Below are 57,671 nucleotides of genomic sequence, written 5' to 3' on the forward strand. Positions count from 1 at the left end.
TTGATACAATGACCATGGTGATTGGGAAGACGTCTCCGGTGATACTGTTAGAGCAGTAACACGACTTATGGAGGCGTCTTTTCCTTTCCTAGATTAACTTACATGGTCATTATATCGGTCAATGTCTGGACAATCTTAACCGTCAACTGACGGTCATATTAGATTAGCGGAAACACTTTATGATGATTATAAGGAATACTCAACTGAAATGAACATCTCAACTGAAAGCAATGGCATTAAAGTTACGATAAATGATGCCATTTTTGATGGAAAAACGGTGAGCTTAACCTTTTCGATAGAAAGCGATCAAGAGCTAAGTGATCATCCCATTTCACATCCCTTTTTAGATGTAAAGGGTTCAATTGGAGGTGGAGGCAGCATTCAAACTTCAAAAGTGAATGGAAATAAATATGTCGGCTTGCTCACATCTACGAACCATTTTCACACTGAAAAAGATACCGTAAATATTAAGTGGAATATCGAAAGTATAGCCATTAAAAATAGTCCAGAGAAAATAAAAGGTAATTGGAGCTTTGCTCTTTCTTTAGATGCAACAAATAGAAATACACAAGTCATTAACCAAAAAGCAGAGCATGAAGGTGTGGCGGTGAATATTGAAAAAATATCGGTCACGCCGATGTCCTTTATCGTTTTCTTTGATCAGTCGGTTTCGGAGATGGTAAGAAAAAAATGGAATATGGTAGATGTCGAGATAGAGATTAATGATGATCTAGGAAATCATTACTCAGGTAAAGGAAATGGTGGAACAGGTGATCGGGAAGGCTATAACATGAGCTGGAGTAAAACGTTCGAAAAACTAGACCCAAATGCAACGCAACTCATCATCACACCTCAAATCAATCTATATGAACATACATCAGATAATCATGGTTCAGTGGAAATTACGAGAGATGGACAAAAGAAATTCCAATAACCAAAAAAGCTGGTATTGGCAAAAAAGAATATGTTTTGGAAGACATCGTTGTTGAATTAAAGAAGCATTAATGTAAAGGACGCTGTCACCAGAACAACAGTGCGAATTGATGACCCTATAATAAAGAAAAGAACGATGCCAGCGTGAGCTGAAGCATCGTTCTTTTTTTTGCTAGTTGAGCTCCCACTCCTGCAGCAGCATGATGGCAGCGCCGGCCGTTACGGCGTCTTCCGTCAGCTGCCCTTGCGTAAATTTGGGCTCATACTGCGGGGAATAGTAGATGTTGCTGCGAGCAACCTGTATAACGGTATCATAGATCGACTTATGCACTTTGACGAGCGGACCGCCCAATATAACAGCCTCGGGATGCAAAATATTGATTAAATTAGCAATCCCAATACCTAGATAGGTTGCCGTTTGCAGAAACTGTTCCGTAACGAATGCATCCTTCTGGATATAGGCTTTCTGCAGCGCATCAAATTGTATATCCTCTGGCGGGATTCCCTTTAGCGAGCTTTCTCTGCCCAGCTTCAGCTGCGAGCGAATTTTTTTCTCTAAGGCAGGAATCGATACGAGCGCTTCAAGCGCCCCATAATTCCCTTCGTCGCCGAGTCTTGGGCCATCCGTCTGGATAATCATTTGACCGAAGGAGCCTTCCATGTCCACCGCGCCTCTTACGATTTGTCCGCCTGACATCATCGAGGTCCGCAAGCCTACACCAGCATGGACATAAAGCATATGCTTCACTTCTTCATTCCGAAGCGCCCAATGCTCGCCAATAATCGCTGTATTGGCTCCATTATCGAGCAGGGCAGGCAGCCCTAAGCGCTGCTCCAGCAGCTCGCAGATCGGAACATTGCTCCATCCCTCAGCGGGAAAATAGCGCGGCTTCAGCATAATGCCGTCCTCGCGGCTTAACGGACCAACAGCGCCGATGCCAATGCCGATTATTTTTTCGCGCTCAATCTGGCACTCGCTCATCATGCGTTCAGCAAGCTGTGTGATTTTGGCGAGCAGCCTCTCAGGCGTCATACGCTCATCCATTTTCCATCTCTCGAATGCCAGCGGTTTTAAATTCATGTCATATAAACCGATAGAGGAGGAGAAACGAGAAACTTCCAAACCGAATACGGCGCGGTGTTCGGGATTGACGCGATAGAGAATCGGCTTTCTGCCGCCGGTTGAACGACCTAGCTCAGACGCTAGTATTAGCCCGTCCGACAGCAGCTCCTCCAGCAGCCTTGACAGGCTGGTGCTAGTTACTGTAAGCCGCTCCATTAGGGCGGCCTTGGATACTAGACCATTTCGAATAATAAAATCAAAAACTTGTTTTTTTATAGTGGGATGCTTCACATTCATCATATATTCTCCATTTGTCCAAGTAGTTAGATCGGATATAAATCAAACTCTATTATATGCTGTTTGCTGTAGGCGTGACTAGAGATAAGCTATAAATAATTGCAATGATCTTACAAATTCAGCTTAGTATCCATTTATATTAATCTACAGTGCGCTACGTTGCACAAAATACAATAGAAAGCTGACATGAGAGCCTAATATTTGAGCTACATTGCAGAAATGCAGCAAGAGCAGGCTCGGAAGCAGAAAATCGGCTCGTTTGGTCGATTCTATTGCAGAAACTACATTGTAGGTATAGTGGGGATGCTCGGAAGAGAGTTCTGTTGTATAAAGTGCAACGTAGCTAGGAGGAATGTGGATGTTCTGTTTTGCGGAACGCATCGCAACCAAAGAGTATGGTGAATAATGATGCCGCTGGTGTTCTACATGCCATGTTAAAGGGAGCAAGTTTGTGGGGACTGGATGATAAGCGATCTAAATTCGTTTCTTTACCGTGACGTGGTAAAAGAATGAATACAACTGTCTGACGAAAACTCTCATCAAAAGGGGACGTTGATGACACGTAGCAATACGTGTAAATCTGTCAGAATTCGACAATCTATTCGGTTGTCATCGTGAAAAAGAAGTTTTATAATGTGGTTATAAGCAAATTATCGATAATCCCAAATGTAGAGGAGGAAGATGACGGAACTTTTTTTTCAAGGCAAATGGTAACGCTTTCTTTTTTTGAACTATATTATCGATAATCGATAATGGGAAACGGAGACGTGATTGCATGTACGAAAACCTGTCTATTTCACCCGTTCATTCGATAAGCGAGCAAGTTTTTACGGCATTGAAGAAGGAAATTCTTGCTGGTGATCTGCAGCCAGGGGCACGTTTGCTCGTGCTTGAGATCGCCAAGAAGTTTAATATCAGTCAAGCACCGGTTCGCGAAGCGCTGGAACGACTGAAGTCTGCAGGCTTTATTACGGGCATCCCAAACAAGGGGTCGGTTGTCTCCGATATAACTGCGAAGGAAATTAAAGATATTTTCGAGCTGAGGGAAATTATTGAAGGCTTTGCGGTTCGGCAATCGATGCAGCGGTTAACCGAAAATGATTTTGACTACTTGGAAGACATTATTAAGCGTATGCACCTCGCGCACGAGCAAAATGATATTTTGAACATATTGGAGCTGGATATGGAGTTCCATGGTTTTTTTTATAAACGGTGCGATAATCATATGATCCTTGAGCTGTGGAATCGCATGAGAATCAAAGTGATGAGGTTTATGGCTATCTCCAATCGGCATTATTCTACGGATGGACTTGCGGATTGGCATCTACGTTTGGTGGATGTGCTGCGCACTGGCGATACAGAGTTAGCGGAACAGACCTTTATCGAGCATATGCACTCTTATAAAATGATTCATCTCAATTAGTGTCATGCATCTCGTAAGTTAACCTTACAAAAGGGGCAATGGAGTATGCTGAGCGAGGGATTATTATTTAAAGAAGATGTCGTTCTAACCTGGATGAGGGACCGTTTCCTCCGGAATTTAGTCTCAAACACCGCTGCTGTGAAAACAGACTTGAAGGATAGCTTATCACGGTTGCAGTTGAACCCTTACTACACCTTTCCTGCGCTGGCTTTGCTGGAGCCTGCCGTTTACTTTGACGATGAGCATGAGAAAATTGTTTATTTGGAGCGAATGCGGGATTATATGCAGAAAAAAATATCGGATAGCAGCATCGTATTTGTAGATGAGGAGGGCAGGGTAGGCCTGCTCTTCTCGTGGGTGTCCAAAGAAACGATTGAGATGATTCAGACCATGTTGACGGAGCATTTCCAGCAGCCGTTCAATATCGGGGTAGGAAAGCCTTGCGGCCATTTGTATGATATCGTTCATTCCTATCGCCAGGCTTCACGCGCGCTGCAATATAAGTTTTATCGCGGGACGGGCAAAATTATTTATTACAGCGAGCTTGGGCGATATGAATCGCTTCAGCACTATCCTTCCGATAAGGAGAAGGAGCTATTTGATGCCTATAAAGCTGCGGAATCGACAGCCGAGATTGAGTCGTGCGTACAGCTTTTTTATAGCGAGATCCTGAGTAATGGTCCACTGGATGCTCAGAGCGTCTACGATTTGACGGTTAGGCTGCTCGTAGGAACGGAGAAGCGTGTGCTGGCTGAGGCAGAAAATGTTAGCGCATATGAGCAATTTGACGTGATGTCGATCGTGAAGCTTGAGACGCTGGAGGAAATTAAGCACTATGTCATTCACTTTCTCATCGGCTTGAAGGATGTGCTTACCCACAACCAGAAGGAGAGCCATCGCAGCATTATTAAAAAGACGATCCATCACATGGAGAAGGAGTGTCAATTTGCATCCTTGCAAAGCGTCGCACAGAAGGTTTATATGACGCCTACTTATTTGAGTTTGTTATTCAAGACGAATACGGGAAAAACGTTTATCGAGCATTTGACGGATATTCGTATCGATAAAGCGAAGGATATGCTAAAGAGCACCCATTTCAAAAACTATGAGGTAGCAGAGAGGGTCGGTTACCAAGATCCGCGATATTTTAGCCAAATCTTTAAGAAAAAGGTTGGGTTGTCGCCTAGCGAATATCGGGAATTCGTAGGGAAGTAGCTAATTTGAGAGAAAGAAGGACTCTATTGGCAGCGTTTCTGCCAACGGAGTCCATTTTTTTATAGCCTGACATCGCTCTGAGGGCCGTTTCGCTCATTTTTCCGCGCATCAGCAAGCTCTGACTCCCAGGTAAGATGGCGATATTCCACCGCAGCGTCATCATTTTCGAACCAGCTCAAGAAATCCGACCAAAGCGCAACATCCCATGCCGCATCAATCTGCGCCGTTGTATAGACGCTGTCGCGCAGCCGCACGAATCCGAACACGTCGCGCACTTGGGATTTTTCGGCTTGCACGACCGTAAGCTCGGCTAGGTGAGGCGGAATGAAGATGACGCCGGCAGGCGTTCCAAGCACGACGTCGCCCGGCATACAGATCGCTTTGCCAATTCGTGTCGGCACGTTCATGCCTACCATCGTAACATCCGCAATCGCAGTAGGGTCGCTGCCGCGATAGAATACGTTGATATTATCAATTTCAACGACCTGCTGGTTGTCGCGAATGCCGCCCCAAATGACCGCACCGCCGTGCTTCGTACGGGTTGAGATCGCAGTCGATAGATTCCCGCCGACGTATGTGCCGAGATGCACCTTATCGAACATGTCGACAACTGCGACATCGTCTTCAACCAAAGCATCAATGACCCATTGATTAAAGAAGCCTTTGCGCTCCTCTTGCTCATGCCCATAATTCAACAAGGTTTCATGCAAATCCGGGCGCTTCGGTACCATCACGGCAGTTACTGCGCGTCCGACCATGGTTTTATTAGGATGAATGATTTTGAAATCGCCTTCGAATTGAAAAGCATAACCTCTGTTCCAGAGAGGGCCCCAAGCTTCCTCCAACGTAATTTTGCGCATGCGGCGTAAAATATCCTCGGATACTTTAGGGCGTCCATTAGGGAAGCGTTCGCCCTCCCAAAGCGGCGTAAGCTGAATGATATCTTCCGGGTTGTCAAATTTCATCTGAGCACCTCTTTCGCGATAGTGTTGAAGGCTGGTGTGGCTTGCTTCGTAAGTCTATTGTTAGGGACATTCCCATATTTGTCGATGCGACTTTCTTAAGGCATTTTGCGGCAATCTATGAATTTTTCACACTATATAAAATCAAACGAATTCATAATTTCTTCCCCTTCATTCATGTAACCGCTTTCGTTTAAAGTAAGGGAACATTATCCACGAAGGGGGAGGAGATGATTGGAGTGAAGGCGGAGAGTTCGACAACGATTGCGTTAAATAGCAAGCCTGCAAGGTTGAAGCGAAAGCAAAAGGGTACAACAAACTTAGCCGGTTATATTTTTATATCCCCATGGCTGATCGGCTTTTTGCTGCTGACGCTCTGGCCAATCGCACAGTCGTTTTATTTGTCTTTTACCGACTATTCCTTGCTGGAGGACCCCGTATGGACGGGAACGGACAATTACGTCAAAATTTTCACGAGCGATGCCACCTTTACGAAATCGCTCGGCGTAACGTTTATGTTTGTCCTATTCTCGGTCCCGCTCAAGCTGTTTTTCTCGCTGATGGTCGCTTTGGCGCTTAACAAAAACATCCGTGGCATGAACATATATCGGACGGCTATTTATTTTCCATCCTTGATCGGAGGAAGCATAGCGGTAGCGGCGCTTTGGCGCAATATGTTCGGCATTGACGGTTATATCAACCAAGTGCTGGCTTGGTTTGGAGTCGAGGGAGTGGGCTGGATTTCCAATCCGGATACGTCGCTCGGCACGCTGATCTTACTCAATACATGGCAATTCGGCTCGACGATGGTTATTTTTTTGGCGGGGCTGAAGCAGGTTCCACAGGAGCTCTATGAATCGGCATCCGTAGACGGAGCAGGCAAGGTGAGGAAATTTATCAGCATTACGCTTCCGATGCTCTCGCCGGTTATGTTCTTTAATCTCGTGCTTGGCATTATCGGTTCCTTCCAAACGTTTACGTCTGCGTTCATCATTACGAAGGGCGGTCCGATTAATTCCACTTACATGTATGCGATGTTCCTTTATGAGAAGGCGTTCAAGCATTATCAGATGGGCTATGCGTCGGCGCTTGCTTGGATACTGCTGACGATTGTCGCGCTGCTCACGATCATTAATTTTGCAGCTTCGAAATACTGGGTATTTTACGAGTCGGATGGGGGGAAAACGAAATGAATTCGATGCGTTCCAAGCTGTCGAGCCATTTGTACCTAACCCTATTCTCCTTTCTGATGCTGTACCCCGTCATCTGGTGGGCAGGAGCTTCGCTTAAGAAGACGGAGGAGCTCAGCTTGCCGACGATCTGGCCTTCTAAGCCGATGTGGAGCAACTATTGGGATGGCTGGCATTTCTCATCCGAATATACGTTTGCTCACTTCTTCGGCAACACGCTGCTTATGGAGCTTGGCAATGTCCTTGGCGGCGTTGCTACGGCTGCGATTGTCGCTTACGGCTTCGGAAGACTAAACTTCAAGCTGCGCGGCTTCTGGTTTTCGATTTTGCTTCTTACGATGATGCTGCCTGGACAAGTAACGGTTGTCCCGCAGTACATCTTGTTCAATAAGCTCGGGTATGTCGACAGCTATGTGCCGCTTGTGCTCCCGCATTTTTTTGGGGGAGGGGCATTCTTCATCTTCCTGCTCGTCCAATTCATTCGCGGCATTCCAAAGGATCTTGATGAGGCTGCAACGATAGATGGGGCAAGCGTTTACGGCATCTTCTGGCGGGTGATATTGCCTTTGCTGAAGCCGTCGCTTGTAACGGTAGCGATCTTCACGTTTATTTGGAGCTGGGATGATTTCTTCGCGCAGGTGCTTTATTTAAGCTCCGTCGATAAGTTTACCGTCGGCTTGGCACTGCGGATGTTCATCGATCAATTCGACATTCAGTGGGGACAATTGCTTGCGATGTCCTTGCTGTCGATCTTACCTTCGGTCATTATCTTCTTCTTTGCACAGAAGCACTTTGTCGAAGGAATAGCGACTACAGGCCTAAAGGGGTAACGGCATTACATTTTACAAAGGTAAAGGGGATGCTCGAGGATGAAAAAAGGTTGGTCCATGGGAAAGGGCTTCGGATTGTTGATGCTGGCTCTGCTGTTAGTGTTGACTGCATGCAGTGGAGGAGGAGGCGGCAATGGGGGCGAGGAAACGAATGGCGGGGCGAATAGCTCGGCAAAGCCAGAAGACGAAGGCGGCAAAGAGACGGGCGGCAAAACGACGCTCAGCATGATGTGGTGGGGACCGGATGCCAGGCATGAGGCGACGAAGAAGGCACTCGATATTTACTCGCAGCAAAATGCGAACGTAACGTTCAAGCCGGAATTTATGGCATGGGATGCATTCTGGCAGAAGCTGCCGACTCTTGCCGCTTCAAAGTCCATAACCGACGTGCTGCAAATGGATGCTGCTTACCTCCAAGAGTATGTATCACGCGGCCAGCTGGAGGATCTCTCTGACATTGATCTAACCGGTATCGTTGATCCAACGGTCATAACGAATTTGCAAATCGACGGCAAGCTGTACGGCATTCCGCTCAGTCAAAATGCACAAGGCATTGCGTTCAATAAAGTGGAGCTTGAGCAATACGGCATCCCGCTTCCGCATAAGGATTGGACATACGATGAGTTTTTCCAGTGGGCAAGAGATGCGCGGGCGAAGCTGCCCGAAGGGAAATATCCAATTGGCGATACAACGACATGGGACAGCTTCAACTATTATCAGACCTCGATGGGCAAACCGCCGGTCATGTCGGATGGCGGCAAAACGTTCACGCTCGACAAGGATTTGTTTATGACCTTCTATCAAACGTATGAGGAGTTCCGGAAGGCGAAGATCGTGCCGCCTGCCGAGAAAGCTGCCGCGTTCCTTGAGAATGACCCGCAAGCCGACCCGATGGCATCCGGCGTAGTAATGACAAGAGGCGCTACAACAGGCTCTGTCAGCGCGCTTGAGCAGCTTATGCCTGGAAAGGTTGCAGTCGTGAACATGCCGGTTGGACCCTCTGGCGGCGGCTGGGCACAGTCTACCATCTTCTTGAGCGTCAGCGCGAATTCCAAAAACAAAGACGAAGCGAAAAAATTCGTGAAATGGTTCATTACCGATAAAGAAGCTGGTGCCGCTCTTAGCTTAACGCGAGGCATCCCGATTAATCCAGATGTGTATAAAGAGCTTGAGCCTAATCTTGAACCAAAGGATAAGCTGGGCAAAGAATTATATGATCTGTCGCTGGACAAAGCATTGCCGTTCTACCCGCCGGCAGCTGGGTTCTCGGAATGGGTCGATACGTACAAGAAGGAGATAGAGGCTGTTACGTTCGGCCAGCAATCCATTGAGGAAGCGTTCAACAAGATTGACAAGATGGGCAAGGAGCTTGCAGCGAAGGTAGCAGAATAAAAAACCAATGTTGAAAGTGAGGTTTTGCAGTTGCAATTAGCAGAAGTATTCCCGTCCCAGCCGTCTAGGCTATGGCATTTGGCAAAGCAGCTCAGCGTCGATCATGCTGTTGGAGGACTCCCATGGGAAGAGAAGCTTGAGAAGCCATGGGATTTGATGCCGCTTATCCGTATGAAGCAGAGGTTTGCCGACTCCGGGCTTGCGCTGTCCGTGATCGAATCGATGCCGCCGAGCAACGAAATCAAGCTTGGCACTGCGGGACGCGATGCCGAAATCGAAGTGTTTCAGCAGTTTATTACGAATATGGGTGCGGCTGGCATTCCCGTTCTTTGCTACAATTTCATGGCTCAGTTCAACTGGTTCCGAACGTCCACAACTACGCGCACGCGGGGCGGGGCACTCGTCTCGAGCTACGATCATAGCTTGATGCTGGATGCGCCGCTAACGGAAGCCGGGATTGTGAGCGAGGAGCAGCTTTGGGAAAATCTCCAGTACTTTATGGAGCGTATCGTACCGGTAGCGGAGCAGGCAAAGGTAAAGCTAGCGCTTCATCCCGATGATCCCCCGATTACGCCGATAAGAGGCGTATCACGCATCCTGACAAGTGCAGCAGCCTTGCAGCGCGCCATTGATTTAGTTCCCAGCGAATACAACGGGATTACTTTATGCCAAGGCACCTTGGCTACTGCCGGAGAACATATTCCGAGCGTCATTCGTCAATTTTCCAAGCAGAACAAAATGTTTTTCGTTCATTTCCGCGATGTCAAAGGAACGCCGGAGAAGTTTGAGGAAACCTTCCATGATGACGGGCAAACGAATATGCTGGAGGCGATGCACACGTACTACGAGGTCGGCTTTAACGGACCGGCAAGGCCCGATCATGTGCCGACGATGGAAGGCGAGGACAACGCTAATCCAGGCTATGAGCTGCTTGGCCGTTTATACGGAATCGGCTACATTCGCGGCTTGATGGAAGCAGCAGCTGCTGCTCAAGCGGCCAAAGGGACTGTGTCGAGCGGCAGCATTTAGAAGACGAGAGTGCAATAAGTAGAGAAACACCTTCAACTGCCGCTATTAAAGTGGTGTTGAAGGTGTTTTTTTGAAATTGAAAAAGGTAGTCAGATTCACAACGCAAAGAAGCGGAATGCCCTATAAGCATCCCGCTTCTATTAAGCTTGTTTAGCAACAATCAGCTCCAAAGCCGATCGTTGGAGTGGTAGTGATTCCAGTTGTCTGTGGAATCCCACAGGCCTGGAATTTTCGGATGGAGGTGCTGCGCCAAAACCTCGTCATTCAGATCGTCGATACCAAGACCCGGCGCATCGGTCATATGGATAAAGCCATTCTGGACAAGCTTCTTAGGGAGCTTGCTGCTAATGATGATGTCATCCCACCAAGGCACCTCGCAAGAGTGGTACTCAAGCGCCATAAAGTTCTCGGTAGCTGCGGCAACATGCGCGGCTGCCAGGCAAGCGATCGGACTCTCTGCCATATGGATCGCCATTGCAACGCCGTACTCCTGTGCCATGTCGCCGATTTTTTTCGTCTCCAAAATACCTCCAGTCGTCAGGACGTCTGGATGGATAACCGATACGCCGCCAGCTTGAAGAAGTGGTCGGAAGTTTTCCTTCAAATAAATATCCTCGCCCGTACAGATCGGAGTGGCAACCGCACGCGAGAGCTTAGCGTATTGCTCCGTATACTGCCATGGAAGCATATCCTCCATCCAAGCCAGATTGAATTTATCGACGCGCCGTCCAAGCTTAATGCAATCCTCAAGGCCGATATGTCCGAAATGATCGACAGCTAGCGGAACCTCATAGCCGATTACAGCGCGCACATCCGCAACGTACTGCTCGAGCATATCGAGACCTTTTTCCGTTACATGAATCGCGGTGAAAGGGTGGGGGATGTTGTGGATGTCATAGTGCTGATTCCGAATATTACGAATTTCATCCTCTGTGAGCGTATCATGATTGTTGCTGTAGCGGTTTTTGGAGATGCTGCGCATTTCCTCCAAGAAGCCGATCGGAGCGCTTAACGTGCCGGGCTCGTTAATAATTTGACCGATGCCAAGATCCATCTTGAGGAAGGAGAAGCCTTCCTCCATACGCTTCTTAAGCGCTAAGCCCATAGCTGTGCCTGTATCTTTGCCGACTACCTCGGTGTCGCAGTACATGCGGATTTTTTCGCGGAACTTGCCGCCGAGCATTTGATAGACCGGTACGCCGTAAGCCTTGCCCGCCAAATCCCATAAAGCGATTTCGAGTCCGCTAACGCCGCCGCCTTGCCTCGCATGCCCGCCAAACTGCTTGATACGGCGAAACAGCTTATCGATATTGCATGGATTCTCGCCGAGCAAACGACCCTTCAACATTTGTGCATACACTTTATCTGCTCCGTCGCGCACCTCGCCAAATCCGACTAAGCCTTGATTGGTGAACACTTTAATCAAGCTGCTATGAAATGGACCGCCAACTATATCAGTAAACCTGATATCGGTAATGCGAAGCGTAGACGGACTTGAGTGGGTACTGACATGAGCTAGCGTTTCCTCATAGGATTGGTTATTGGACATGAAAATTCACTCCTTGTTTGTTAGTGTACAAATCATTCATCAATACAGACTCAAAGCAGCATGCTGCCGCCATCAAGCCTAATCGAAGAGCCGGTCATAAACTCGCTTTCATCCGATGCTATAAAACAAACGAGCTGCGCTACATCAAGCGGACGGCCGACGCGGCCAAGCGGAAACTTGTCACGAATCGAGCGGCTCGTTTTTTTATGCTTCTCAATGTCCTCGGCCGTCATAATCGGCTTGGACTCGCGAGCGCTTTGCTTGCCGACGTCAACTGCGCCAGGCTCGATCGTATTGACGCTAATTCCATACTTTGCAAGCTCAATCGCGCTTTCTCTGCCGAGCATGCGAATACCACCTTTTGTCATGGAATAAACGACGTCGAAATCAGTAGGGCGCTTGCTGTGAACAGAGGACATATTTATAATTCTGCCGGACTGCTTCACTTTCATATAAGGGAGTACAGCCTGCATGTTTTGCCAATAGCCCTTCAGATTGATGCTCATCATGCGATCGAACGAAGACTCGTCATGCTCGAAAAAGTCAAAGTTCAACTGAAGAGCGGCATTATTGACTAGAATGTCAATTCCGCCATAACACTCCGCAACCGTTTCGACCATTCGCTCAATATCTTGCTTATGCGCTACATTAGCTTGCACGATCATTGCACTGCCGCCAAAGTCATCAATTTGCTGCTTCGTGTCAAGTGCGCCGGCGTCGCTTTGATTGTAATGAACGGCAACCTGTACGCCGCGGCGCGCTAACTCAATGGCCACACCTTTGCCAATTCCCGTTCCGGCACCGGTAACTAAAGCTATTTTTCCTGCAATGCTCATCCAGCACCTCCATACCGGCGGTTAAGGCCGCTTCATTTTAAAATTCATGTAATGCAGCAGAAAGCCGCCATCGAGTCTAATATCTGATCCGTTGATATAGCGAGCCTCGTCCGAGGATAGGAACGAGACAAGCTCTGCCAAATCATCATGACTGCCTAATAAAGCATGAGGAACTTTATATTCGTAATCGTTATACAGCGTAGAAATGGTGCTTTGAAATATTTCGTCATCACCGTCCAGCGGGCCTAATTCGATCGTATTCACGCTGACGCCGAAACGGCCAAGCACAAGGGCAGCTTCCTTTGCGAGCATTTTAACCGCGCCTTTCGAAATGCTGTAGGTGAAGGCGGAGCCAGTAGGCTTCTCGGCATGAATAGAGGAGACGAAAATGACTTTTCCCGATTGCTTTCCCATCATTTGCTTGCCAACTGCTTGCGTACAAATAAAGGCGGACTTGGCATTTACAGCGACGCTATGTACAAATTGCTCTTCATCGCCAAATTCAATCGTACTTTGATAAACCTGATTATTGTTGTGTATGAGAACGTCCACTGTGCCCAGCTGCTGTTCAGCGAATTGCAGCATCTCCGTGACCTCTGCGCTGTTGCAAAGGTCAATATTGACGACGATCGCTTGCAAGCCGGCCTCTTGAATCTGCTTTAATTCCTCAGTAAGCGCTGACCCTCCCGAATAGCTGTTCAAAATAAACGGAGCACCACTTTGCGTCAATCGTTTAATGATCGCTTTACCGCTGCCGCTGTCTGAATCCGTTATAAAAACCAGCTTTTTTTGCAATCGAAACGATCCCCTCCATCCATAAAGACATAGGCTTCATAAAAAGCTCTTGTAGCTTTATATTAGTAAGTTGACCATCGCATGGCGATGCCGTAAAGTTATGATTTTGTTTGTTTTTTTGCAAACGTCGTTCAATCTCTCGAATCGTGTTAAAATAGGGATATAATGCCAATTTATTAATTTGGAGATCACGCCGATCCCAATAATATGGAATAGGAGAGAATGATGCACAAGCCCATTAAGAGAAGCCCATTTCGCATTTATGCGGGTACCAAATATTATCGGCTCAAACGATACTGGAGCTGGTTCACAGGCAGCAAGAAGTACACGAAGCGAATCACGAATAACGATTTATTGCCGCATGTTATTGCTGAGCATCGTACACCGCTCACCAGACAGCTGAAGGAAGTGGATCAATGGCTGCAGCATAACAAAGTGAAAAACCTGCAAATAGCGGCAAAGCGATTAAACCATATTCTGATCAAACCCGGAGAAACCTTCTCTTATTGGCGCTTAATAGGCAATCCTACGAAAAGCAAAGGGTACGTAGACGGCATGATTTTGTTCTATGGACGTGTTGTCACGGGAGTAGGGGGCGGCTTGTGCCAGTTGTCTAATTTAATCTATTGGATGACCTTGCATTCACCGCTTACGGTTACTGAGAGGTACCGGCATAGCTATGATGTTTTTCCTGATTCGGGACGCACGCAGCCTTTTGGCAGCGGGGCAACCTGTGCGTACAATTATTTGGACTTGCAGATCGAGAATCAGACTCAGCAATGCTACCAATTAGTCGTTTATTTGACGGATACGCACCTTGTAGGGGAATGGCGATCAGTTGCGTCAGCCGTTAATACCTATCAAGTCTACGAAAAGGAACACTGGATTACACAAGAGTTTTGGGGAGCGTACATAAGACATAATACGATTTACCGGAAAGTGTTCGATGCGGACCAGGAGCTGCTTTCAGACGAGTTTATTACTGAAAATCATGCCATTATGATGTATGAGCCGCTATTGACTGCTGGAAATTCCATTGCGAACGAAAGCAAGTAATTTAACGAATTTAAGGAGGTTATCAATGTCGAGAGCAAGAAAAACGATTCTATTCTCTTTAATTGGTCTATTAATTGTTCTCATTTATGTGCCTGTCTTGATCAGCTACGCGAACTATCGCTCGATAAAGATAAACAATGATAACGCTGATCAATTTATACATCATTTAGGGGCCGTCATACAGCAAAAAGATTCGTTTGAAATGACGGAAGTAGCGACTTTCGATTGGGATCACATGTATATATTTCAACCTTATCTCTCACGCGACGAGATGGAAAAGGCAACGGGGACGAAATGGACAACGGAAACTTCTTATTTCGCTTATTTGGAAAATGAATTTTTTATGGGGGATTTTCCTTTGCTTGATGAATCCATTCATAAGCTCGTGTTTGTAAAATCCGACAAGGTCGTGCTAGATGTAACGCTTGACCGATTCATAGCCGATTTTACATCGAGCGATCGGAGGATTGAAAGATCGGATTCCAAGTTTATTATTTCGAGGACGAAGGATCATTTTAATCGGTTAAGCAATGCAAGCATGAATGACTGAATAGCGATTTCAAAGCCATATAAAAGCCATTAAAAAATAGTGAGACAGTCTAGAAAATACGCTTTTGTGATCTAGACTGTCATAGCTCTTATTCTCTAGGGAATAAGAGCTTTTTTGTGTCTATATAAAAGCTCCAAAAACGTGACGATAGCCAAGTGGAATTAGTTTAATTTTTTCTCATAATTAGCAAATGCACGGAAAGCAGGTTAAAAACTCGTCTTTTGGAGGAGGCATCGACATATAATCTTCACAGACCGTCCACTTTTTGTTTGTACCTGCGAATTGTTGCCATCTCATTTATATCGCAATAGGCATATTTCAATAACTTAAGGGAGTGGTACTATTATGCGTAAAAAGTTAAATCAGCAATTGTTCGTTTACCTGCTTATTTTATCGTTAATCATAACACTAGGCATGTATGTGAAACCTTTAGATAACGACTCTAAGGAAGGTTCGGTCGTTCATTCGCAGGAGATCATTGAACCAGTAGTTAGCAACATCCTGCTTACTGACGCAAGCGAGTCCCCAAGCCCAGATCCAATCGCAGCTTCCATCGCTTCACCCATACCCTCACCGATACCCAATCCTTCCGATACCGGAGCACCGATTAATAAGGTCGTAGAGCCTCCAGTTACCTCACCAAATACGCAAACACAATCAATTGAAACACCTTCAGTTGCAAAAGAGCAATCGCATACATATGAGGTTACCGCATATTTTCTAAACGTACGGACCAAACCAAGCGCAAAATCGAGCATCATAAAGGTCATCGAGCAAGGCACAACCGTGCAAGTAACAGCAGCAGCCGATAATGGCTGGCTTGAGCTTCAAGATGGAGGATATATTCATGGCGGTTATGCCAAAGAAGTGAAAGAGAAAGGGAAAGTATCAATTTTATCTCTTCCGGCCGCAAGCCATCGTCAACCGACAAACGCATTTAACGATAGCAGCATGGAGAGCGCGCTGCAATCCGAAAGTATAGATGAAGAAGCTGTGGAAGTAGAAGAGGAAGAGGAGGAGCTTGGCAAGCCCACCTCGATCGTTAAATCGGACTCCGGCCTGACGGAGGAGCATATATCTAAAATATTTGAAGGCACCGCGCTATCCGGGCATGATTTGGAACAAGCTATCCTTGAAATTGAAGAGGAATATGGCATAAACGCTTATTTCACGATTGCCGTCATGAAGCTGGAGAGCGGCAATGGCAAAAGCAGATTAGCCAAGAGCAAAAATAATTTATTTGGCTTAAATGCGATAGATGGCGATAAGTACAACAAAGCGTTCAGCTTTAAAACAAAAGGAGACAGCGTTCGAAAATTCGGACAGCTCCTTTCCAAAAACTACGTCGGCAAAGGACTGACCACGATCGAGAAGGTCGCGCGCAAATATTGCCCCGCCAACTCGAAATGGTCTGGCTTAGTAAAAAATATAATGAAAAGCGATTTTCGAAAGCTGTAACTTGGCATTTTATGATCAAATATGGTATTTTCATCTTCTAGGCAACTTACGTAGAGGATACATAGGAGGTCACCAGCATGAGTGAAACCGTTCAAAAAATGCCGTTCGGCTATGAGCCGCCAAAGGATGAGCGCAAGGGTACACTCGTCTATTATGATTCCTTCGAGCATACGACAGAAAGGGAGCTTGATCTTGCGGCTTACCTTGCAAAGGAACGATTATTTATTAAGCTTGTTCTCTATCCCTTGCATGAGCAAAGCGTAAAGCGAATGTCAAAGGAAGAGGTAAGTCCCTTTTATAAACGTGAGGATAAGCTGCATGAATGGAAGAGGGAGCGGGGTGAAGCAAATGTTGTCGTCGAGAGGCTCGAGGTTAAACGGAAAAAGTATACGCCAATCGATTCTGCATTGAGACATTTGGCGGAAACCTATCCGAAGCCGCTGTTTCTGCTCATGACCGGAGAGACAGCCAACTTATTCGCATCCTTTTCCTCCTTTGAGGAATGGATCGTCAAAATTAGATTGCTGTTAATGGAGGAGCCGGAAAGGCTTCATCCGCGTCTTCTGCAATATAAGCATCGCTGGGAGTCCATTATCAACAAATGATTGGTTTATTATGAAGCAGTAACAACAAAGAGCTGCCCATGCGATCACCTCGCCGGGCAGCTCTTTGTTGTTACGCCTGCCGGTTAGCCAGTAGAAGGGCTGTTAGGCACATGGCCTTTCTGATTGCGATTCGCCTCAGTTGATTCAGCCAAGTTATTTTCCGCTTCTTGGGAGCTTGCTTCAAACGCCTGATTTTTGCTTGGAATCGACTTATTTTTATTGCGAGCCATCGTATGACCTCCAAACGCTTGATTGCCCAATACTATGAGGCAAGATTAGGTTAACCAAGTTCGCCCAAAATCATGTTGTTCTGCAAATGACAAAAAAAGACCGTACTTCGAAGTCGAAGCAAGGTCTTCCAATTGCATGAACACATTATTTTACGCTGACCACATGCTCCTCGCATGCAGTGGAGCAAAAGCCGTTTTTTGTTTCTTCACATTCTTTGCACACGATGTGCTGAAGATGGCAGGAATCGTCCGCACAGTTGATGTACGTATCCGCCGGCTGCTCGCAGTGGTGGCATTTTCCAACGACGACTGCTTCATCCGTCTGGTTGATTACAACCGATGTTCTTTCATCAAAGACGTAGCATTTGCCATCGAACAGTCTGCCTTGTACTTCCTCATCCTTACCGTACGTGACAATGCCGCCTTCTAGCTGATAAACGTCACTAAAGCCTTCGCTCATCATTACGCCAGTGAGCTTCTCGCAGCGAATGCCGCCCGTACAGTAAGTAAGAATCGGCTTGTCTTTGAAATCAGCCATATTCTCGCGAAGCCATTTCGGAAATTCCTTGAACGTCTCCAGATCAGGTCTGATCGCATTGCGGAAATGTCCAAGATCATATTCGTAATCGCTTCTGCCATCAAGCACGATAACATCTTCTCTTTGCAAATACTCATGAAACTCTTTAGGAGATAGACGAGTGCCGCTAAATGTATTCGGATCTAAAGGCTTATCATAACGAAGCGTAACAAGCTCTTTCTTGTAACGGACAAATATTTTTTTGAAAGCATGCTGATCGGCTTCATCTACTTTGAATACAATGTCCGAAAATAGCGGGTTAGCGCGCAAATCCTCCATGTATTTCTCCGTTTGCTCGATCGTTCCTGACAGCGTACCATTAATGCCTTCATCCGCAATTAAAATACGGCCCTTCACGTTTAATTGCTTGCAATAGGCAAGATGCTCGGCAGCAAATTGCTCCGCATCCGGTATGGTTACAAATTTATAATACAATAAAATTCGAAATTGATTATTGTCGCTCATCGCAGTCTTTCCTTTCCCGTAAACAAATAAAAACCATACTATATTATAGTTGACTCTTCGCATTAATTCAACAGATAACATTTTCAAAAGCAAAAAAAGGATTCGAATGATGCTTTCCAACTTAACTAAGGCGTCTTTATTGATGGCTATGCGCATAATCATGGAGCCGTGGAAATTTTTTTCACCCAATGGCATGCGATTTTGTACAGCAGATTTCTTGAATGCGCCATCTGGATAGCCGGATTAATCGTGAATGCCAAGAAACAAACCGGCTCCACGTGGCGGAAAGCCATTCCAGCAGGGTATGAGCTTGGATTGCTTGGTGTCGTCATTTTTCTTACAGGCGGACTATGCGATATGGTTTGGCACATCATTTTCGGCATCGAAGTAGACATTGAAGCTTTGCTAAGTCCATCCCATCTTGCGTTAATGTTGGGTGGAATCATGATCTTAACAAGTCCATTTCGAGCAGCATGGAGGGAGCATAACCACAGCGCTAAGATAGGCATTCAAATCGCGCATGCAGGACAAAACATTTAAATACACCCTTTGGTGCACTACGGCAGAGCATACTGATTAATAGAAAGAAGAGCCTCTCTGCAAGCGGAGAGGCTCTTTCCTGTTTATTGGAGCAGAGAGAGAAATCGATTGGCAACTAGCGATAATGAAGCGTCTCGTCTGATGGCGCAGCCAACGGAACGTTTTGGAATCGGTTCAATCGTAGGCAATTGCAGCAGCTTCCCGTCATCCAGCTCCTGCTTGACGAACGATTGTGTGACGAAGGCTGCACCGTAGCCTCGCCCAGCCAGCTCGATGAGCATGTCCATGCTGCTGAGCTCCATATCGGCATCAGCATCAACGCCTTGGGAGGAGAACCACTGCTCGACAAATGCTCTTGTGCTGCTTCCTGCAGAGAGCAGAAGCAGCGGAATTTGGGAAAGCGCAAAAGCCGTTAAAGGCTCAACCGCCAAATGGCGATAGGCCTGTCCGACAACGAAGCAGCTTTGAATATCCGTAAGGTGATGTACATCAAGCTCAGGATCAGAAGTAGGCAAATGGACAAGCCCTATATCAATTTGACCAGACTTCAGACGTGCCCGAATATCCGATGTTTTTCCTTGGGAGAGACGGATTCTCACGGCGGGATGCTCAGCATGAAACGTATCCAGAAGCGGGAGAAGCAAATGCTTGATAATAGGTCCGCTTGCGCCGATTCGAAGCTCGCCAGCAGAGAGATTTTTGAGTGATTGCAGCCTGTTTTCGCCCGCTTGCAGCGCGGAGAATGATTTTTCGACATAATCGAGTACTTCCATGCCTTCGGGTGTAAGCTTCACGCCTTTGGAAAGCCGGTCAAACAGCTTCACCTCAAGCTGTGCTTCCAATTGCTTAATGGCATAGCTGACCGAAGGCTGTGTAATATGCAGCTCCTGCGCCGCTTTCGTTAAATTGCCTAATTTCGCTGTGTGCAAAAATATACGATACCACTCCATACTCATTTGCATGATATCAAACCTCTCTATGGCAAAGTTCTTATATTTTGATTTCATTTATTTCACTCTCAAAATTATAATGGACATAATACGAATGCGTCAAAGCAGAGTCCAGGGAGGAACACGAAATGGCAGGTAGCACGTACGGAAGCAGCTTTAAAATAACAACCTTTGGCGAGTCGCATGGCGAGGCGGTAGGCGTCATCGTAGATGGCGTAACGCCAGGCGTCGAGCTGGATGAACAATATATTCAGACACAAATGGATCGAAGGAAGCCTGGTCAATCCTCGGTGACTTCGCCGCGTAAAGAATATGATGTGATCAGCATTCTATCAGGCATGTTCGAAGGCAAAACGACGGGAACGCCGCTATTCATTATGCTTCACAACAAAGATATGAGGCCAGATGCTTATAGCGATATTCAGTATTCCTTTCGTCCAGGGCATGCCGATTATACGTATTTGAAAAAATACGGCATTCGCGATCACCGCGGAAGCGGGAGAGCGTCGGGAAGAGAGACGGCAGGACGTGTTGCAGGCGGAGCGGTTGCTCGCAAGCTGCTCGAAAATAAAGGCATAAGCGTCGTCGCCTACACGAAGGAAATTGGCGGCATCAAATGCGAAACCTATCATGAGGACGAAATCGAGAAAAATGCCGTGCGGGCATGCGATCCGGAAGCAGCTCTTCGCATGATTGAGAAGATCGAGCATTTAGCTTCGGTGGGGGATAGCTGCGGCGGTATCGTTGAATGCAGAATAAGAGGGGTTCATCCCGGCATTGGCGAGCCTGTATTTGATAAGCTGGACGCGGAGCTTGCGAAGGCTATGCTGTCGATTGGCGCTGTTAAAGGCATTGAATTCGGCGCGGGATTCGCGGCAGCCGATATGCTTGGCAGCGAGCATAATGACGAAATGAGCAAAGACGGCTTTTTAACGAACAACGCGGGCGGCATCGTTGGCGGTATCAGCACGGGAGAAGAGATCGTGTTTCGGATAGCGGTTAAGCCAACCTCATCCATTTCTTTGCCGCAGCATACGATTGATATTCATGGGCAGGAAAAAATGATTGAAACGATCGGCCGTCATGATCCTTGTATTTGTCCGCGCATCATTCCGGTCGTCGAAGCGATGGCTTGTATCGTAGTCGAAGATCTCATTAAGCGTCAGGCTGCCATGCATGAATAACCTTGAAAGGGCTAGCTGCGGCTAGCCTTTTATTACTTTTTGCGGTCTGCACGCTCATTCATCTTCTTATGATATGCTTATAGATGACGAATGCCGAGGGGAGTATGTTAATGCAACCAACTGTGTTTATTGATCGCAAGGTGCCAAATGAGGTCGAAGCGTACATAGCCGAGCACTGTATCATCGAGAAATGGGAACAATCGACCGCAATACCACGAGAGCTGCTTCACGAGAAACTCGCAAATGCAAACGGCTTGCTGACAGCAGGAATGACAATTGATGCCGACTTGCTCGAGCACGCTCCTAAGCTGAAGGCAGTTAGCAGCATCAGCGTGGGGTATAACCATTTTGACCTTGCAGCCATGAAGGAACGAGGCATTATCGGAACGAATACGCCTTATGTATTGAACGATACAGTTGCGGATCTCGCGCTCGCCCTCATGCTTGGAACGGCTAGACGTGTCGCTGAGCTCGACCGGTACGTGAAGGATGGCCAGTGGAAACGAGGTGACGGCGCAAAGCTGTTTGGGGTAGATGTGCATCATGCTAAGCTCGGCATCATCGGCATGGGCCGGATCGGCGAGGCTGTAGCAAGGCGTGCAAAGTTTGGCTTTGACATGGATGTAGTCTATTTTAACCGGAGCCGCAAGCCAGAAGCCGAAGAGAAGCTTGGCGTACGTTATTCGGAATGGAATGAGCTGCTCGCTTCTTCTGATTTTGTTGTGATGCTTGCGCCTTTAACGGCAGAGACGACCAAGCTTATTGGACATAATGAATTTAAAAAAATGAAGCCGTCCTCGATATTTATAAATATTTCGCGTGGCCAAACGGTTGATGAGCAGGCTTTGGTCGAGGCGCTTCAATCGGGAACGATTGCTGCTGCTGGCCTTGATGTATATGAGAAAGAGCCGATTGATGCTGATCATCCGTTCCTTCAAATGGCTAATGTACTGACATTGCCGCACATTGGCTCAGCTACAGCTCAAACGAGGTTTGATATGGCGATGCTAGCTGCGCAAAATCTAGTTAGCGCATTAACTGGGCAAACGCCAACATGCATGGTGGACGAATTAAAATAAAACGAATGGAATCATTCTTTTCTTAATCGATCAGTTCTAATAGCTAATCCATAGTACAATCGTTCATATACCTCTAGCTTTTACTTTGAAATAGGAGTTGTGCGAAAAATGACAATGGAAAGGCCTTGCTGCGAATGAAACCGCTTCTCATTGGATCAACAGGAAATACCGGTCAATATATTCTCCGATTTTTGGCGGACAACGATATACGTCCTAAGCTGTTTGTACGCTCTCCTGAACAGGCGGAGGCTGGAAGCTGCCTTGGCGACGTTCGAAAGGAACAGGATGTACGGGAGGCAATGACAGGCGTTGACAGCGTTATTTGTTCGTTAAACACGGAAGGCAATGGCACGCTCATTAGTGGAATGGAGCATGTCATCGCTGCTATGGAGAAGCTTAAGCTAAGCAGGCTCATCACGATTGGAACGGCTGGCATCCTGCAAAGCGAGCTGCAGCCCAAGCTGCTCAGATACCAATCGGTTGAAAACAAAAGAGTAAGCCACGATGCCGCAAAGGAGCATGAGCAGGTTTATCTGGCATTAGCAAAAACGGATTTGCGCTGGACGATCATTTGTCCCACGAGACTTGTTCATGCAGAGCAAACAGGTGTTTACCGCGTTCAAAAGGATGTTCTGCCTAGCGGAGGATCGCAAATATCCTTTGCAGATACGGCTGAGCTTGCGGTTTCCGCCTATTTGAATGGCAGTTTTGTCCGCGAACGTGTAGGTATTTGCTATTAATCGCACGCATGCTGCAGCCAAAAAACCTGAAATCCTTGTGGAGGACTTCAGGTTTTTATTTTGATATGAATTATGTTTGATTCAATTTCAGCACTTCAACCCGGTTGGAGAAAAAAGTCGCACCGCCGCCCATGTCCGCTAACCGCTGAGGCGTTAGTGCATTAACCGCTTGATGACCCTTGCGATCATCATCCCACCATAAGCCTTGCGTAACGAGCACGCCTGGCAGCACATCGCTGCCGACTCGGAGCGTCATTTCAACCTCGCCGCGATCGTTGCGAATTTTTACGCGTTCCCCGTTCGAGAGACCAAGCGCTTCTGCATTCTCATGATGCATGTGAAGGATCGGCTCCTTCTCCAGCTTCTGCAGACGTTCCTGGTTGGCAAACGTCGAGTTGATGAAGCTGTGGTTCGGACCTGACGTCAGCCAAAACGGATAAGTTTCCGGCTCGCGCAATGGCGTATAATCCGGAACAGGAGGCAGGCCGTTCTTAAGCATCGCTTCAGAATAAAGCTCAATTTTCCCGGAAGCCGTTGGAATCAATGACGTAAGCGGAGGGAGCTCATGGTTCCCCGCTTTCATCCACGTATTTTTTTTCAGCTCATCGAATGTGATGCCTTTAAGGAACGGATTGTTTTCGCTATCCAGCGCTTCGCTAATCATTTGCTCCTCAGTAATGTCAAATACCTCTGCCTCGAAGCCTAGCTTAAGCGCCAATTCCTTAAAGAGCGTAAAGTTGGATTTGCACTCGCCGACAGGCTCCATAATAGGCTGGTGCAGCTGTAAATAAAGATGCCAATAGGATGTGTATAAATCCATATTTTCAAAATGCGAGGTAGCCGGCAGGACGATGTCCGAATATTTGCAGGTGTCTGTTAAAAATAAATCATGCGTGACCGTAAAGAGATCACTGCGCATAAGACCCTCTCTTACACGGTTCTGATCCGGTGCAACGACAGCCGGATTGCTGTTATAGACGAACAGCATCTGAACCGGCGGCGTCAGCTCGAGTAGCGCATCGCCAAGCTGATTCATGCTGACGGTGCGGACATCCGGATCTGGCAATAAGTCGGGCCGCTCGATTTTCTCGCCGTTAAGACGCGAATACCAGCTGTTTCCCTTCATGGCTCCGCCTCCGCGAACGCCCCATTGACCGGTTAGCGCCGGCAAGCACGAAATCGTTCTAACGATCATGCCTCCGTTATCGTGATGCTGCAGTCCATTGCCAATCCGAATGAAGGAGGGAGAAGTGGTTCCATAAAGGCGGCCAAGCTCCTCAATCTCCGCTGCAGGTACACCCGTGATTGCCTCTACACGCTCAGGCGTATATTCGGCTGCTTGCTTTGCAAGCTCTTCATAGCCGAGTGTATGCTTCTCGAGAAATGCTGCGTCCGCAAATCCATCACGAATGATGACATGCATCATGCCAAGCGCAAGAGCGGCATCGGTTCCCGGTCGCACATGGATGAACTGATCAGCCCATGCCGAGGTGCGGTTGCGATGAACATCGATATGAATAATTTTCGCGCCGTTTTTCCGAGCTTCCGTTGCCAGCATCGTCTGATGCATATTAGTCGACACCAAGTTGCAGCCCCAAATGATAAAAAGCTTCGTATGCACCGTATCCTCTGGATCAATGCCGATGGAGCCGCCCATGGTATACGAATATCCAGCAGAGCCGGCAGCGTTGCAAATCGCCCGATCGAGCTGGCTCGCTCCGAGGCGGTGGAAAAATCGACGATCCATGCCTTCAGCATTAAGAACACCCATATTGCCATAAAAGCTGTATGGCAAAATCGCTTCCGCACCATGCTCTGCGATGATGCTCTTCATTCGTTCTGTAATCTCTTCGTAAGCTTCCTCCCATGTGATTCGCTCGAATGAAAGCGTGCCCTTCGGACCTGTACGGCGCATCGGATAGAGAAGGCGCTCTTGATGGTAGACCCGATCATTCAATTGTCTAACCTTGTTGCATATCGCTCCGCGAGTGACGGGATGCTCCGTATCGCCTGTAATTTTAGTTATTTTCCCTTCCTCGAAGGTAACGCTAAGCCCGCAAGTGTCGGGGCAATCGAAGGGGCATACGGAACGAACCGTTCCATCCATTGTAGCTGCGATCATATGCGTATCACTCCATCCTATATCCAAAATCATGTCTATTTATCATACCATAGCTGCTTCTGTTTTTTGATCCCTCTTGCATGAGAGGCCTAGTTACTTTTGACAAGCCCATTTTTTCAGATAAATAACCTATTGACAGTACCTGACTTGTCATGTAATATTCACTATGGTAAACACGTATCCGCACAACTAAATATTTCGTATAACCTCACGGATTTAGAGCTTGAATAGGGTGAGGGTTTCTACGGGAAGCCTTAACTTCCTAACTACGAATATGTGATCATTTGAGAATGATCCTGTATTCGTCGTTAGGATTTTTTTTGTGCGTTCATATGTTGGTTTGCTAGGAACTGAAAGGGGAATTGGACAAATGAAATACATTTTATCGGTTTTTCTAGGTGCTGCCAGTTACGGCATCTTATCTACGATCGTCGTACTCGCATATGGGAATGGCTATGAGCTGGGCGAGGTTGTTGGCAGCCAGCTATTGACAGGTTTTATCCTTGCATGGGCGCTTGCCTTGTTTATGAATTGGCGCAAAAAGCGGAGCACAGGAGCAAGTAATGGTGTGGGCGCTAATATGGTTAAGACCATGCCAAAATTAACTTGGAAGCAAAGATTAATTCTTATGGCTGCAGGTATGCCGACTGCAATAACCGGCTTGCTTTATTATCAATCGCTTCGATACATTCCGGCGTCACTGGCTATTATTTTATTATTTCAATTCACATGGATTGGCGTATTGATTCAAGCGATTGGACAGCGGAAGCGTCCAAATGGCATTATGTTCTTCACGATTGCGATCCTATTCGGCGGAACGATGCTTGCTGCCGGCATCATTGAGCAAGGGACCGGCAAGTTTAATGTAATGGGCGTCATTCTTGGCCTTTTATCGGCCGTAAGCTATTCGCTATTCATACTATTTAGCGGCAAAGCCGTTCCAGCCGTACATCCCGTTTACCGCAGCGCGTGGATGATTACAGGCGGAATGGTGCTCGTATTTATTTTATTCCCGCCGACTTTTTTGTTTAATGGACTGATCATGGGCGACTTGATGCTTTACGGATTTTTGCTAGGCATGTTCGGCGCATTTATTCCGCCGGTTCTATTCGCGGTAGGAGTGCCGCATATCGGAGAGGGAATGGCTGGCATACTTGGCGCTTCGGAGCTTCCGGTAGCGGTATTGCTATCCTCCTTTGTCCTTAATGAGCATGTGAGCGCGCTGCAATGGATTGGCGTAATCGTCGTTCTCATTGGCGTTGCTCTTCCCGAGCTGTTGAAGCGAAGAAGACGTTTAAGTTTGCAATAACCCGCAGCGACAGAAGGGGCCGCCCCAAAAGTAATATACTCGCTGGGAAATTAGCTCGCTTTGAATGGTATGTTGGAAGTGAAAAATAGCGGTACAGGGGGCTATTCCTGTACCGCTATTTTTCTAGTCAGGTCTATGGTTGCTTGGCTTCATGAGATTGTGTGTGGGAAAGCGAGCGAAAGTCTCCCCAGCTCCAGGTTTACCTATGGCAAGCCACGAAGCAGAAATCGGCGGAATCCCCGGTTCTTCTGTAGTCTCGGGTTCAATCATTCATGGGGCTGACAGCCCCTTTTTATTTTGCTAAAGGGAACTGAATAACGGAGCCAATAATCATGAATAATAAATAATCATTTGCTACCGAATGGGATAATAGCCAGGCAGGAGGAACATTCATGCAATATGACTGTATAATTGTCGGCGCAGGCTTTGCAGGCTTGCAAGCTGCCATACAATTAGGAAGATATCGTCATAACGTAGCTGTAATTGATGCCGCTGAAGGTCGATCGACCTTATGCAGAAGCTACCACAACCTAATCGGCTTTCCAAATGGCGTTAGCGGAACGGAGCTTCTGGCATCTGGAAAAAAACAAGCCGAACAGTTGGGCATTCGTTTCATTAAAGCTGTTGTCGCTCGAGCAGCAGGTGAGGAAGAGGGCTTGCTGCTTCATACGTCTGATGAGCAGAGCTTTCGCTGCAAAAGGCTTCTGCTTGCTACGGGAGTAAAGGATCGTCTGCCGAATTTTCCAAACCTTATCCCTTGCCTCGGAATAAGCGCCTACATATGTCCGGATTGCGATGGCTATGAAGTAGCCGATAAACAAACGCTCGTGCTCGGAGCAGGAAATGCTGGCGCGAATATGGCGCTGACCCTTATGCACTGGACCAAGGATCTTATCTACGTCAATCATGAGCGAACACCTATTGATTATGATCTGCGCAATCTGCTTGCAGATAAAGGAATTCGATACATAGAGCAATCGATCCGTACCGTACTAGCTGAACAAGCTCAGTTCAAAGGTGTCATCCTTGAAGATGGCTCAACCCATGCATGCGGGCGTTGCTTTGTCGCCTTCGGGGGAAATGAAGTGCGCTCCGGCATTGCAAAGCAGCTAGGAGCAGAGCTGATCGACAATAAGCATATCGTCGTTGATCCGCGAAGTAAACGTACAAGCGCTAAGCATGTATGGGCGGCAGGTGACGTCACCGCTCACTCCGAGATGGTTACCATCGCGATGGGTGACGGCAGTCAAGCCGCCATTTGGATTCACAAAAGCTTAATCGCTACATCGAAGTAATCACCTTGTCGATAATTCCGTATTCCAACGCCTCCTCAGATGACATATAATAGTCACGATCCATATCTTTTTCGATTTTTTCTAAAGGCTGGCCGGTTTTCTCGGCAGAAATTTGGTTTAATTTTGCCCGAATGTTCAGTATCCGGTTGGCACTGATTGCAATGTCGCTGGCCTGGCCTTGAACGCCGCCGTGAGGCTGGTGAATCATAATTTCGCTGTTAGGCAAAGCGGATCGATGTCCTTTCTCGCCAGCAAGCAAGAGAATGGCCGCGAAGGAAGCGGCTAAGCCGGTGCATATCGTATGCACGGGCGGCTTCACGAATTGCATCGTATCGAGGATCGCGAAGCCAGCTGATGTGGAGCCGCCAGGGCTGTTAATGTACATCGATATTTCTTTCTCAGGGTCTTCTGCGGCTAGAAATAACAATTGAGCGATAATGCTATTCGCCACATTGTCGTCGATAGCCGAACCCAAAAACACAATTCGATCTCTAAGCAGTCTGGAATAAATATCATACGATCTTTCGCCGCGGCTCGATTGTTCAACTACATAAGGAACGAAATTACTCATCATTTTGACCTCCCGCATGGAATGTGATGCTTTCCATCTGTAAACGAATAACTGCAGGCAAAGGATACGGTGCAAAATATTTTTGGCCGCTGCGTATCCTTTAGGCTGTCTCGTTCGTTTACTTAAGTAAGGATAACTCCATGTACGCTTTGCGTAGCGTAAGACGGGATAAAGCTGAGGAGGCGGGAAAATGATTTTAGCGAATACCCATAAAAATATAGAGCTGCATAATGCCGATGAGACCGCTCGTAAGCTGCAAGCTAGCATTCATCGGTATTGTTTGTCCCTTACAGGATCAAAGTGGGACGCCGACGATTTAGCACAGGATACATGGCTGAAAGGAATGCGGGCCGCAATTGATTCCTCGCATAATAACCCTGAGGCGTTACTGCTGCGAATTGCCAAAAATACATGGATCGATCAAATACGCAGACAGAATCAATACGAGCGTATCATCAAGCAGGATATTCATCTCGAAGCGATGTCAGATGCCAGCTCCTTGGAGCTTGAAGAGGCTCTGTTTGCGCTCATACGTCATTTAACTCCTCTGCAACGAATTGTGTTTCTGCTTCGGGATGCTTTGGATTATTCCATAGTGGAAACGGCGGAGCTGCTGAACACAACAACCGGAGCGATCAAAGCAGCGCTTCACCGAGCGCGGGAAGCTTTGCATGCCGTAAGACGAGAGCTTGAGACAGAAGATTCAACGTTCGAATTAGATGAGGATCGGGGTATTCTAATGAGAGAGATGGCAGCTGCCTATCAATCTGGCGACATAGCGCTCCTTATCGAGCTTGCTCAATGTGATGCAGGGGAAGCCGCAAACATTACGGGTATCATCCAAAATCGTCGTCTGCAAGCGGTTAGTCACAAACAGCGGCAAACTCGTATTACGTCCAAGAATCACTATTCGATTCAAATGGCTGCTTAGACGCGATCATAATTGAAATAAGCTATAATAATGGGAAAGACCTATAGGATAGAGGCAGCCACTGATGACGAAAAAGCTGATTTTTTTTGATATAGATGGTACATTGGTTGATCATGAGAAAAAGATTCCGGCATCAACGGAGCAGGCAATTGCGGAATTGAAGGAAGCCGGGCATGAAGTCGTCATAGCGACGGGCAGAGCTCCTTTCATGCTGAAGCCAGTCAGCGAAGCGCTGAATATCAAATCCTACGTAAGCTTTAACGGCTCCTACGTAGTTTATAACGATGAAGTTGTTTATAGCCATTCCATTGATCCCGCTCGAATAGCAGAGCTCTCCCAAATCTCGATAGCAAACAAGCATCCATTGGTTTATATGACGCCTGAGGGGATGCGCAGCAGTACGGATCAAACCGCTTATATGGATGATGCCGAGGAAGCTTTGAAGCTGAAACTGCCGCCCTTGGAGCCCGATTATCACATCGGAAGAGACATTTATCAGTGCTTGCTTTATTGCAAGGAAGAAGACGAAGATTATTACAAACAAAATTTTGCAGAGCTCGGATTTATTCGTTGGCATTTATTCGGCAGTGATTTGCTTCCGCCTGGCGGCTCAAAAGCGAGAGGCATTCAAGCGATAATTGAACGGGCAGGGTTTAACGATGAGGATGTATATGCATTTGGCGATGGCATCAACGATCTCGAAATGCTCAAATACGTTCATCACAGCGTCGCAATGGGCAACTCGCCTGATGTAGTGAAGCAAGCTGCTCGCTACGTTACGAAGGATGTTACGGAGGATGGTATTTTATTTGGTTTGAGGATGCTTGGGTTGTTAAAGGGCTAAGCTTGAGCTCAATTGGTAAAGTTCTTTTATAAATGTTCTTACACTTTCGCGAGTTACAATAGGCAGTATATACTGATGAAGTCGGGCCGACAAATGATAAGGAAAGGAGCTGATCGATTTGATTAACTACCTGGAGGTGATCTCCGTTTAATCGGAGATCACCCTGACGAAGGAGACCGCAAGGTCTCCTTTTTATTCATTCAAAAATTGCATGCGAATGAACTGGAAATATTGTTAAACATTTCTTGTCAATTGAAAATGCTTACAATATACTTATAGTGTATAAGCAGGGAAAGCAGCTTCTATGGAGGTAATGGCATCCATAGCTTTTTTTGTTTTTTAACGAATCACATGTATGACCAAAAATCGAAGGGAGGCAGGAAAAATGTTGATGAACAAAGGAACGAACAACCTGATCAAGATGAGCCTGTACGAGGAGGACGTTTATTGTGAACTACAAAAATGGGAGAGATGTGCTTCCCCCTAGTTTATTGAAGGAACTGCAAAAATACATCCAAGGGGATTTGATTTACGTTCCAAAGGCAGCGGAGCAGCGAGCGCATTGGGGAGAGGTTAGCGGAACACGGAAGCTGCTGGCTGATCGCAATAAGGAGATATACCTTTATTATACGAATGGCTGGTCCGTTGCCGATCTGGAGCGAAAATATCATTTGTCGGGCGAGAGTATTCGCAAAATAATTGTAAAAACTCGTTAAGAATAGAAAAGCATAGAAGCAGACTGATGAAAAGTCTGCTTCTATGCTTTTTTATTGCCAAATTATGAATGAAAAAAACTGCAAACAGCGTTATAATAAAGGTGTATTTTGTCGAATGTCGAATGTTAATAATGTAGTTTTGTGACATAACCTGTCGAAAAGAATATACAAGTACATAGCCGTGGGGGATTAGGAAATGAAAACATTATTAATTGCAGAAGATGAACCTGTGTTGCGCATGCTGATCATGGATACGCTCGAGGATGAAGGCTACTCGCTTGTAGAAGCGGCGGATGGCGAAGAAGCATTAGAGAAAATAAAAGCAACCGATTTCGACTTGATTATTCTCGATTATATGATGCCAAAAATGACCGGAATCGAAGTGATTGAGAAAACGCGATTGCTTGAAAACCGCCAACATTCAACGATTCTAATGTTGTCGGCCAAGAGCCAGCAAACCGAGCAGGAGAAGGTACTCTTCGCTGGAGCCAACGGATTCATGTCAAAGCCGTTTAGTCCTATTGAGCTTATCGACAAGGTAGAGGAGATGCTTCGTGGGTAAGCTGCGGGTTTATTATAAGAAAAGCATTACGCGGCAGTTTATGTTGATGATGATTTTAACATTATCACTGATTTTGGTAGGCGCTATCATTGTCCTCCTCAGCACGGTTTCAATATTGCAAGACTATGAAGCAGAAACAACAAAGATGCGGGAGAAGCAGGAGCTTGTATCGCAAATTGCCGATCATTCCAATGAAATTATTTTGCGCGCGCGCGGCTATTACGTTTATTTGTCGGATTTCGAATTCAAGAAGATTTTTAGCGAAAAGAAATTGCTGAAAAAGTCTTTAGATGAAATTAAAACTTTTCCGCTCAGCAACTCCGAAGAAGAGGTCATGAAAAATATTGAAACGTTCTTTTACAACTATTTCGAAAATGTATTGCCGAGAGCTATATACTACTCAAAGGCTGAGGATTATGAAGCGCTTCGAGAGTTTGTAACTGCAGGAGAAAACAATCCAGTCAATACGGTCATCAGCTACGCTCACGATTTCAAAAAACAAGCCCGGCTTGTAGCTGAGGAGAAAAACGACAAACTCATTCACACCCTCTCTAACCAAGCTGTATTTTTTATAGGCTACATTATTCTGGTACTCATCGTGTCAATATTCATCACGAGAAAAGTGGCTAAAGATATTGGAGTTCCACTTAACAAGCTGACTGGCCATGCACGCAGATTTGCCAATGGGGAACAAGTCGAGCTCGATCATATCTCTAGAGAGGATGAGATTGGCGAGCTTGCAAGATCGTTCCAGATCATGATGACGCAAATTCAGAGCAAAGAGGAAGTGCTGCTCGCACAGAATGAAGAGCTGATCGCGCAGCAGGACGAGCTTCAGGCTCAGCAAGATGAGCTGCAGCGTGCTGTTGGCCTGATGGAACAAAACGAAAAGTATTTGGAGAAGCGCAATCAGTTTGTGCAATCCCTCTCCAATACGCTAGATCAGCAAGAACTGCTTAAGAGCATCATTTCAAACATTGTAACGATCACGGAGTCAGATAAAGGGTTAATCGTTCTAATGAATAGAGAGCATCATTACGCTGCTGTCGGGATATCCGATGCTGCGGCATTGCAATTTATTAATAACATTGACAATGGCGTTGTCCTCCGCGCAGCGCAAACGAAGAAGTCTTACAGCATGGTACGTGATTGTTCGCTCGAAGAGCAAGGGTATCACGATGAGCCAATGCGGGCCACGGATCTGATTTTGCCAATACTAAATGCCGGCGACGAAATGGTAGCCTGTCTAATTATAACCAAAGTGAACCGAGCGATATCTAAGCAGGAAGAGGATGAAATCGTAGGCATGATGACGCAAGTATCGCTGTCCTTCGATAAATTGCAATTGTACGAGCAATCCGAAAGGCAGCGATTGATGACAAGCGATATGCTGAACACGATTCAAGAAGGCATACAGTACTTGAATCTTGATGGAACAACGCTGCAAATCAATCGTAAAATGTCGGAGATCTTCGGATTTTTTAATCGAAATGAAGAATCGATTCATCTGCCGTTTGAGCAATTTAAATCTTTTATTAAATCCTCGATTGTGGAATCGGAGCCGCTCCTGCAATTTATGGACGAACTTCTAACGCATGGTCATATGAACGGTCAGCACAGTATGAATTATGAAATCAATCAGCCTGAAAGAAAATTTATTCAAATCTATTGCGAGCCATTGTACAGGAACGGAGAAAAATTCGGTTTATTGCTTGTTCATCGCGATATTACGAAGGAATATGAAGTCGATCGAATGAAGTCCGAATTCGTCAGCACGGTAAGTCATGAGCTGCGGACTCCGCTTGCCAGCGTTCTAGGCTTTGCTGAGCTGCTGCTTCATCGAGAGCTTACGCCAGAACGTCAGCGGAAATATGTGACGACCATTCACCAGGAAGCTAGAAGATTAACTACGTTAATTAATGACTTTCTTGATCTTCAAAGGATGGAGTCGGGCAAGCAATCCTATGAAATGAAACCCTTTTTATTAATGCCGTTAATTAACGAAGTGATTGAAATGCAGCGAATGACTTCAAGCTTGCATCAAATCACGTGGCAAAATGAGGCGAATAACGCCTTTGTTATAGCAGACTGTGATAAATTGCAGCAGCTATTTATCAATTTGCTAAGCAATGCGGTCAAATACTCCCCTAACGGAGAACATATCAAAGTATTTAGCTGCATTAAAGAAGGCAATGTTGTCATTCGTATAGAAGATGAAGGGCTTGGCATTCCAAAGGACGCCTTGCCTCATCTATTTAGCAAGTTTTATAGAGTCGATAATTCGGACCGCAGAGAAATTGGCGGAACTGGCTTAGGCCTCGCGATTGTCCATGAGATCGTTACAAAGCATAAGGGCACCGTTGAGGTTCAGTCTGAATTTGGACAAGGCAGCACCTTTATCGTCACTCTTCCAATGGCAGAACAGCAAGAGCAGCTGTCAAGCGAGGAGCAGAGGGAGATGACAGACTCAGAGTCTTCCATTCATATCATGCTTATTGAAAACGACCACAACTTATCCTCCCTCCTAAGGGATGAAATGTTGTCGAATGGTTATCAGGTTCATCTGTATACGGAAGGCAGCAAGGCCATCGAAGATATCGAGCAGCTAAATCCGGATATTGTTGTCATTGATCTCATGCTTGAGCCCGGTATAACGGGCTGGGATATTATCGACAAAATCAAAAAGACAGATGCGCTTCTGAACAAGCCTATTATTATATCCAGTGCCTTTGAGGAGAAAGAGAAAGCTGCGCAATGGGGAATTAAGGAATTTTTAGTGAAGCCTTACTTGCCTGGCAAACTAATTGCAGCCATTACGCATCATGCTGCGTTAATTGAGGGAGCCTTTTTTGATGAAAACCGAGAAATATAAACAACAGATTCAGAAACGCATTTTACAAACGATAAACGAGTGGTCTGAACAAGCAACTGTGGAGGAGCAAGCGATCCATCGTTTTTTCCACAACTTGAAGGGAACCAGCGGTACAATTGGCTTAGTGGAGGTTGAAAGATTTTCCGAGGATAAAGAGCTGTTGTTTTCCGAGAAAAGCAGCAAAGCGATCCCGCGCGAGAAATGGTCAGAGCATTTGCTGCCATTAACCGACATGTTTCCAAATCTTTCACAGCAGTCGGTAGGGTTGGAAAACATAGCGTTAGTTGAAGAGGAAATGTCTGATGGTCTGAGCGCCCATAGGGATCGTGTACTCGTAATCGATGATGATGTGGATTTTGTAACCTACGTAAAAGAGGTTCTGGAAAAACAAAACTATCCGGTGAGCATCGCACTGAATGCAGAGCGGGGATTAAAGCTGTTTTACGAATGGAAACCAAGCCTTATCCTGCTTGATATAATATTGCCCGACAAAAGCGGCATGTATGTGCTCAATCAGATTGTCGACAAAGCAAGACAGGAGCATATCCCGATTATTATGATCAGCGGCAATTTCTCCATTGAAAATCAAATTCACGCTTATCGGACCGGTGCAATGGACTTTCTTGCAAAGCCCTTAGACATTGACCTGCTTACAGCCATCATTGATAATCGCTTCGCCATGAAGAAGGATTGGGAGCGCTCCATTATTATCGACGAGCTTACAGGCGCATACAATCGAAAACATTTTAACCAAATGATGAGGCATCATATCGAAAGCTTTAAGCGAGAAGGTAATATTTTCACGCTGGTCATGCTCGATTTGGATTATTTCAAGCAAGTGAATGATACATATGGGCATCTCAAAGGCGATGAAGTGCTGCAAGCTTTTGTCGCTGCCGCACAAGCTTCAATTCGACCGCACGATATTCTCTGTCGATACGGGGGAGAGGAGTTTGCTTTGATTCTTCCTGACACGGATGCCGTACAGGGTGCCCTTATCTCGGAGCATGTGCGAATGAAATTTAATGACGTTAAGTTTCAAACGGATAATGATTGCTTTCAGGTTACCTTCACTGTAGGTGTAGCTTCTATTACGAATCAAAATAGTCACACGGAGCTGCTGGTTGAAGAGGCTGATCAAGCTCTTTACAACGGCAAACGCGGCGGGAGAAATCAAAGCGTAATCTATTCGCAAGAGATCATCGACGCCAAGCTGGATACATTCCTTAATGTCATTATCGTTGACGATGATGCTCTTATTCGAGAAATCATTGTCAACCGATTCTCGAGCTGGAAGCCGGCGAATCATGCGAAGGTGCAGGCCTTTGAATACGCTGATGGCCTGTCCTTTCTAACCTCTGATTGGTTTAAAGAAGGTGAAAAGTATATCATTTTGCTCGATGGCTCAATGCCCGATTTAGACGGTTTAGACGTGCTCTATCGGCTTCGTAAAAACTATCCCGAGCAGCTGTTAATTATCATGCTGACAGCACGCAATAATAAGGCCGATATCGTTCAAGCTCTGCAAATCGGCGCTGATGATTACGTCGTCAAGCCGTTCCATATGCAGGAACTGGTACTGCGAATCGAACGTTTGGCCAATCGAGTACTTAGCTAATAGACGATATCAAAAACCGCACTCCCATCGGAGTGCGGTTTTTTATGTGTTCATTCTACTATTCAATTGTATTCTTATTAACGAGTCGTAGCGACTGGCAAATCTACGACGGTTTGCGGATACTTGTAATCATTCCGATAGCAATTGGTTTCCGAATCATATGTCGATTGCGAAAGCTTGTGCGAGATCGCAAATATGGATAGATTCGGATTGACATGCAAGGAAGATTCAAAGAAGGAGCATCCCTCGAAATTGAACTCTAATGTAGTAATGATAATGACACAATTCGTAAACGTACAGCCGATAAAGCTAAACCCATCAAACACAATCGTTTCTTCCTTAAAATGTTCATTCGCTATTGTATTCATCGATCAGCGCTCCTATTCTGTGGTGGGACAACCTAATAAAAATACTAACAGATACTAGTCGTGATGTTTGTCGGTTGTTGCAGCTGAAATTAAATAATTAACGACATAAATAGCGTTCTTCCGAGTGTTCGCAATAGGTCATAGAGCAAATGTATTCAATCTGATAGATGACCGTTATAATATTAGAGGGGATACTTTTGAACAAGGTGACCAATAATCAATTCAAAATAGTTGGAGGCGCTAATATGAAAATATCAGTCTTTCAGGCAACGATCGAACATGTAGAGGAAACAGCAGATCTATTTGATAAATATAGACAATTCTATAAGCAGCAGTCTGATCTTGCAGGGGCAAGAGCCTTTTTAACGGCACGAATTGAAAATAAGGAGTCCGTGCTGTTTGTAGCCAAGGATCAAACAGAAAACCGAGTGATCGGCTTCACGCAGCTTTATCCTTCATTTTCATCTATTTCAATGAGAACTTCCTACATATTAAATGATTTGTATGTGCTTGAGGCGTACCGAGGGCACGGCGCTGCGCAGCTGCTCCTTGATGGCGCGAAGGATCATGCGAGAGCTGCCAACGCAAAAGGATTAGAACTCTCAACTGCAATCGATAACGAAACGGCACAACGGCTGTATGAACGAAATGGCTATAAGAAGGATGACGAGTATTTCCATTATTATTTAACGATATAAATGACATGGGGAAGAGGTGTGATTATGGAATCCAAAAGAATGGCAGCTGAAAGAGCTGTAGATTTTATTAAGGATGGTATGATCGTTGGACTTGGTACTGGCTCAACTGCCTATTTCGCTATTCAAAAAATTGCTCAAAGAGTAAAGGAAGGACTATCGGTCAAGGCGATAGCAACGTCCAATCAGTCTGAAGACTTAGCCAATGAGCTGGGGATAAGCCTGCTGACTTTTGCAGAAATCGAATTCATCGATATTACCATTGACGGTGCAGACGAGGTAGATACGGAATGGAATCTCATCAAAGGGGGCGGTGGCGCGTTGCTGCGCGAGAAAATCGTTGCCTCTGCCAGCAAGCAGTTGATCATTATCGTGGATGAAAGCAAGCTCTCTGAGCAGCTTGGCGCATTCCCATTGCCTGTAGAGATCGTTCCGTTCGGATATGAAATGACGATAAAAAAATTGCGCAAGCTCGGAGCTGATCCAGTTCTGCGAATAGCTGATAAACAATCGTATTTAACGGATAACGGCAACTATATTGTAGATTGTCATTTTGGCAAGATCGCCCAAGCGGAGGAGCTTCACCAAACACTTAATCTCATCCCAGGAGTCGTAGACAATGGATTATTTGCAGGCATGGCTTCCCGCGTCATTGTTGGCTATCAGGATGGAACGGTTAAAGAGCTCCTGAAAAAGTAATGTTTAATTCTCTTTAAACCTCAACAGACTACGCTTGTAGTCTGTTGAGGTTTTTTTGTTTTTCTGTATAGGGGGTACCGTCAGCAAAACGCGGATTTACAACGCTAAGGAATTTTGGCCATAAAAAAAGCCGTTTCTCACCACTCTCAGAAAAATGCCGTGGTTATTAATTTGCTTCCCATTTGGGGAAATGAGCCTAAAGGAATGTTGACGGGTTCGCTTACGGTAGCCGCTCTATTCCAAGGATCCTTTGTATTAACAGCCGTTATTCCTTCGATGAAAAGACCAGAGAAAGCGATGACAGCAAGCGTGTTGGGAATGATCATTACAGGAGGGCTGTATATCGTTATCGTTGTTGCGGCGGTGAGTGTCTTTGGAGCGGAAGAGATCAAGCAGCTGCTATGGCCAACATTGGAGCTTGCTAAAGCGACGTCGTTGCCGGCAAATATATTGGAGCGACTTGATGCCGCGTTTCTAGCCGTATGGGTAACTGCCGTATTTACGACCCTTTTCTCCAGCTATTTCCTTACGATTTATTCGATAAGCAAGCTGTTTCGTATACGAGAGCACAAACTATTTTCCTATTTTTTATTGCCAATCGTGTTCGTCATGGCGATGCTGCCGCAAAACATTGTGCAAATGTATGAAATTATTGAGACGGTCGGTCGATTCGGTTTATACATTACGATAGGCTATCATGGTCTGTTGCTGCTCATATCTATCCTTCGCAAGAAGAGAGGCAATCATAATGGTGACAAAGAAATGGATCAAAACCGTTAAAGGGCTATGCTTCTTTTTCATACTTATGCCACTGTTGACTGGCTGTTGGGACCGACTTGAAATCGAAGAGCGCGCAGTCGTATTAGGCGTGTCCATTGACATCGCTGATCCAGATAAAGAAGAAGAAGAAGAAGAAGAAGGAGAGGATGACGTTTCACATGTGGATGGCTCCATCCCTGCACCGAATAAGGGATTGATTGTGCAGCCGTGCAAATCGCGCTTCCTGGCAGAATACCGCTCGGACCAGGCGAAAGCGGAAGCGCGAATGGTTCATCCAGTCAAACGGTATGGGTCATTGATGTAGTCGGTCACAGTATCGACGATGCCATTATGAATTTGCAGCAGCAGGTTTCCAGCAGACTCTTTTTTGGTCATTTACGCGTCATCGTTGTCTCTGAGGCATTGGCCAGAAAAGGAATGAGAAATGTGGATGATTATTTTCGCCGCAATCCAGAAGTTCGTAGAATGGCTTGGCTTATGATTTCAAAAGGACAAGCCATCAAGTTCATGAAAGCCGCTCCTAAGCTGGAGAGAGTTCCTACTCTCTATTTGATGTCTACCCTTGATGAAGGGATTAGAATGGGCAAATTTCCCAAAGATTATATCGGCATATTCTGGAGCAACGTATCAAAGAAAGGGCAGGAGGGATTTTTGCCCTATGTTGTCATGAAGAAGGAACAAAATGTTGAAATTAATGGCCTTGCCTATTTCGTCGGCGATAAGATGGTTGGCGCAACGAAGCCGCTTGAAATAGCCGGATATTTAGGAATTAAAGGCGTAAATCCTGCGGGCTATCGGGTGTTCATCCAACTTGATGGAAGTACGATAATGACCAATACAACACATCGCAAATCAAAAATTCAGGTTCAAATTAAAGACAATGTTCCTCATTTTACAATAGGCATTGCCGTTGAGCTAAATATGGAGGAAAAGCTTAGCGAGAATATACAGTTTAATGATCCTCAAGTGCTAAGGACAATTGAACAGAAGCAGGAAGCGGCGTCTGCAAAATTTTATACGGATATTATAATAAAACGCAAAGTAAAGGGTCCGATATATTCGGATTCGGAGAATATGTAAGAGCAACAAAATCGGATTATTGGAACAATCATATAAAAACGACCGAAGGATGGCGCGAAATGTACAAGAAAAGCAAATTTGATGTTCATGTATCGATGAAGCTGCGCCGGATTGGAATGAAGGCCAAATAATGTCTTGCTCGGGTGAGTTGGAGGGGGCTGTTCGAATATGATTGGCGATGGGTATACAATCAGTTATCTCAATTACGCTGTTTTCCTATGGATCACGACCGGATTGCTCATCCTGCTAATCGATGTCAAACCATTTAAAATAGAGGGACTAAGCAAGGAACACAAAGTATCTCTCTTTATCGGCTGGTTTAATATTATAATCGGGATTCTCTTGATTATATGGGAAATGGTGCTGAAATAAATAGTAATACCTGTCATAATGAAACGAAAAAAGGAGGAATGCTCGATGAACGATACGATCCAAACACTGCTAAACCACCGCTCTATTCGTTCCTATACGGACACGCCGCTTACGAATGAGCAAATTCAACTAATCGTGCAAAGCGCGCAAGCTGCAGCTACGTCAAGCTACGTGCAAGCCTATTCGATTATCGGCATTAAGGATGAAGCGAAGAAGGAGAAGCTCGCTGAGCTTTCAGGAAACCAAACTTATGTTGCCAAAAACGGGCATTTTTTTGTGTTTTGCTTGGATCTGCATCGCTTGGAATTGTCTGCTGAGCTGGAAGGGGCTGCAGCCGCTCAAATCGAGCAAACGCTGAATTCCACCGAAATGTTCATGATAGGGGTTATCGATACGGCGCTTGCTGCGCAAAATGCAGTAATTGCCGCAGAATCTATGGGTCTAGGCATCTGCTACATAGGAGGTCTGCGAAATAAACTGGATGACGTTGCCGAGCTGCTTCAGACGCCAAACCGGGTTATCCCGTTATTCGGACTTAGCGTTGGTCATCCCGCGAATCTATCCGACCTTAAACCAAGGCTGCCGCTTGCCAGCGTATATCATGAGGATGGATATAATCAGGTTAAAGAACAGCTGGTCGAACAATTGCAAAGCTACGATCAAGAAATCTCAAGCTACTATACGGAAAGGACGAATGGAGCGCGGAGCGATCGATGGACGGAAGCGATGACGAAGCTGCTTCAAAATCCGAAACGGCTGTATATGAAAAGATTTTTAAACGACAAAAAAATACCCTTAGAGTAAGCCATGCAGCTTATTCTAAGGATATGAGGCTCTTCTAGTTGTGCAGCTTCATGTTACGCGCTAACTTGTGCTGCTTCAGCGACAGGCTCTAACCGTGCTTTGCCGCCTTTAGCCATCCATTTATTTTTCCATTTCGACTGCATGACCGTCAATAAGACGAGTGAGCATATCGTCAAGAAGCTTAAAATGAGGAAGCCTGATGTGTACGAGCCAGTGGACTTATAAAGCTTTCCAAGAATAAGAGGGAGAGCATAGCCGCCTAAGCCGCCAGCAGCCCCGATAATGCCAGTCATGAGGCCAAGCTCGCTGCCAAAGCGCTGTGGCACAAGCTGGAACACCGAGCCGTTTCCTGCGCCAAGACACATCATGCCGATGAAGAGCAGCGTAATAACGACTGGCAGTGCGGGCAAGGAAGATACAGCTGCAAGCATTAAGGCAGCGACCGCGTAAAGGATGGTAAGCATTCTTGTGCCGCCAATACGATCGGAGAGATAGCCGCCGACTGGTCTAAAGAAGCTGCCTGCGATGACACAGAAGGTAGTGAAATCGGCAGCTCTGACCGGCGATAATCCATACTGCGTATTGAAAAAGATGGTCAAATAGTTGGCGAGACCAACAAATCCGCCAAAGGTTACGCAGTAGAAAGCGCAGAATACCCATGCGTCGCCTTGTTTCAATACTTGTGCATAATGCGAAAGCTTCTTAGGCGCAGGACGATTCGGACTATTTTTGGCAAAGATCGTGAAAATAATAAATACGAGAACGATTGGAATAATGGCAAGGCCAAAAACCAATTCCCAGCTTCCATAATGCTGTGCAAGACGGTTAGCAAACAAAGTTGTAATAACAGTACCGCTGTTGCCTGCGCCGGCTATCCCCATTGCAAGACCTTGATGCTCCTTGGAATACCACTGGCTGGCTAGCGGCAAGGCTGCAGCGAAGGAAGCTCCGGCAACGCCAAGCAAAAGCGCCACAATATAAAGCTGATCCAAGGAATGTACGAATTTCCAGCCCATAATTAATGGAACAAGCGTAAAGAGCATTCCGAATTGTGCGGTACGTTTTGGCCCGATGTAATCTGTCATGAAACCTAACACTAACCTTAATATCGATCCCCCTAATATAGGTAATGCGACAAGATTTGCTTTTTGTACAGGATCCATCGGATAATCAGCCGCAATAATAACACTCAGAGGACCGATCAACACCCAAATCATAAAACTAATGTCAAAATACAAAAATGCGCTGAATAGGGTGGGCTTATGCCCGCTTTGCCAAAATCCTTTTCTCTCCATCCCAATCTCTCCCTTTTCTAATGTAATCAACCTAAAAAGCCGCAATCCGTCCATGTAAAGGAACGAAAAGCGGCTTCATTGCCATGGCAGCACATCATTGTGCGACCTCTTATTTATTGGATCACATACACTGTAACCCCCAACTCGAATTATAGGTTCGCGTAATGTATATGTCAATATACATTACACATAAATTTTTTAACGTGAAATTACAAAGTGTGCGTTATATATATTGACATGTAAATCAACATGAACTAATCTATACATAATAGAATGAGTACAGCACAGTGGCGTGCTGACTCTTGCGGCAATGATGCCTTTTCCCTGTATGCGGGAAAGGGCTTTTTATGTTCATTTTTACTCAAATCATTCGCTGGAGGGGCGGGCGCTTCAGCTGGGCAGGAGGTTCGGTTCGGATCGTTAACGAACTAGGAAATTGCAAAAGTGGATGTGAACATAGATGAGCAGAGAGAAATTAGTTGTGATAGGCAATGGGATGGCAGGAATCAAATGTGTCGATGAAATCATAAAGCTTGCGCCGGACAAATTTCAAATCACCGTATTTGGAAATGAGCCTCATCCGAACTATAACCGTATTTTATTGTCAAAGGTGCTTCAGGGAGATTCCTCTATTGAAAGCATTGTGATCAATGATTGGTCATGGTATGAGGAAAATGGAATTCGACTATATACGGGTGAGACAGTCGCCTGCATTCATTCGGATTCTCAATATGTGACGACCGTATCCGGCATTCGTGCCGATTATGATCACCTGATTATTGCAACAGGCTCATCAGCCTTTATTCCGCCAATAGCAGGTATTCATAAGTCTGGCGTCATCTCATTCCGCAACATTGACGATTGCAGGACGATGATGGATTATGCGAAAAAATACAAGAAGGCCGCAGTCATCGGCGGCGGCTTGTTGGGACTCGAAGCTGCGAGGGGCCTCCTGAATCTCGGCATGGAGACGGATGTTATTCACAATGCGCCTTATTTGATGAATCGACAGCTCGATCACATGTCAGCAGACATGCTTCGCAAGGAATTGGAAGAGCAGGGAATGCGATTTTGGCTGAGCAAGGAAACGGATAGCATATTCGGCTTAAATCGCGCCAAAGGCATCCGCTTCACGAATGGAACCACATTAGAGGCTGATTTGATCGTCATTTCCGTCGGAATTCGTCCTAACGCCGAGCTTGCCAAAAAGAGCGGGATCGAAACCAATAGAGCAATCATAGTCGACGATTATATGAGAACGAGCAAGCCTCATATATATGCGGTTGGAGAATGCGCGGAGCATCGAAGTGTCGCCTATGGCTTAGTTGCACCGCTGTATGAGCAAGGAAAGGTGCTGGCGAGAAGCATTTGCGGACAGAAATCAGAGCCCTACCTTGGTTCTGTTCCTTATGCACAGCTCAAGGTTTCAGGTGTCGAGGTTTTTTCGGTTGGGGAAATTCGCCAAGAGGAAGCAGAGACTGCAATCCAGCAGTATGACGGTATTCGTGGAACCTACAAAAAAGTGACGATGAAAGAAGGAACGGTTCGCGGAGCGATTTTGTTTGGTGATACAGCGGAAGGAACCTCCTTGCTCGACCTCGTGAAAAGAGGAGCATCGATATCGGAGCTTAACCGACCTTCTAGCACGGGGGGCACAAACGAGCTTGATCGATTAGCTGAAATGATGCCTGAAAGAGAGACGGTATGCGCCTGTAACGCTGTCCAGAAATGTACCATCATGAGCGCGGTCACCCAAGATGGCCTGCAAACGACCGACCAGGTACGTGACCAAACGAAGGCTTCGAGCTCCTGCGGCGGCTGCAGGCCGATGGTAGCAGCGATCGTGCAATATGCGCTTAGTCGTGGCAAGGAAAGTGTTAAAGCTGCAGCTCCGCCTATTTGCGGCTGCACGGATGTTAGTCATGAATTGCTCAAGGAAGCCATTAAAGGTGATTCACAATCAACCCTTCATGAAATAAAGGCAGAATTGGGCTGGAAAAAACAGTCCGGCTGCCCGGTTTGCTCATCAGCGTTGAACTATTATTCAGTCTTATATCATCCGCATACTGCCATTCAAGAGAGGAATATCGAAGTGGATTATGGGTTCAGTGTAGCCGTGATCCCTATAAATCCAGTCAAAAAAGATGGCAGCTGCGAACCATTTGATTCATTGTCGCTTGGGCAAGATCTCCTTAGCTGCTGCGCAAGCTTGCCTTTTCCAGCACCAGTAAAAGCAGCTATCTCGTCCAGCATTCATCAACCTGCAGGCGTACTCGTTTCCGATATCGGGATTACAGGGGCGCCGGCGGGCTGGGAAATCTATGCCGGTGGGCATGCCGAACATCCGGTTAAGCAGGGACAGCTAATCGCAATAGCAGAGACCTATGCGCTTGCTTTAACGATTTCGGTAGCTTGTCTTCAGCTTTATAGAGAAAATGCCGAATATGACGAACCGGTTTGGAAGTGGCTGGAGCGAGCAGGAATCATCGAAATGAGAGAAATGCTATTGGATAGCAGCTGTCAAATGGAGCTAACCGGCAGAGCTCAGGCTGCTGCCTTAGTGAAACAAAGTGTGGAAGGGCTTGGTGAGAGCATATGCGTCAAATGATAAATGCTCCTATCGTTAAGGAAACGAGCTACGTTATGGATACGCAGTGTCCGTTTTGCAGTGTGCAGTGCAAGATGCGCATCACGAGAGAGCTGCCTGTTCTTGGCTCGAGCAGGCCTTCATATGTGATTGAAGGTATACCGAATGCCGCTTCAGAAGGACGCTTATGCGTGAAGGGGATGAACGCTCATCAGCATGCGGCAAGCTCGGAGCGTCTTCTTCAGCCATTGGTAAGAATAGATGGTCAGCTTGTCCCTGCATCATGGGAGGAGGCAATGCTGTCGATTATCAGTAAATTTCAAGCCATTAGCGACGAGCACGGCCCCGATTCCTTAGGTGTATACGGCGGGGGATCGCTAACGAACGAAAGCGCCTATCTGCTAGGCAAGTTTGCAAGAGTAGCGCTTGGAACGAAGCATATCGATTATAACGGGCGTTTTTGCATGTCGGCTGCCGCATCGGCGGGCAACAAAACCTTTGGCATCGACCGGGGACTAACCTGCCGATTATCCGACATTCCGCTTGCTCGCTGCATTATTTTGGCGGGAACGAATATTGCCGAATGCCAGCCGACCTTAATGCCTTATTTCAATAAAGCCAAAGAAAATGGAGCCGTCATCATCGTCATTGATCCGAGAGTTACTGCTACGGCTGCAATTGCCGATTTCCATTTGCAGCTAAAGCCCGGTACGGATGCAGCACTAGCCAATGGTTTGCTTAAGGTATTGCTGGATGAGAAGCTGATGGACGAAGCGTTCATTGCAAATCGTACAAATGGGTTTGCTGAATTGAAGGAGCACTTGTCTGCCATTCAGTTAAATGAAGTAGCAAGCTTAACAGGTTTGGAGGAAGCCGCCATTCGTAAAGCTGGAATGGCTTATGGTCAAGCGGAAACCGGCATTATTTTCACGGCGAGAGGCGTGGAGCAGCAAACCGACGGCCATGTGGCGGTACGGAACTTTCTAAACCTCGTACTCGCAACTGGCAAAGTCGGCAAGCCTGGCTGCGGCTACGGCGCAGTAACCGGGCAAGGCAATGGGCAAGGCGGTAGAGAGCACGGACAAAAGAGCGATCAGCTGCCCGGCTACCGAAATATTGAAGACGAACAGGACCGGGCTTATGTTGCCGGCATATGGGGGGTAGATCCGAAGGAGCTGCCGCGCAAAGGGGTATCCGCCTATGAAATGATGGAATTGGTGCATCAACGCGTGATCCGTTCTTTGTTCGTGATGGGCTCGAATCCGATCGTATCGAATCCAAATGCCAATTTAGTCGAGGAAGGTTTGCAGGGGTTAGATTTCTTAGTCGTTGCGGACATGTTCTTGTCTGAGACGGCTAGACTCGCGGATGTCGTACTGCCGGTCACGGCGTATTTGGAAAATGACGGTACCTTGACTAATTTGGAAGGCCGCGTGCTCTTGCGGGAATCTACGATAGCTCCGCCAGGAGAGGCAAGGCATGACTGGGCTATTTTGTGTCAAATAGCAGAAGGGATGGGAAAACAGCAGTATTTCACTTTCCAATCCGCCGAGCACATTTTTGAGGAGCTTAGACTTGCAAGCCGCGGTGGATTAGCAGACTATTACGGCATAACATATGATCGCTTGAGGCGTGAGGGAGGTGTCTATTGGCCATGTACATCGACCGAGGAGGATGGCAACGAAGGCATGATGTTCGAGAAAGCTTTTGCCCATTCGGATGGAAGAGCGATTTTTATGCCTGTTGCCAGTCGGCTTCCGCAGGAGACGCCTAGCGATGAATTTCCGCTTACGATGACGAATGGAAGGGTGCTTTCGCATTATTTGACAGGCGTCCAAACGCGCAGAAGCCCTTCATTAGCTGCACGAAATATTGAAAATTATATTGAAATTCATCCAAAGACAGCTCAGAAGCACCGCATTGAGGATGGCGAATGGGTGGAGGTTACCTCGCTTAGGGGCAGCTTTAACGTACGAAGCCGAATCACCGATAAAATAAGGGAGGACACGCTATTCGTGCCCATGCACTGGGGAGGCGTACAGAACGTCAATAAAGCGACAAGTCCAGAGCTTGATCCCAATTGCAAAATGCCTGGCTTCAAAACGTCGACAGTGGCGATTAGCCCACTCCGTTTGCGGAAATAAGAGATGAATGAAGAAGGATCGTTATGAGCTTCCATGAAGGAGCCATGCGGTCCTTTGTTGCGTCAGGCTTGACATGATGGTCGCGCGTGGTTTACAACCATATACAGAGGTGATAGGCATGAGCGTGATTCGACTCGAAAACGTAACGAAAAAATATGAGGATACTCTTATTTTTCGCGATATTTATTTTCGTATAAGCAAAGGGGAACGGATCGGTCTCATAGGACGGAACGGTGCCGGTAAATCGACAGTATTTAAGCTCATTCTCGGCAGGGAAGTACCTACGGCGGGAAAAGTAGAGGTAGATCCGCAGGTCAAGGTCAGTTATTTCTCCCAGTTCTCAGAGCTGAGCGGCAGCCGATCTGTTCAGCAGGAAGTTGAGCTGTGCTATGAGCATATTTGGAGCATTGAGCGTGAGCTGGCTGAAATTGGTGAGAAGCTAGGCACCGCAGCCGATGATGGTGAAATGAACCGTCTGCTTGATCGCCAAGCCGAGCTGTTTGAGCAAATGGAGCATCATGATGGCTGGAACGCGGCAGTCGAGATCGATACGGTGCTGACTAAGCTTGGGTTCGATGAGCATTCCCGCATGCAGCCGGTCGATCAGCTATCCGGAGGCTGGCGCAACCGTGCCGCATTAGCCAAAATGCTGATTGAGCTGCCGGATGTCGTCCTGCTCGATGAGCCGACGAACTTTTTGGACATTGAAGGGTTGACCTGGCTTGAGCAATGGCTGCATCGCTTTAACGGCACGATGGTGCTTATTTCTCATGATCGGCAGTTTATCGACCGGGTGGTTACCCGCACAATTGAAATTGAAAACTACCGTTTTCAAGAATATGAAGGCAATTATACCGATTATATTCGCAAAAAAAAGCTGCGCAAGAAGGAGCTGGACCGGCAGTTTGAATGGGAAGAGGAGCTTCTGCTGATGGAAGCGGAGGAGATCGACAATAAGTCGCAGAGAAAATCCTCCCAAGATCGGCTGTCGCGCAAGCTGGCTGATATGAAGAAGCGTGTAGAGCCCAATCCGGTTAATGTTCTCATAACCGATATTTATGAAAATTTGCGCTTCCCTGACCAGCTGTGCCAAGTGGAAGCCATTAGCAAGAGCTATGGTGAGCGCGGCATTTTCCAAAATGTAAGCTTTGACATTCAGAAGGAGGACCGCATTGCCATAATCGGTTCGAACGGCAGCGGCAAGTCCACGCTCATTAAGGTGCTCACTGGCCAAGAGTCGGCGGATTCGGGTGTGGTACGATTTAGCAAAGGCGTTAATTTTGCTTTTTTCAATCGAATGTGGGACGAGCTTGATCAGAAGGATACGGTAAGCCATGCCGTTAACGTGTATGGCCTTGGACTTGATGCTCCGCGAAAGAAAGTGAATAAATTTCTGTCGATGCTTCAGTTCTCGGAGGCTGATCTTCACAAGGTGATCGGAAGCCTATCAGGCGGTCAACAGGCACGGGTCGCTCTTGCCAAATGTCTGCTGTCTGGTGCTGAAATTATCGTACTGGATGAGCCAACTAACCATCTTGATCTGACAAGCATCCAGGTCATGGAGCAGGCTTTGATCCATTTTCCCGGGGCCGTCGTTACGGTTAGCCATGACCGGTTCTTCATCGACAAAATCGCGACGAAGCTGCTTACTTTTGAGCAAGGCGGAGAAATTTCACAACAAAATGTTTAAACACAAATGAAGAATAAGCAAGGAAGATGAGGATGCTTGACGACAACCAAAGATTCCCATACTGAAGGTGACCGGTTGGAAGGCCATCGAGTCACCAAAGGATCCTTATGTTTACCGTTCAACTTAAATAAGAAGTCTACAAGAAGCCAGCCTGCAAAGGTTGGCTTCTTGTGTTTTCCTAATAATGGGATTTAATTGGAATGATGCGCTTTATTAACTGACCGGTGAAGTCATTTTTGAGGTGGCCGCATTCATATACTACGATAGATGCGGATACCGTCGAACTTTGTCCACCACACTTTGCCTGCCGTGAGAGGGGGAGGGAGATGCAATTTTGCTTATCCGAGGAGCTGGAGCTGACAAGGTCGGTCATTCGGGAATTTGCAGAAAGCGAGGTTGCAAAGGGCGCTGAGGAACGGGATGCTAATGAGCTTTTTGATCGATCGCTATTTGGACGGATGGGAGAACTCGGCCTGACTGGCATCCCAATCGGCGAGGCTTATGGCGGTGCTGGAAGTGATTGGCTGACCTATGCCATTGTGCTGGAAGAGCTGTCGCGTGTTTGCGCATCTGCGTCAGCTGCGTTAGCTGCGCATACCGTCTATGCAGCTTGGCCTATCTTTGCTTTTGGCAACGAGGCAGCCAAACAACTATTTCTTAAAGAGCTGGCAAGCGGTGCTAGGTTTGGAGCATGTGCGCTGCCAATAGCAGATAAGAACAAAGAAAGAGCGGACTACACCATTCTCGCTCGCAAGAGAGGAGGAAGCTGGGAGCTAAACGGCGCACATTCCTTTGCCGTTCAAGCGGAGATCGCAGATCGCTGCGTTCTATTTGCCCAATCACCCTCTGGCTCGGGGAAATCTACGTACAGCGCATTTCTAGTCGAACAGGGTACGCCTGGATTTAAGATCGGAAATAAAGTGCGCAAGCTTGGCTTGCGCTCCTTTATGACCGCGGAAATCCATTTCGAAGAATGTGTCATTTCAGCTGATCATAGAATAGGAAAAGCCGGACAAGGGCAAGAAATAGCTTCCTCGCTGATCGATATCGGCCATATCAGCGCTGCAGCGCAAGCCGTAGGCATTGCGCAGGGGGCGCTGGAGGCCGCCGCAGCCTATGCGAAGGAGCGCAAGCAATTCGGACTGCTGATTGGCAAGCAGCAGGGCATCTCCTTTAAGCTGGCGGACATGTCAGCCAAGATCGAAGCTGCTCGTCTGCTCGCCTATCAGGCAGCATGGCGCAGGGATGAGCAATTAAGCTGCAGCAGAGAAGCGGCGATAGCCCGCAAATTTGCGGCAGAAACGGCGGTTCATGCAGCAATTGAGGCTATACAGATATTTGGCGGCTACGGGTATATGCAGGAATACCGGATGGAACGGTTTTTGAGAGATGCCAAATGCTTGGAAACCGAGGTGGGCACCTGCGGTATGAAGACGGATTTGTTCTACCGCATGCTGACGGAATAGGGAGGCGATTCCACCATGCGTCAAACGGTCATTGTCGGCGGGAAAAGAACGGCATATGGCAAATTCGGCGGCATGTTCAAGGACGTTAAGGCTGTCGAGCTTGGGGCAGCGTCGATTAAGGGGGCTATAGAATACTGCGGGATAGCTGCCGATGAGGTGGATGGTGTCATCATGGGCATGGTTCTCCAAGCGGGCTGCGGGCAAAATCCAGCTCGGCAGGCTGCAAGACTAGCGGGTATCGGTTGGAGCGTTCCCTCGGAAACAATCAATAAAGTATGTGCCTCCGGGCTGCGGGCCATCACCCTGGCGGATCAAATGATACGCGCCGAAGAGGCCGATACGATTGTGGCTGGCGGTATGGAGAGCATGAGCCAAGCGCCGTTTGCTATTCAGACAGCAAGGTGGGGAAGTCGGCTCGGCCATTCGCAGCTGACGGATCTCTTAATCAACGATGGTCTGCTCTGTCCATTCCACAATGTGCAAATGGCTGTACATGCCAATGCTATCGCAGCAGAATTTGGCATAAGCCGTACCGAGCAGGACGAGTGGGCGTTAAGAAGCCATAATCGTGCGAGCTCGGCTATTCGGAGTCATCTGTTCGATGAGGAAATCATTCCGTACTCGACTCCTGCAAACGCTATTCTCAGTACGGATGAGAGTCCGCGCTCCGATACGGATGGCGAGAAGCTGGCGCAGCTTAAGCCGCTGAACGGTTTCAGCGGTTCGATCACTGCAGGAAATGCTCCCGGCATAAATGACGGGGCCGCAGCTTTGGTATTGATGTCAAATGAAGAGGCGCTGCGAGGCGGATACAAGCCAATTGCCAAAATCATCGCACATAGCGCGATCGGGACGGAAGCTCCTTATCTCGCTACCGCACCCGTCCTCGCCATCGAGAAGCTTTTGCGGAAGACGGGGCTATCGATTACGGACATCGATTTATTTGAAGTAAATGAAGCCTTTGCTTCCGTCATTCCAACATGCGGCAGGCTGCTCGGCTGGGACGCGGAGAAGGTCAACGTAAATGGAGGCGCAATTGCGCTAGGCCACCCGATTGGGGCTAGCGGCGCAAGAATTGTGCTTACATTAATGATTGAATTGCAGCGGCGCGGCGGCGGTCTTGGCATTGCTGCAATTTGCAGCGGAGGCGCACAAGGCGATGCGGTACTGATTCAGGTGGATGGCTGAAACAGAGGTGATTGGGATGGATTTTCGAACAATTACGGTAATAGGCGCGGGGCAAATGGGCAGCGGAATCGCACAGACGCTTGCTCAAAGCGGGCGTCAGGTAACTCTTTACGATATCGACAATTTTGCTGTTAATCGCGGCATTTCCTCAATCGAAGCTTCATTATCTAGACTTGTCTCTAAGGGAAAAATAACCGAGGAGGAGCGAGTGTTGACGCTTGGCAACCTTGCTGCTTCAACGGTAATTGATAGCGCTGCTCTAGCTGAGCTTGTCATTGAAGCTGCGCCAGAGCGTATGGACATGAAGAAAGACTTATTTAATCGGCTGGATCAGATTTGCGCCGCTAATACGATTTTGGCGACCAATACATCTTCCTTATCCATTACCGATATGGCAGCCTCTACGAATCGGCCGCAGCTCGTTATCGGCATGCATTTCATGAATCCAGTTCCCGTGATGCCGCTCGTCGAGATCATTCGAGGGCTAGCGACATCGGATGAAACCTTCAATAGGATAAAAGAGCTTTCAATCGCCATAGGCAAATTGCCTGTAGCGGTAAATGACTTTCCTGGCTTCGTCTCTAACCGCATTTTGATGCCGATGATTAATGAAGCCATTTTCACCGTTTATGAGGGAGTAGCAGAGCTGGAAGCTGTGGACCAAGTGATGAGGCTTGGCATGAATCATCCGATGGGGCCGCTCGCGCTGGCTGATTTCATTGGACTGGATACTTGCTTAGCCATTATGGAAACGCTGCATGATGGGTTTGGCGACTCTAAATATAGACCTTGTCCGCTGCTGCGGAAATATGTGCAGGCCGGCTGGCTGGGATGCAAGACGGGACGCGGTTTTTACATTTACGATTGAAGGCGGGGTTCGTTTTTCGGAAAGGGGTGCAGGGCAGTGGAGCTCCGGTATACGCAGGTACAAGAAGAGCTGCAGAGAGCGGTCCGACATTTTGCGGAGACAGAGATTGCCCCGGTTGTGCCGATGATGGAACAAAACGATGAATTTCCAAGCTTATTGGTGACGAAGATGGCTCAGCACGGATTAATGGGCATTCCCATTCCGAAGATATGGGGCGGCGCTGGCGGCGACTTTATTTCGTATATCGTTGCGATTAACGAGATTTCGAAAGTAAGCGCGACGATAGGCGTCATTTTATCCGTTCATACATCCGTGGGCACGTTCCCGATTTTGCAATACGGCACGCAGGAGCAACTTGCAAAATTTGTGAGCAGGCTTGCGTCTGGCGAGAGCTTAGGCGCTTTCGCGTTAACCGAGCCCCACGCCGGATCGGATGCTTCCTCCATACGAACTTCGGCCGTCCGGGTCGGAGATCATTATATTTTGAACGGGACGAAGGTATTTATTACGAATGCCGGCGCAGCGGACATCTATGTCACCTTTGCGGCAACAGATTCGACTAAGGGCGCTCGCGGTATTACCGCATTTATTATTGAGCGAGATTCGCTCGGACTTACGATTGGCAGAAAAGAAAAGAAGATGGGACTGCATGGCTCCAGCACCTGTGAATTGATTTTTGATCAGATGAAGGTGCCGGTTTCGCAACGGCTTGGTGAAGAAGGAAAAGGATTTGCCATCGCGAAGGGCTCGCTTGACGGCGGCAGAATCGGGATTGGGGCGCAAGCACTCGGCATTGCACAAGCAGCGCTTGAGATGCTGAATAGTCGATACCATCCGTTCATCGCACAATCAGTGATGAGGCGCGGCAAGCCGCCGCTGCATCTGCATGCTAAACTTGCCGATCTGACCGCTCAGGTAGAAGCGGCGCGACTGCTCGTCTATCATGCTGCATATTTGCGCCAAGAAGGACTCCCTTGTACGAAGGAAGCATCCATTGCAAAAATGTTCGCATCCGATACGGCTGTTGCGGTAACGGGCGCGGCGGTGCAACTGCTCGGAGTAGAGGGCTGTAAGAAGGAGTTGTCAGCAGAAAGGCTCTTTCGCGATGCCAAGGTTACTCAAATTTACGAGGGTACCAACGAAATTCACAGAATCGTAATCAGCGGCCAATTGCTTAAATCATTCAATTTATATTGAAAAGGCGGTGGCAGAATGGGTGGATCCCCGGGGCAGCGTCTACGCGAGGCGCTTATCGACGAAAAGCCCCTGCAAGTCGCTGGCACAATTCATGCCTATTCGGCCATACTGGCGGAACGAGTCGGATTTCGTGCCATATATTTATCTGGCGCAGGCGTCGCAAATGCGTCCTTCGGACTGCCTGACCTTGGCATCACGACGCTTCACGATTGTTTGGAGGAGGTAAGAAGGATCACGAGCGCAACGGAGCTGCCGCTGCTCGCAGATGTGGATACCGGCTTTGGCGGAGCCTTCCAAATTGCCCGCGCCATCAAGGAAATGAATCGCGCCGGAGCAGCCGGCGTTCATATCGAGGATCAAATCATGGCCAAACGCTGCGGGCACCGCCCCAATAAATCTATCGTCAGCAAGGGGGAGATGGTGGACCACATCAAAGCTGCCGCAGACGCAAGATCGGACTCGCAGTTTGTCATTATGGCTCGCACGGATGCTCTCGCGGTTGAGGGATTGGAATCCGCGATCGAAAGAGCCTGTGCCTGTGTCGAAGCAGGGGCGGACATGATATTCCCTGAGGCCGTCACTAAGCTTGAAGATTACCAGGCGTTCGCAGACGCTGTAAAGGTTCCCGTCCTCGCCAACATTACCGAGTTCGGCCAGACGCCGCTATTCACGATTGAGGAGCTTGAGAAGGCGGGCGTCAGCTTGGCTCTCTATCCGTTATCGGCCTTTCGCGCAATGAACGCAGCTGCTTTGCTCGTTTATGAGACGATCCGGCGCGAGGGGACGCAAAAGAATGTGGTAAGCCATATGCAGACGCGTGCGGAGCTCTATGACTTTCTAGATTATTTCAGCTATGAGAATAAGCTGGATCAGCTATACGGAAGCCGAAAGGAGGAGTCAAGCGATGGCGACTAAAAAACCGGGCGGGCTTGCGGAAGTCATTGCCGGGGTTACAGCGATTTCTACCGTTGGCAAGGAAGGCAAGGGGCTAACTTATCGTGGCTATTCCATTGAAGATCTTGCAGGCTATGGCACTTTTGAGGAAACCGCTTATTTGCTCATTTACGGAAAGCTCCCGGATCATAAGGAATTGCAGCAATATAAGCAAAAGCTGCAGCAGCTGCGTAGTCTGCCGGCTGGCTTGCTCACGATATTGGAACAGCTGCCTGGAAGCACGCATCCGATGGACGTACTCCGTACAGGCGTTTCAGCTCTTGCTGCCTTTGAGCCTGAGACCACGCAGCATAATCAATATGAAATTGCCGATCGTCTGATCGCAAGCTGCGCTTCCGTGCTGCTGTACTGGCATCATTACCACAGAAATGGAAGCAGGATCGATACAGCAACGGATAGCGACAGCATTGCCGGACATTTTCTCCAGCTGCTGCATGGGCATAGGTCAAGCGAGCTTCACGAGAGGGCGATGGACGTCTCGCTCATCTTGTACGCGGAGCATGAATTTAACGCTTCCACTTTCGCAGCACGCGTGACGACGTCCACCTTGTCCGATATATACTCGTCAGTTACAACCGGTATCGGCACGCTGCGCGGCAATCTTCACGGCGGCGCAAACGAGGCAGCTATGGAATTAATTGAACAATTCCGAGGCCCAAGCGAAGCCGAAAGCGGTGTTATGCAGCTGCTGATGGACAAAAAATTAATTATGGGCTTTGGTCATCGCGTATATTCGGTCTCCGATCCAAGATCGGATTTGATCAAAGCGTGGTCGAAGAAGCTCTCTGAGGCTGCAGGAGATATGACGCTCTATCTCATATCGGAGCGGATTGAGCAGATCATGCAGCAGGAGAAAAAGCTCTTTCCGAATTTGGATTTCTACAGCGCATCGGCATATCGATTAATGGGCATTCCAACTTCCTTGTTCACGCCAATCTTTGTAATTTCCCGTATGAGCGGCTGGTCTGCGCATATCATCGAGCAGCGGGCAAATAACCGTCTCATTCGACCAAGTGCCGATTACAACGGGCCGGATCAGGCGCCGTGGGCTTCCATTAATAATCGATCGTAACGAGAAGGGGAGGAGAAGCTGCCCATGTCAACGCCTATCAGCAACAATAAGCCCGAACCCGATCAATTGCTTGTTGATATTGCAAAATATGCCGCTGATTATGTAATCGATAGCGAAGAGGCTTACGAGACAGCTAGATATTGCCTCATGGACACGCTCGGCTGCGGTTTGCTCGCGCTGCGTTATCCGGAGTGCACGAAGCTTCTGGGTCCAATCGTCAAGGGGACATTCGTGCCGAATGGGGCACGCGTACCCGGCACCGATTTCCAGCTTGATCCGATCACTGCCGCATTCAACATTGGCTGCATGATTCGCTGGCTCGACTATAACGATACATGGCTCGCAGCGGAATGGGGCCATCCATCCGATAATTTAGGCGGCATTCTTGCTGTCGCAGATTATATAAGCAGAACGAACATCGCCGAGGGAAAACCACCTTTAACGATGCGCGATGTACTCACTGCGATGATTAAAGCTCATGAAATCCAAGGTATTCTTGCCCTCGAAAATAGCTTCAATCGCGTTGGGCTCGATCATGTAATTCTCGTCAAGGTCGCCTCGACGGCAGTTGTGACCGCCATGCTCGGAGGAACGCAGGATGAGATTGTCGCAGCCGTATCGCAGGCTTGGATCGACGGCCATCCGCTTCGCACCTACCGGCATTCGCCTAATACCGGGACGCGAAAGTCATGGGCTGCTGGCGATGCGACAAGCCGGGCTGTTCGGCTTGCGCTCATGGCCGTGCAAGGCGAAATGGGGTATCCTTCCGCGCTGACTGCGCCGGGATGGGGGTTCTATGATGTGCTGTATAAAGGGAGGCCCTTTTCCTTCAAGCGAAGCTTTGATTCGTACGTAATGGAAAATGTACTGTTCAAAATCGCATTTCCAGCAGAATTCCATGGTCAAACGGCAGTCGAATGCGCCATTTCTCTTCACCCTTTAGTTAAGGATAGACTGCATGAAATTGACAAAATCGTTCTCACCACGCATGAGTCAGCGCTGCGCATTATTGATAAGACGGGGCCGCTCCATAATCCGGCGGATCGCGACCATTGCCTGCAATACATGGTTGCAATCGGACTGCTATTCGGCAATTTGACAGCCGATCATTATGAACAAGAGGCTGCGCAAGACCCGCGAATTGATGAGCTCCGCCTTAAGATGATTACGGCCGAGCAACCATCCTATTCGCAGGATTACCTAGACCCCGGTAAACGCTCGATCGCGAATGCGATTCAGCTATTTTTCACGGATGGTACATCCTCGGAGAAGAAAGAGATCGAATACCCGATTGGCCATAGGAGAAGGCGCCTTGAAGCAATCCCGCTTTTGCAGCGTAAATTCGAATCCAATCTGAGAACCCGTTTTCCCACTAAGCAAACACAGCAAATTATTGAGCAATGCCGGGATCAGCAGACGCTGGAATCGACTCCCGTGAACCAGTTCGTGGACCTGTTTGTCATATGAGCGAATGCCTGCGTAGAGCGCAGGTTTTTCTTTTTTCCCAAAAATATTTTTGTAGCTATTCTGTAACTTATTGCACCCAGAAAACGTTATATTCTATAGGTAAGACGAATAAGAATATAAACCATAAATAAAAGGAGCGTCAGCGCTATGAAAAAATATGCAATGATCGCAGTTGTTGCGATAGCTTGTCTCACGGCCTTTAGCTTTGCGCCGACGGGAGGCCGTGATTATAAACCGGTAGAGCAAACGCCGGATTTGGAAACGGGATATATCGAAAGTGTACAGAAGCAAAATAATAAGTACACGCTATCCATCGATCAAATCGATTGGTACGAGGGCGAGCAAGCCATCGATAAATTTTTAGAGTTTGAAGCGGATTCGGGTCTTGATGGTCCTCCGGACGGCTATTACATCATTGATGAAGATGATGCCCTTCATGAATGGCCAATAGCAGATGATGCGAAAGTTCTTATGCAAATCTACAACCGCACTGGCAATGTGAACGAAGCCGATATTGTCTGGAATGAGCCGATTTCCGTTGAAAAATTCGTCGAGCTATTGGAAACGGAAGATGACTTGGATATAAAAAGCTTCCCTTATCATATGACCTTAAAGGATGGGGAAATCGTTCAGATCGTGCAGCAATACGTCCCTTAATAATAGGCAAAACCGCAATTCACATCATCCAAAAAGGGTAAGAAGCCAGAACTGTTGGCATCTTACCCTTTTTTTCGTACTTGATGATCCTTTAGTCTCTTCCAGCTTCATATATTTTTTGGGCAAGCATACCGGGATTCATCTTCGTCGACGTCATATGATCGCTATTTCCTTGAATATATCGGAAAATACCGAGTCGACTGGACATATGCGGGTGCCAGCCATATTCGCTGTTGTATTGCGGCAGTACGTTATCTTCTGTAAAGAAGATATAGCTTCTAGGCGTGGTGAGGCTGTAAAATTTTTTAAGATCAAGCTTCTCAAATAACGGCTTTGCAGGCTCAGGCGTTATTTTACTGTACATGCGCTGAGCGACATCTAAGGGCGCCACATTTACAAAGATGTCACGAAAAAAAGGGAAGGGTAGCATGATCGTATCATCCTTCGAGCTGTCTCTTAGCTGCTGAAAAAAAGCTAATGCGACTGGCGGAAATTCGTCT

General features: G+C 47.1%; 53 protein-coding genes, 1 pseudogene and 1 riboswitch (1 of these 55 running past the window's edge). Of the genes and pseudogenes, 41 read left to right on the plus strand and 13 right to left on the minus strand.

Going from position 1 to position 57,671, the window contains the following annotated elements; all coding sequences use genetic code 11:
* The first annotated feature begins 208 nt into the window (after positions 1-208).
* Positions 209-934 (plus strand): DUF4179 domain-containing protein, encoded by a 726-nt coding sequence (locus AC2TDN_RS18170; protein WP_484689555.1) that lies wholly within the window; start codon positions 209-211, stop codon positions 932-934.
* Between the two features lie 171 nt (positions 935-1,105).
* On the opposite strand, the gene AC2TDN_RS18175 is transcribed toward AC2TDN_RS18170, so the two are convergent.
* Complete coding sequence (locus AC2TDN_RS18175) at positions 1,106-2,293, minus strand: ROK family protein (RefSeq protein WP_484689557.1); 1,188 nt, start codon at positions 2,291-2,293, stop codon at positions 1,106-1,108.
* Between the two features lie 775 nt (positions 2,294-3,068).
* Between AC2TDN_RS18175 and AC2TDN_RS18180 the strand changes: the two genes are divergently transcribed.
* On the plus strand, positions 3,069-3,716 hold the full coding sequence (locus AC2TDN_RS18180; protein ID WP_482065885.1) for a GntR family transcriptional regulator: 648 nt from the start codon (positions 3,069-3,071) through the stop codon (positions 3,714-3,716).
* Positions 3,717-3,761: 45 nt separating this feature from the next.
* The gene (locus AC2TDN_RS18185; protein WP_484689560.1) at positions 3,762-4,931 is read left to right on the plus strand and encodes a helix-turn-helix domain-containing protein; all 1,170 of its coding nucleotides are present in this window, start codon (positions 3,762-3,764) and stop codon (positions 4,929-4,931) included.
* Positions 4,932-4,990: 59 nt separating this feature from the next.
* On the opposite strand, the gene AC2TDN_RS18190 is transcribed toward AC2TDN_RS18185, so the two are convergent.
* Positions 4,991-5,896, minus strand: a complete 906-nt coding sequence (locus AC2TDN_RS18190) for an RraA family protein (RefSeq protein ID WP_484689562.1) — start codon at positions 5,894-5,896, stop codon at positions 4,991-4,993.
* A gap of 227 nt (positions 5,897-6,123) precedes the next feature.
* Here AC2TDN_RS18190 and AC2TDN_RS18195 point away from each other — a divergent pair, with 227 nt between their 5' ends.
* The 4 genes from AC2TDN_RS18195 to AC2TDN_RS18210 are packed head-to-tail and all read left to right on the plus strand — an operon-like array spanning position 6,124 to position 10,334.
* Positions 6,124-7,086, plus strand: a complete 963-nt coding sequence (locus tag AC2TDN_RS18195; RefSeq protein WP_484689564.1) for a carbohydrate ABC transporter permease — start codon at positions 6,124-6,126, stop codon at positions 7,084-7,086.
* Entirely contained in the window at positions 7,083-7,913 is an 831-nt protein-coding gene (locus AC2TDN_RS18200; RefSeq protein WP_482065889.1) for a carbohydrate ABC transporter permease, read from the plus strand. The genes AC2TDN_RS18195 and AC2TDN_RS18200 overlap by 4 nt, the downstream gene beginning before the upstream one ends.
* A gap of 39 nt (positions 7,914-7,952) precedes the next feature.
* Entirely contained in the window at positions 7,953-9,305 is a 1,353-nt protein-coding gene (locus AC2TDN_RS18205; RefSeq protein WP_484689567.1) for an ABC transporter substrate-binding protein, read from the plus strand.
* Between the two features lie 30 nt (positions 9,306-9,335).
* Positions 9,336-10,334 (plus strand): mannonate dehydratase, encoded by a 999-nt coding sequence (locus AC2TDN_RS18210; protein ID WP_484689569.1) that lies wholly within the window; start codon positions 9,336-9,338, stop codon positions 10,332-10,334.
* A 160-nt stretch (positions 10,335-10,494) separates the two neighbouring features.
* On the opposite strand, the gene AC2TDN_RS18215 is transcribed toward AC2TDN_RS18210, so the two are convergent.
* Genes AC2TDN_RS18215 through AC2TDN_RS18225 form a run of 3 tightly spaced genes read right to left on the minus strand, consistent with a single transcriptional unit; the run spans position 10,495 to position 13,514 of the window.
* Positions 10,495-11,883, minus strand: coding sequence for a mandelate racemase/muconate lactonizing enzyme family protein (locus AC2TDN_RS18215; protein ID WP_484689572.1), 1,389 nt, complete (start codon positions 11,881-11,883; stop codon positions 10,495-10,497).
* Between the two features lie 50 nt (positions 11,884-11,933).
* On the minus strand, positions 11,934-12,719 hold the full coding sequence (locus AC2TDN_RS18220) for an SDR family NAD(P)-dependent oxidoreductase (protein WP_484689575.1): 786 nt from the start codon (positions 12,717-12,719) through the stop codon (positions 11,934-11,936).
* Positions 12,720-12,740: 21 nt separating this feature from the next.
* On the minus strand, positions 12,741-13,514 hold the full coding sequence (locus AC2TDN_RS18225; protein ID WP_484689577.1) for an SDR family NAD(P)-dependent oxidoreductase: 774 nt from the start codon (positions 13,512-13,514) through the stop codon (positions 12,741-12,743).
* A gap of 222 nt (positions 13,515-13,736) precedes the next feature.
* On the opposite strand from AC2TDN_RS18225, the gene AC2TDN_RS18230 reads away from it, so the two are divergent.
* The 4 genes from AC2TDN_RS18230 (at position 13,737) to AC2TDN_RS18245 (ending at position 17,183) form a co-directional block, all read left to right on the plus strand.
* Entirely contained in the window at positions 13,737-14,570 is an 834-nt protein-coding gene (locus tag AC2TDN_RS18230) for a VanW family protein (protein ID WP_484689579.1), read from the plus strand.
* Positions 14,571-14,595: 25 nt separating this feature from the next.
* Positions 14,596-15,120, plus strand: a complete 525-nt coding sequence (locus tag AC2TDN_RS18235) for a hypothetical protein (protein WP_484689581.1) — start codon at positions 14,596-14,598, stop codon at positions 15,118-15,120.
* A gap of 345 nt (positions 15,121-15,465) precedes the next feature.
* A complete protein-coding gene (locus tag AC2TDN_RS18240) occupies positions 15,466-16,578 on the plus strand; it encodes an SH3 domain-containing protein (RefSeq protein WP_484689584.1) in 1,113 nt (370 codons plus the stop codon).
* A gap of 77 nt (positions 16,579-16,655) precedes the next feature.
* The gene (locus tag AC2TDN_RS18245; protein WP_484689586.1) at positions 16,656-17,183 is read left to right on the plus strand and encodes a hypothetical protein; all 528 of its coding nucleotides are present in this window, start codon (positions 16,656-16,658) and stop codon (positions 17,181-17,183) included.
* Between the two features lie 83 nt (positions 17,184-17,266).
* Here AC2TDN_RS18245 and AC2TDN_RS18250 read toward each other — a convergent pair whose 3' ends face one another.
* Positions 17,267-17,413 (minus strand): hypothetical protein, encoded by a 147-nt coding sequence (locus tag AC2TDN_RS18250; RefSeq protein WP_482065899.1) that lies wholly within the window; start codon positions 17,411-17,413, stop codon positions 17,267-17,269.
* Between the two features lie 145 nt (positions 17,414-17,558).
* Positions 17,559-18,455: an oxygen-dependent tRNA uridine(34) hydroxylase TrhO gene (gene trhO / locus AC2TDN_RS18255; protein WP_484689588.1), complete on the minus strand. Its 897-nt coding sequence runs from the start codon at positions 18,453-18,455 to the stop codon at positions 17,559-17,561.
* A 168-nt stretch (positions 18,456-18,623) separates the two neighbouring features.
* On the opposite strand from trhO, the gene AC2TDN_RS18260 reads away from it, so the two are divergent.
* Positions 18,624-18,995: a hypothetical protein gene (locus AC2TDN_RS18260; protein WP_484689589.1), complete on the plus strand. Its 372-nt coding sequence runs from the start codon at positions 18,624-18,626 to the stop codon at positions 18,993-18,995.
* A gap of 83 nt (positions 18,996-19,078) precedes the next feature.
* Here AC2TDN_RS18260 and AC2TDN_RS18265 read toward each other — a convergent pair whose 3' ends face one another.
* Entirely contained in the window at positions 19,079-19,957 is an 879-nt protein-coding gene (locus AC2TDN_RS18265) for a LysR family transcriptional regulator (RefSeq protein WP_482065902.1), read from the minus strand.
* Positions 19,958-20,073: 116 nt separating this feature from the next.
* Here AC2TDN_RS18265 and aroC point away from each other — a divergent pair, with 116 nt between their 5' ends.
* The 3 genes from aroC to AC2TDN_RS18280 all read left to right on the plus strand — a co-directional run bounded on the left by aroC (position 20,074) and on the right by AC2TDN_RS18280 (position 22,948).
* On the plus strand, positions 20,074-21,129 hold the full coding sequence (gene aroC / locus AC2TDN_RS18270) for a chorismate synthase (protein WP_482065903.1): 1,056 nt from the start codon (positions 20,074-20,076) through the stop codon (positions 21,127-21,129).
* A gap of 110 nt (positions 21,130-21,239) precedes the next feature.
* A complete protein-coding gene (locus AC2TDN_RS18275; protein WP_484689592.1) occupies positions 21,240-22,208 on the plus strand; it encodes a 2-hydroxyacid dehydrogenase in 969 nt (322 codons plus the stop codon).
* Positions 22,209-22,342: 134 nt separating this feature from the next.
* Complete coding sequence (locus AC2TDN_RS18280) at positions 22,343-22,948, plus strand: NAD(P)-dependent oxidoreductase (RefSeq protein WP_482065905.1); 606 nt, start codon at positions 22,343-22,345, stop codon at positions 22,946-22,948.
* A 70-nt stretch (positions 22,949-23,018) separates the two neighbouring features.
* Here the strand turns inward: AC2TDN_RS18280 and AC2TDN_RS18285 are convergent, their stop codons facing one another.
* Positions 23,019-25,070 (minus strand): molybdopterin-containing oxidoreductase family protein, encoded by a 2,052-nt coding sequence (locus AC2TDN_RS18285; RefSeq protein WP_484689593.1) that lies wholly within the window; start codon positions 25,068-25,070, stop codon positions 23,019-23,021.
* Positions 25,071-25,248: 178 nt separating this feature from the next.
* A riboswitch (purine riboswitch) is annotated at positions 25,249-25,359 on the plus strand.
* 81 nt (positions 25,360-25,440) lie between these two features.
* Between AC2TDN_RS18285 and AC2TDN_RS18290 the strand changes: the two genes are divergently transcribed.
* The gene (locus tag AC2TDN_RS18290) at positions 25,441-26,379 is read left to right on the plus strand and encodes an EamA family transporter (RefSeq protein WP_484689595.1); all 939 of its coding nucleotides are present in this window, start codon (positions 25,441-25,443) and stop codon (positions 26,377-26,379) included.
* A gap of 392 nt (positions 26,380-26,771) precedes the next feature.
* Positions 26,772-27,674 carry an NAD(P)/FAD-dependent oxidoreductase gene (locus AC2TDN_RS18295; RefSeq protein WP_484689597.1) on the plus strand — a complete coding sequence of 301 codons (903 nt, stop codon included), beginning with the start codon at positions 26,772-26,774 and terminating at the stop codon, positions 27,672-27,674.
* Here the strand turns inward: AC2TDN_RS18295 and clpP are convergent.
* Positions 27,661-28,245, minus strand: a complete 585-nt coding sequence (gene clpP / locus AC2TDN_RS18300) for an ATP-dependent Clp endopeptidase proteolytic subunit ClpP (RefSeq protein ID WP_482065989.1) — start codon at positions 28,243-28,245, stop codon at positions 27,661-27,663. The genes AC2TDN_RS18295 and clpP overlap by 14 nt on opposite strands.
* A gap of 190 nt (positions 28,246-28,435) precedes the next feature.
* Between clpP and AC2TDN_RS18305 the strand changes: the two genes are divergently transcribed.
* From AC2TDN_RS18305 to AC2TDN_RS18330, 6 genes are all read left to right on the plus strand, one after another.
* Positions 28,436-29,176, plus strand: a complete 741-nt coding sequence (locus AC2TDN_RS18305) for an RNA polymerase sigma factor (RefSeq protein WP_482065909.1) — start codon at positions 28,436-28,438, stop codon at positions 29,174-29,176.
* Positions 29,177-29,240: 64 nt separating this feature from the next.
* Complete coding sequence (locus AC2TDN_RS18310; RefSeq protein ID WP_482065910.1) at positions 29,241-30,020, plus strand: Cof-type HAD-IIB family hydrolase; 780 nt, start codon at positions 29,241-29,243, stop codon at positions 30,018-30,020.
* Between the two features lie 449 nt (positions 30,021-30,469).
* Positions 30,470-30,736 (plus strand): CD3324 family protein, encoded by a 267-nt coding sequence (locus tag AC2TDN_RS18315; RefSeq protein ID WP_482065911.1) that lies wholly within the window; start codon positions 30,470-30,472, stop codon positions 30,734-30,736.
* Between the two features lie 196 nt (positions 30,737-30,932).
* Positions 30,933-31,298 (plus strand): response regulator transcription factor, encoded by a 366-nt coding sequence (locus AC2TDN_RS18320; RefSeq protein ID WP_482065912.1) that lies wholly within the window; start codon positions 30,933-30,935, stop codon positions 31,296-31,298.
* Positions 31,291-34,170, plus strand: a complete 2,880-nt coding sequence (locus AC2TDN_RS18325; protein WP_484689601.1) for an ATP-binding protein — start codon at positions 31,291-31,293, stop codon at positions 34,168-34,170. The genes AC2TDN_RS18320 and AC2TDN_RS18325 overlap by 8 nt, the downstream gene beginning before the upstream one ends.
* A complete protein-coding gene (locus tag AC2TDN_RS18330; protein WP_482065914.1) occupies positions 34,151-35,788 on the plus strand; it encodes a GGDEF domain-containing response regulator in 1,638 nt (545 codons plus the stop codon). The genes AC2TDN_RS18325 and AC2TDN_RS18330 overlap by 20 nt, the downstream gene beginning before the upstream one ends.
* A 77-nt stretch (positions 35,789-35,865) precedes the next feature.
* Here AC2TDN_RS18330 and AC2TDN_RS18335 read toward each other — a convergent pair whose 3' ends face one another.
* Positions 35,866-36,156 carry a hypothetical protein gene (locus tag AC2TDN_RS18335; RefSeq protein ID WP_482065915.1) on the minus strand — a complete coding sequence of 97 codons (291 nt, stop codon included), beginning with the start codon at positions 36,154-36,156 and terminating at the stop codon, positions 35,866-35,868.
* A gap of 245 nt (positions 36,157-36,401) precedes the next feature.
* Between AC2TDN_RS18335 and AC2TDN_RS18340 the strand changes: the two genes are divergently transcribed.
* From AC2TDN_RS18340 to nfsA, 7 genes and pseudogenes are all read left to right on the plus strand, one after another.
* The gene (locus AC2TDN_RS18340) at positions 36,402-36,854 is read left to right on the plus strand and encodes a GNAT family N-acetyltransferase (RefSeq protein ID WP_484689603.1); all 453 of its coding nucleotides are present in this window, start codon (positions 36,402-36,404) and stop codon (positions 36,852-36,854) included.
* A 24-nt stretch (positions 36,855-36,878) separates the two neighbouring features.
* Positions 36,879-37,550 carry a ribose-5-phosphate isomerase RpiA gene (rpiA, locus tag AC2TDN_RS18345; RefSeq protein WP_484689605.1) on the plus strand — a complete coding sequence of 224 codons (672 nt, stop codon included), beginning with the start codon at positions 36,879-36,881 and terminating at the stop codon, positions 37,548-37,550.
* Between the two features lie 114 nt (positions 37,551-37,664).
* Positions 37,665-38,330: a GerAB/ArcD/ProY family transporter gene (locus tag AC2TDN_RS18350; RefSeq protein WP_484689606.1), complete on the plus strand. Its 666-nt coding sequence runs from the start codon at positions 37,665-37,667 to the stop codon at positions 38,328-38,330.
* Positions 38,299-38,634: a hypothetical protein gene (locus AC2TDN_RS18355; protein ID WP_484689608.1), complete on the plus strand. Its 336-nt coding sequence runs from the start codon at positions 38,299-38,301 to the stop codon at positions 38,632-38,634. Before AC2TDN_RS18350 ends, AC2TDN_RS18355 begins: the two co-directional genes overlap by 32 nt.
* Positions 38,538-39,541: pseudogene (locus AC2TDN_RS18360) on the plus strand (Ger(x)C family spore germination protein). The gene AC2TDN_RS18355 and the pseudogene AC2TDN_RS18360 overlap by 97 nt, the downstream one beginning before the upstream one ends.
* A 37-nt stretch (positions 39,542-39,578) precedes the next feature.
* On the plus strand, positions 39,579-39,782 hold the full coding sequence (locus AC2TDN_RS18365; protein WP_484689609.1) for a CLC_0170 family protein: 204 nt from the start codon (positions 39,579-39,581) through the stop codon (positions 39,780-39,782).
* A 45-nt stretch (positions 39,783-39,827) separates the two neighbouring features.
* A complete protein-coding gene (nfsA, locus tag AC2TDN_RS18370) occupies positions 39,828-40,586 on the plus strand; it encodes an oxygen-insensitive NADPH nitroreductase (protein WP_484689611.1) in 759 nt (252 codons plus the stop codon).
* 53 nt (positions 40,587-40,639) lie between these two features.
* On the opposite strand, the gene AC2TDN_RS18375 is transcribed toward nfsA, so the two are convergent.
* Complete coding sequence (locus tag AC2TDN_RS18375) at positions 40,640-41,881, minus strand: nitrate/nitrite transporter (protein WP_484689613.1); 1,242 nt, start codon at positions 41,879-41,881, stop codon at positions 40,640-40,642.
* 460 nt (positions 41,882-42,341) lie between these two features.
* Here AC2TDN_RS18375 and nirB point away from each other — a divergent pair, with 460 nt between their 5' ends.
* The 11 genes from nirB (at position 42,342) to AC2TDN_RS18430 (ending at position 57,171) form a co-directional block, all read left to right on the plus strand.
* Positions 42,342-44,489, plus strand: a complete 2,148-nt coding sequence (gene nirB / locus AC2TDN_RS18380) for a nitrite reductase large subunit NirB (protein ID WP_484689614.1) — start codon at positions 42,342-42,344, stop codon at positions 44,487-44,489.
* Entirely contained in the window at positions 44,477-46,612 is a 2,136-nt protein-coding gene (nasC, locus tag AC2TDN_RS18385) for an assimilatory nitrate reductase catalytic subunit NasC (protein WP_484689616.1), read from the plus strand. Before nirB ends, nasC begins: the two co-directional genes overlap by 13 nt.
* 118 nt (positions 46,613-46,730) lie before the next feature.
* Positions 46,731-48,302 carry an ABC-F family ATP-binding cassette domain-containing protein gene (locus AC2TDN_RS18390; protein WP_484689618.1) on the plus strand — a complete coding sequence of 524 codons (1,572 nt, stop codon included), beginning with the start codon at positions 46,731-46,733 and terminating at the stop codon, positions 48,300-48,302.
* Positions 48,303-48,628: 326 nt separating this feature from the next.
* Positions 48,629-49,768 carry an acyl-CoA dehydrogenase family protein gene (locus tag AC2TDN_RS18395; protein WP_484689619.1) on the plus strand — a complete coding sequence of 380 codons (1,140 nt, stop codon included), beginning with the start codon at positions 48,629-48,631 and terminating at the stop codon, positions 49,766-49,768.
* 15 nt (positions 49,769-49,783) lie between these two features.
* Complete coding sequence (locus AC2TDN_RS18400) at positions 49,784-50,956, plus strand: acetyl-CoA C-acetyltransferase (RefSeq protein ID WP_484689620.1); 1,173 nt, start codon at positions 49,784-49,786, stop codon at positions 50,954-50,956.
* Positions 50,957-50,972: 16 nt separating this feature from the next.
* Positions 50,973-51,824 carry a 3-hydroxybutyryl-CoA dehydrogenase gene (locus AC2TDN_RS18405; protein WP_482065929.1) on the plus strand — a complete coding sequence of 284 codons (852 nt, stop codon included), beginning with the start codon at positions 50,973-50,975 and terminating at the stop codon, positions 51,822-51,824.
* Between the two features lie 36 nt (positions 51,825-51,860).
* Positions 51,861-53,021 carry an acyl-CoA dehydrogenase family protein gene (locus AC2TDN_RS18410; protein WP_484689622.1) on the plus strand — a complete coding sequence of 387 codons (1,161 nt, stop codon included), beginning with the start codon at positions 51,861-51,863 and terminating at the stop codon, positions 53,019-53,021.
* Between the two features lie 15 nt (positions 53,022-53,036).
* Complete coding sequence (prpB, locus tag AC2TDN_RS18415) at positions 53,037-53,936, plus strand: methylisocitrate lyase (protein WP_484689624.1); 900 nt, start codon at positions 53,037-53,039, stop codon at positions 53,934-53,936.
* Positions 53,926-55,047, plus strand: coding sequence for a bifunctional 2-methylcitrate synthase/citrate synthase (gene prpC / locus AC2TDN_RS18420; protein WP_484689626.1), 1,122 nt, complete (start codon positions 53,926-53,928; stop codon positions 55,045-55,047). Before prpB ends, prpC begins: the two co-directional genes overlap by 11 nt.
* Before the next feature lie 24 nt (positions 55,048-55,071).
* The gene (locus AC2TDN_RS18425; RefSeq protein ID WP_484689627.1) at positions 55,072-56,514 is read left to right on the plus strand and encodes a bifunctional 2-methylcitrate dehydratase/aconitate hydratase; all 1,443 of its coding nucleotides are present in this window, start codon (positions 55,072-55,074) and stop codon (positions 56,512-56,514) included.
* A gap of 147 nt (positions 56,515-56,661) precedes the next feature.
* Positions 56,662-57,171 carry a hypothetical protein gene (locus tag AC2TDN_RS18430; protein WP_484689629.1) on the plus strand — a complete coding sequence of 170 codons (510 nt, stop codon included), beginning with the start codon at positions 56,662-56,664 and terminating at the stop codon, positions 57,169-57,171.
* Between the two features lie 91 nt (positions 57,172-57,262).
* On the opposite strand, the gene AC2TDN_RS18435 is transcribed toward AC2TDN_RS18430, so the two are convergent.
* Positions 57,263-57,671 carry the 3' portion of an alpha/beta hydrolase gene (locus AC2TDN_RS18435; RefSeq protein ID WP_484689631.1) on the minus strand. It continues 416 nt past the right edge of the window, so only the last 409 of its 825 coding nucleotides appear in the window; its start codon lies beyond the right edge, outside the window — the gene reads right to left on this strand; it ends in the stop codon at positions 57,263-57,265.

The organism is Paenibacillus sp. Y660 (assembly GCF_057221575.1).

Excerpts from the sequence above, each read along its gene's own strand:
- trhO (WP_484689588.1), bottom strand. The coding sequence starts at position 18,455 with ATGAGCGACAATAATCAATTTCGAATTTTATTGTATTATAAATTTGTA.
- AC2TDN_RS18340 (WP_484689603.1), top strand. The coding sequence starts at position 36,402 with ATGAAAATATCAGTCTTTCAGGCAACGATCGAACATGTAGAGGAAACA.
- AC2TDN_RS18170 (WP_484689555.1), top strand. The coding sequence starts at position 209 with ATGAACATCTCAACTGAAAGCAATGGCATTAAAGTTACGATAAATGAT.
- AC2TDN_RS18330 (WP_482065914.1), top strand. The coding sequence starts at position 34,151 with ATGAAAACCGAGAAATATAAACAACAGATTCAGAAACGCATTTTACAA.
- AC2TDN_RS18275 (WP_484689592.1), top strand. The coding sequence starts at position 21,240 with ATGCAACCAACTGTGTTTATTGATCGCAAGGTGCCAAATGAGGTCGAA.
- AC2TDN_RS18285 (WP_484689593.1), bottom strand. The coding sequence starts at position 25,070 with ATGATCGCAGCTACAATGGATGGAACGGTTCGTTCCGTATGCCCCTTC.
- AC2TDN_RS18250 (WP_482065899.1), bottom strand. The coding sequence starts at position 17,413 with ATGGCTCGCAATAAAAATAAGTCGATTCCAAGCAAAAATCAGGCGTTT.
- AC2TDN_RS18320 (WP_482065912.1), top strand. The coding sequence starts at position 30,933 with ATGAAAACATTATTAATTGCAGAAGATGAACCTGTGTTGCGCATGCTG.
- clpP (WP_482065989.1), bottom strand. The coding sequence starts at position 28,245 with ATGAGTAATTTCGTTCCTTATGTAGTTGAACAATCGAGCCGCGGCGAA.
- nirB (WP_484689614.1), top strand. The coding sequence starts at position 42,342 with ATGAGCAGAGAGAAATTAGTTGTGATAGGCAATGGGATGGCAGGAATC.
- AC2TDN_RS18195 (WP_484689564.1), top strand. The coding sequence starts at position 6,124 with ATGATTGGAGTGAAGGCGGAGAGTTCGACAACGATTGCGTTAAATAGC.
- AC2TDN_RS18190 (WP_484689562.1), bottom strand. The coding sequence starts at position 5,896 with ATGAAATTTGACAACCCGGAAGATATCATTCAGCTTACGCCGCTTTGG.
- AC2TDN_RS18310 (WP_482065910.1), top strand. The coding sequence starts at position 29,241 with ATGACGAAAAAGCTGATTTTTTTTGATATAGATGGTACATTGGTTGAT.
- AC2TDN_RS18240 (WP_484689584.1), top strand. The coding sequence starts at position 15,466 with ATGCGTAAAAAGTTAAATCAGCAATTGTTCGTTTACCTGCTTATTTTA.
- AC2TDN_RS18200 (WP_482065889.1), top strand. The coding sequence starts at position 7,083 with ATGAATTCGATGCGTTCCAAGCTGTCGAGCCATTTGTACCTAACCCTA.
- AC2TDN_RS18185 (WP_484689560.1), top strand. The coding sequence starts at position 3,762 with ATGCTGAGCGAGGGATTATTATTTAAAGAAGATGTCGTTCTAACCTGG.
- AC2TDN_RS18290 (WP_484689595.1), top strand. The coding sequence starts at position 25,441 with ATGAAATACATTTTATCGGTTTTTCTAGGTGCTGCCAGTTACGGCATC.
- nasC (WP_484689616.1), top strand. The coding sequence starts at position 44,477 with ATGCGTCAAATGATAAATGCTCCTATCGTTAAGGAAACGAGCTACGTT.
- AC2TDN_RS18230 (WP_484689579.1), top strand. The coding sequence starts at position 13,737 with ATGATGCACAAGCCCATTAAGAGAAGCCCATTTCGCATTTATGCGGGT.
- AC2TDN_RS18365 (WP_484689609.1), top strand. The coding sequence starts at position 39,579 with ATGATTGGCGATGGGTATACAATCAGTTATCTCAATTACGCTGTTTTC.
- prpC (WP_484689626.1), top strand. The coding sequence starts at position 53,926 with ATGGCGACTAAAAAACCGGGCGGGCTTGCGGAAGTCATTGCCGGGGTT.
- prpB (WP_484689624.1), top strand. The coding sequence starts at position 53,037 with ATGGGTGGATCCCCGGGGCAGCGTCTACGCGAGGCGCTTATCGACGAA.
- AC2TDN_RS18395 (WP_484689619.1), top strand. The coding sequence starts at position 48,629 with ATGCAATTTTGCTTATCCGAGGAGCTGGAGCTGACAAGGTCGGTCATT.
- AC2TDN_RS18295 (WP_484689597.1), top strand. The coding sequence starts at position 26,772 with ATGCAATATGACTGTATAATTGTCGGCGCAGGCTTTGCAGGCTTGCAA.
- AC2TDN_RS18265 (WP_482065902.1), bottom strand. The coding sequence starts at position 19,957 with ATGCAAATGAGTATGGAGTGGTATCGTATATTTTTGCACACAGCGAAA.
- AC2TDN_RS18220 (WP_484689575.1), bottom strand. The coding sequence starts at position 12,719 with ATGAGCATTGCAGGAAAAATAGCTTTAGTTACCGGTGCCGGAACGGGA.
- AC2TDN_RS18425 (WP_484689627.1), top strand. The coding sequence starts at position 55,072 with ATGTCAACGCCTATCAGCAACAATAAGCCCGAACCCGATCAATTGCTT.
- AC2TDN_RS18205 (WP_484689567.1), top strand. The coding sequence starts at position 7,953 with ATGAAAAAAGGTTGGTCCATGGGAAAGGGCTTCGGATTGTTGATGCTG.
- AC2TDN_RS18215 (WP_484689572.1), bottom strand. The coding sequence starts at position 11,883 with ATGTCCAATAACCAATCCTATGAGGAAACGCTAGCTCATGTCAGTACC.
- AC2TDN_RS18245 (WP_484689586.1), top strand. The coding sequence starts at position 16,656 with ATGAGTGAAACCGTTCAAAAAATGCCGTTCGGCTATGAGCCGCCAAAG.
- AC2TDN_RS18375 (WP_484689613.1), bottom strand. The coding sequence starts at position 41,881 with ATGGAGAGAAAAGGATTTTGGCAAAGCGGGCATAAGCCCACCCTATTC.
- AC2TDN_RS18305 (WP_482065909.1), top strand. The coding sequence starts at position 28,436 with ATGATTTTAGCGAATACCCATAAAAATATAGAGCTGCATAATGCCGAT.
- nfsA (WP_484689611.1), top strand. The coding sequence starts at position 39,828 with ATGAACGATACGATCCAAACACTGCTAAACCACCGCTCTATTCGTTCC.
- AC2TDN_RS18405 (WP_482065929.1), top strand. The coding sequence starts at position 50,973 with ATGGATTTTCGAACAATTACGGTAATAGGCGCGGGGCAAATGGGCAGC.
- AC2TDN_RS18280 (WP_482065905.1), top strand. The coding sequence starts at position 22,343 with ATGAAACCGCTTCTCATTGGATCAACAGGAAATACCGGTCAATATATT.
- AC2TDN_RS18430 (WP_484689629.1), top strand. The coding sequence starts at position 56,662 with ATGAAAAAATATGCAATGATCGCAGTTGTTGCGATAGCTTGTCTCACG.
- AC2TDN_RS18175 (WP_484689557.1), bottom strand. The coding sequence starts at position 2,293 with ATGAATGTGAAGCATCCCACTATAAAAAAACAAGTTTTTGATTTTATT.
- AC2TDN_RS18335 (WP_482065915.1), bottom strand. The coding sequence starts at position 36,156 with ATGAATACAATAGCGAATGAACATTTTAAGGAAGAAACGATTGTGTTT.
- AC2TDN_RS18235 (WP_484689581.1), top strand. The coding sequence starts at position 14,596 with ATGTCGAGAGCAAGAAAAACGATTCTATTCTCTTTAATTGGTCTATTA.
- AC2TDN_RS18180 (WP_482065885.1), top strand. The coding sequence starts at position 3,069 with ATGTACGAAAACCTGTCTATTTCACCCGTTCATTCGATAAGCGAGCAA.
- AC2TDN_RS18400 (WP_484689620.1), top strand. The coding sequence starts at position 49,784 with ATGCGTCAAACGGTCATTGTCGGCGGGAAAAGAACGGCATATGGCAAA.
- AC2TDN_RS18390 (WP_484689618.1), top strand. The coding sequence starts at position 46,731 with ATGAGCGTGATTCGACTCGAAAACGTAACGAAAAAATATGAGGATACT.
- rpiA (WP_484689605.1), top strand. The coding sequence starts at position 36,879 with ATGGAATCCAAAAGAATGGCAGCTGAAAGAGCTGTAGATTTTATTAAG.
- aroC (WP_482065903.1), top strand. The coding sequence starts at position 20,074 with ATGGCAGGTAGCACGTACGGAAGCAGCTTTAAAATAACAACCTTTGGC.
- AC2TDN_RS18355 (WP_484689608.1), top strand. The coding sequence starts at position 38,299 with ATGGTGACAAAGAAATGGATCAAAACCGTTAAAGGGCTATGCTTCTTT.